Origin of the sequence: Bradyrhizobium sp. NBAIM01, from assembly GCF_020194115.1 — a bacterium.
Classification (GTDB): Bacteria; Pseudomonadota; Alphaproteobacteria; order Rhizobiales; family Xanthobacteraceae; genus Bradyrhizobium; species Bradyrhizobium yuanmingense.
On the sequence record NZ_JADYVU010000013.1, the window covers coordinates 1 to 55,265 of the forward strand.

Sequence of the window (55,265 nt, forward strand, 5' to 3'; positions counted from 1 at the left end):
TTCGCACTCTGCTGCCACTGATAGGAGACGGTGCCCGGCACTCCGTCCGCATCGCTCACGGTCGCGGTCAAGGTCTGGTTCTGCGTCGGCGTCCCGCTGACGCTTACCACACCGGGGCGGTTATTGGACTTCACCGGCACGTCAGTTGTACTCCCCCAGCTAGTCAGCGTGAATACATGCTATCTAAAATAGCAACACCAGCTGTACGGGTTGTAGTTTCGGTCGCGGCAGTCACGTTGGTTTCGCATTTAACAATATAAATAACATTAAAAGTATTAAATCGGAAGCGGTTTTTGCCTTTGGAGTAGCGCCGTTCGTCAACTTTCTCTTGAGCTTGAAGAAGCAGGCGCGCGTCACGGATCTCGTGCACTCAGCGGGATGTGCCGTTTGCCCAGCTTCGAACGCACTCGCGATGTCCAACTCTTATGGTTCCATCCGCTTCGCGATTAGGTCGGCGAACTCACCCAGATTCCGCGCCGCCTCGACCTCGCCCACGCGAAATCGAACGCGAAACTTCTGCTCGACGGCGATCACGAGCGAGATCTGCATGAGCGAGTCCCACTCATCGACGTCCGCCGCCGAGAGCTCGGGGGTGGCCGCGATCTTCTCTAGGAAGATTCCGTCGAATACTTCCTGCAACTTCGCTAATATTTCAGCCTGCTTCATAAGCTCTCCGGGCAACATCTATCTTTGTCGAACGCACCTGATACTTCCTCACCTCCAGCTCGAACTCTTTTCGGGTTGCGGAATCTTCCGTACGCGCGAAACCAAACTCCTCGTAGACTTCGGCGACGATACCGTTCTTAGTTGTCGGAAGATAAATGCCGCGCACTGTTGTGCAGCCGGCCACCTCTGCGAGCCGGAAAATCTCATTCATGATCTCGTCCTCGACCTGGCGCTTCAGCACGCGGCAACTCATGAGCCAGGTATCGAGAACGAAGACGCCGCCATCGATCTTTGCAATGACTACGGAGATGAGCCCGGAATCACCGAATCTATCCTCGAGCCGCATCGTGAAGCACCGGTAGTCCGGCCTTCCTAAGAGCGCCTTAATCTCAGTCTCGGACCGACGGGCCGTCGTCAGGTTGAACTGGTTGCTGCGCGCGATCAGCTGGGCGATGCGAGGAACGTCGAGCGAGTCGAATTCTTTGATCGTGCCTCGCATCTCAAGTGAGGTGAGGTAAGCAGGCATGTCGGTGACGCTGGCTGCGAGCTCCGTACGTCGCCGTTCTTGCCTGTACTGCGCCGTCCGTTCGAGATCCTCCTCGGTGATGGTCCGTGGCTCGAAATGACGTCCGGCCTGGATACGAACGATGAATTCGGCGGGGTCCGGCCCGAGGAGTACACCTGTAACCAACGGCTGAAACTGGCGCACGATCTCGATTTCCGCCGGGTTGTCGTCGGCAAACACGAAGCTGTCCAGGCCAAGGCGGAGTTCCTCCGCGATCCTCTGCAGGTTGTCCGACTTCGGGTCCCAATTGGCTTTGAAGGCCGCGAAGTGCTCCAGCCGGACAACCATCTCAGGATGTTTCTCGAATACCTCGATTGCGCGTGCATGGTCGTTCTTGCTGCATACCGCAAGCAGGACGCCGCGTTGGGAAAGTCCAAGCAGGTACCTCTGGAAAGCCTTGAACGCTTCACCACGGGGGGACGAGTCGCCAAGTTCGATTCCCTCGATACCGTCCTCCGCGATCACGCCGCCCCATAGCGTTTGATCGAGGTCGATCGCCAGGACCTTCTTGGAGCTCTGCTTCCGGGAGGCGATCAGATGGCTTAGCTCTTGCGCGATGTCGACGAGAAAGTCAGGTGAGCCGAGCTGCTTCGATTCATACCACGCTCGCGCATCCGCCGCGGCTGAGATTCCTCGCCGCGCCGAGAGGAACTCGACGTCGCAGATTTGCACCTCAGCTGGGGCCCGAAGCCCGAGCTCGAGATTGACCGCCTTTCGGAAACTCCAGTCCGTGCCAAGCGTACGTGAACGAAACGAGCCGAGATCGAGGCCGCCGGGCAGCGCAAGATTGGCGAGGATCACCGCCGCGCCGGAGCGCACGGTGAAAGTCTGCGCGAGGTTGAGGAGGTGCTCAGCGGCGCGGACCGCGGCTTCGCGCTGATGTTCGACGTCATCGAGGAGCGAGCCTGAAAACCGGCAGTGGCTCGCGTTCGGCAGTATGAAGGCGAGATCCGGCTTGAAGGCGTACAGTGAGCTCGAGCCGTCAAGGATCTCCGAGACGAAATTATCGTACTCGCCGAGGAAACGTTCGCACTCGATCCCACGAATGGCCAGCAGATGTTCAACCAGTTCGTGCAACGGATAAAGGTTGTAGCCGCCTATGAGGGCGAGGCGGAGTCTTGGCTGGACGCTTCCGGGTGCATAAAGCTTCGCCTTTTTTCGAAGCGTCGACAGAAAGAACAGCTCGGAGAAGCTCGTCGCTTGCCGCGAGCGGGCGACCAGATGCCCCCAAAACGTGGCATCGCCTGACAACGCCAGGGACTTGAGTTCGGCATCATTGATGGGCCGATCCGGCAGGGGTGCTGCAGCGAGAATGGCGAGCCTCCGTCAGGACAGCGACATGATGTGATTGTCTCCCACATTAAATGATGATATGGCTCGGGTCAATTAAATGTATTTAAATAGCTAATTAAGGTACAATAAATATGATGGTGCATATCAGGCCGGAGCCGGCGAGCCCAAGCACGCTTTCCACGAAAGCCGAGAATCTCAAACGGCTTCGCGGAGGAAATAACCTGCTTCTCCGAGAGCTCCGGCTGGAGGACTCCGCGCAAGTCATCGCTTGGCGGAATGATCCCGTTCTCGGTAAGTTCCTGACCCGCGAGAAGCTGACTTTGGCTCAGCAGGAAGAGTTTTTCCGGAACTATCAAGCGAGGGTCGACGATTACTATTTCATTGCCGAATTCAAGCGCTCGAAGAAGCCGGCTGGCAGCATCGCGCTGGCGAACCTGGATTTCGCGGCGGGACAGGGCGAAGTTGCGCGGTTGATCGTCGATCCTGCTGCGCGCCTTTTCCTGGCAGAGATGTTCGACCTTTTACTCGAATTCGCATTCGAGCAGCTGGGGCTTTCGGCCGTCGTGGCCAACGTTCAAAGCCGGAACAAAGCCGCGAAGAACTTTCATATTCGCCTCGGCTTCCAAATTGAAAAGGTTGCGCCGAAAGCTTGGTGGAACGGCGACGACGTGATTACGTTTCGGATGTCGCGCGCAGACTATCCACGGCTAAAACAGGCCTGGTCGGCGCTGCTCCTCGATGCACGAGAGGGTTAAACTGTTTGAGCAACCAGCCAGATTCCGCTCGACGCCGCCCGTCTCCTTAGGCTGCCAGGGAAGGGAGGAGCAGCGCATGGATTTGCAGTTTCATCACGTGGGAATGGCGTGTCGAAAGATCGCGGCGGAGCTGTCCGAGCTCGCGGTCGTTGGCTACAGTCCTGAAGGCCCCATGTTCGAGGACCCCATCCAGCAGGTTCGGATTCAGTTTGTATCAGGCGGCGGTCCGCGCCTGGAGCTCATTGAGCCGATCGGCGCACAATCGCCTGTGGCAGGTATCTTGAAGCGCGGCAGCAAGTTCTATCATCTTGCTTACGAAGCAGCTCGCTTCGACGATGCGATCGCCAGCTTCGGGGCGCAGCAGTATCTTGCCGTATCGTCACCTGCGCCGGCGGTCGCGTTCGACATGCGCCGCATAGTGTTTCTTGCCTCCGCGACGCTCACGCTCGTTGAGCTCATCGAGGCGAGGGCCTAGCGCGAGTTGGCGATTGGTGCGGATGCCGGGTAACGATTTGCGCGAGCCCGTCAGACGAAACAGCTCCGCTGCGCCGAACCCATTCAGCAGCGCGCAGGCCGCCGGCCTGCAGTCTCACGACCGGCTCGGGGCCAAGCTCGGACAGCAGAATGCCCATGTGCCCCGATCCCGGAGGCGTTGTTGGCCAAACGCCCAACCCATTTTCTGACAATACGGTTCGATCGATGTCGCCCCAAAACTGCACGACAATGGCGCCAGGAGGCGCACACGCAACGAGGTGAGCTGTTTCCGGCGCGCCGATGCGAGGCTTAGCCGCCGGTCGCAGCGCAACGATGATTGCGTCCCATTGGTCATGATACAAGGTCTGGACGTCCTCGAAGACGTCCACGCTCGCTCCGGAGCTCACGAGACCGGAGCGAAGCGAGCCAATGAAGTCGTTGTCGCACAGCAGGGCAATGCGATTCTTGTAAGCGGATAAGCCGCTATCGTGCAGTTGCTTCACGCACAGTGGACCGAGAAACGAGAAGACATCGACTGACGGGTGACGTTCGTTCACGCCGACGATTGGAATTCCGCGCCGCAAGCATGCGTCCATGTCGAGGTCCTCGGAGCGAAATTCCCAGGCCTCGAACATCAAGGCGATGACGGCTTCCTTTGGTAGCTCATCAATAAGCGCAGCGGTCAGAGGCCGAAGATGGCCGCTGTTGGTCACGATATCCGTCTGATGGATGATATCGGGGGTGATCTGCTCCAGGATGTCTATGCGATTGGCCACGCCGACCGAATCTGCGAGCTTGAGGGTCTGGTCCATGGCTTCAACCGAGGTGCCGTGCCGCGTAGTTTTCGTAAAGGCATAGACGTGCCTGGCTCCGGCCATCGCTGCGAGAACGGCCGTCACGGCATACGCCCCGGTCGCAGCCTCGGTGAGAACCGTTAGTTCCGAAAGGTCTAAGAGAGTTTCGGTGAGGGCGCGGCTCATCAGCGCGCCCAGACGTGGCAATGAGAAGCCTGGTCGTAAGGTGGTGTCGAAGCGAGACCGCAATTGCCCGAACGCTACACCGGACTCGGTCCCGATCATGAAATCGCCTCTCGGTTTCGTCAGGTGGGAAAGCGGTCGCTTGGGCGCATGTGCGGCGACTGCTCTAGCCCCGTTTTGCGCCGAAGCGGCGCTGAAGAGCGATGTGCCGCTTCATTTAATGCAATTAAAATATAATAGTAACGCGCCCTGTGCATATAAGTCGTTTGGTATAATCTGCCTCTGGACCTCGCTTTGCGCAGGAGTTCACCGATGCGCCGCGACGGGAGTTCGGCATGCGATAGTACTCAAGGTGTTGTTTCCGCGCAGACAATTTAAATGCCGAGATTAACATATTTAACTTGCGGCGCATCCAAATCCGTTTATTTTCTATGACCATCGCAGGGAGAGCGCCGATGAACCCGACTGACTCCAATAGTGAAGACCGCCGTGAGTTCTTGAGAAGCTGCGGAAAATTTGCCGCCGTCACTCCTCCCGTGATGACACTGCTGCTTTCGACCTCTCTGACCTCATCCGCCATCGCTAGTTCTGGCGGAAACGTTGTGCAGGGCAATAATGGCAAGGGCAACGGTGGTGGGGACGGCAGTCCTAACGGGAAAGAAGATAGCACTCGCTAAAGTGGCGCCTGGCGGCCCAGCCCTGACACCGTCCCGGGGACCGGTCGGAGGTTCAGCCGGCCCGGCGGCGCCGTTGTGCGGACGGGCGGTCGATCAGGAGATCGTTTAGCTTCTTGCCGGCGCGAAGCTGCGCCTTCAGCCATCGAGGCTGCTTACCACGGCCGGACCAGGTTTCGGACGGGTTCTTAGGGTTCTGATACTTCGGCAGCACGGGAGGGTAGGGGCGGCGTGCACGTCCCTCGGTCTGCCCCCCGGTCTTACCTTCGATCTTGCGAAGCCGCTCTTCGAGCTTGGCTTTTTCCGCGGTCATCCTGCGACTAAGAACAGCAGTGACCTCATCGTAGAGTCGCCACAGCTCAGCTGTGGTCATAGATGCCCAATCATCGTTCTCCATGGAAGCCGTCCCCACTACCTCCGAACCGAAACAGGAGGGGGGCTTATCAGGTCAAACCGGGGTCCGGCAAGCACGATCACCCGTGCCGCTGCGCCAGTGTGCGTGGTGGTCGGAGTTACCGGCTGGGCCCGTGCCTCCGAACCAGCGGTCGCTTCGCCCTCCGCCCCCGGGCTCGTCGCCTCGGCGCAAGCAATCGCTGCTCGGCCTTCGACACGCGGCTACGCAAGTTCTGCAATTCAGTGAATTGAATGATGAGAGCCTGATGAGTTTGACGCAAAACTGCTGAAGAATACATGTGACCACCTACTCATTGCCAACGACGCCCTCCCTGACCGCTCATTGAAGTTGCTGAATTGACGAATATGCAGCTCCAATATGGGTGACCGGATTTCGTCGTTGCTACACTGGCTGCGCGACGCAGCCGTTTTCGTGCTTTACTAACCAGCTTCGCCTTGATGAATAGTATTACTTTTCCTCCCTTCAATAACGTGGCTTTTTGAACGATCTTGTGTTCGTCGAAACTTCGTCGAATGTTAGATTTGAATCGTGAATGACCCAATATATCGTTGGTAATAACGGTGCCAACGAAGTTAATTAGATGTTGACCATCATGACACAGCAGCCGATCCGTGCGCCTAGACATTCTATGGGAGAATTTCCTGATCGAATCTATCATGCGTTGTCGAAATTTGGCTTTCGTCTACAAGCTTGCGGCCTCGAATGTTGAGCACCGCATTCTTACGGTGCTGCGCATACTTGCCGGTCAAGTTACCGTGGCGCAGTCGTCGAACGTTCGGCTGTCTAGGATTTGAGACTGTGTGACATTGTCGCCGAGCGGACCCGTCATCCTCGCGTTTCGAAGAAATTGTTGGATTAAACGGCTGCACGGGGGGTTGTTAGCGATAGGCAGGGGAAGCATGCACCGCACCAGAATTGTCATCGCGGATCGACATCCGATCGTTTTGCAAGGGATCAGGAGCGTTCTTGCAGCGCAGCGTGATTTTACGATCGTTGCGTCCTGCAGCGATGGCGCAAGCTGCAATGAGGCAATCCGATTTCTTGTGCCGGATGTCGCGCTCGTCGATGCTGCACTGCCTGATGTCAGCCGGCAGCAGATCCTCGCTCCCGCAAACGCTTCAGGCCCAAGTCCCGCGGTAGTCTTTTTCGCCGGTGTCGCGGCGGATCGTGAGTTGCAAAGGCTGGCCTTGGAGGGCGCCTGCATCGTCCTCTCGAAGGATTCGGATGCCGAGATGCTGGTCTCAACCCTGCGGAAAGCCGCCCAGGGCCAAGCAGCGGCCTCGCCGAGCGCATGGCTAGCCAATGATGAGGCCCGCCCCGATGAGAAGCCCCTGGCACAACTGACGGACCGGGAGCGGCAAATCATGCGGCTTGTGTCGGAGGGTCTATCGAACAAGGAGATTGGACGTCGGTTGAACCTTGCCGACGGTACGATCAAGGTCCACCTTCATCATATCTTCCAAAAGCTGGACATCAGCAATCGCACGATTCTCGCGGCATTGGCGATTTCGCGAAACGAGCTGCATGCCGCGTCACGTAAGATGGATCCCCCTGATCTGTTGCATCAGGATCCGGCGAGCGTGAAATAATGGGAGTGTCTGGCTCTTCCGAACGTGCGCGGGGGTTATCGTGGCGCCAGAAGCCCAGCCATGTCGCTGCAGGCCCCTTCGGCCTCGGCTAACGTTCGAAAGGGCGAACCGCCAATCTTGATTGCGGCCTGGTTTTTGTGGAGCGGACGCCAACTCGCCAAATAGCCGGCGCGGCCATGAAAGCCGGGGCCTCTCGGGCTTCCGAAGCTGATCACGAACGAGAAGCCCTCGCTGGTTGCGCTCCAGATCTCCATGTCGCGGACAGACCGGTGGAATTGCAGTGGCATCGTCATCATCCGTTGCAATCGAGCCCTGCGCTCGACGTCCGTTAAAACGCAAATTAATCGTATTAAATGGCGAGCGCAACTCCGAAGCTGCGCCCGAAGGCCAGGAAGTACAGGAACGAGTACGGAAATTGCCCACGATCAATTGACGGCGCACGTCAAGAAACACCACTCACATAAAGAAAATTATCGGTTGAAAATACATTTAATGTATAATACCGTAATTAATATTTTAAATCGAGGAGAGCGTGTTGTGACCCGGGACGGCAACGAAGATGACGACCGGCGGGCGTTCTTGAAAACCTGCGGAAGATTTGCGGCCGTCACACCCCCAGTGATGACTCTGCTTCTATCCACTTCCCTGACCTCAGGAGCCATTGCAAGCTCGGGGGGCCTGCGTGGAGTGACGCAGAAGGATGGGAGGCAATCGTCGTTCTTCGATAACGACCGGTCGTCCGTATCGGGACCGGGGAGCTCCAGCGGCGGGTCAACAGGGGGCGGGGGAGCCCCTGGCGGGGGCTCTGCTAAATCATCTCGCGCCGGAGGAGGGGCAGCCGGTGGCGGATCCGGCGGTAGCGGCGGGTCTGGCGGTGGCGGAGGCAGTGCGAAAGGGCCTTTCGCAACCGGCGGCAGCTCTGGAATTCCAAACGCAAGTGGTGGGCTCGATTGCGCAGAAGAAGACGAGGAAAAGCGCAAGGCCGAGTGTCCGGGAGCTAACACCAGGATTTCGAGTGCAGCCGAATCCAGCCGATAGCAGTCTTCTCAGCCCATGCGTGAGCCTGCGGCGCCGTACGGTTTGGCAGGGCTGGACCTTTCTTAAACTCCGGCCGAGTCGTCCCTTGTTGCACCGCCGCAGCGCGATTTGCGGTGTAAACACTGCCAAATGTTCATGCGATTGTGGTGAATTACATACTTTTCCTGAGCTTATGCGACTTCTTCTCAAGACCTCGATCAGGAGCGTGTCATGAATATCCGCGTTCGAGCGGAGAGTCCTGCGGCGCTGCTTCGAGAACGTCTCGAGGCGCTGGTGGCAGAGCTTGCGGAACTTGAAAAGCTCAGAGAGCGGGTAGGTCGAGAGGAGAATCTTCAGCGCAAGCTGCGCAAGGCAGGCAGCGCCAACAACCCCGCTCGGACCGCGGGTGGGCCTTCCGGCTTCGCACAGGCAAAGCTCATGGCCATACCGCTCATTCGCAAGAAGTCGGGCTGTTGTGACGAGCGTCCCAAGGCGAGTGGATGACAGGAATTTTCGTCCATTGCTCGCTTCGGCCGGGAGCCGGCCGCAAAGTCGAAAAAATGCCGCGCAGGATCGGACGTTTGCAGCGACCGAGCCTCGCGCGGTTTGCCGAATGGCGCGGGCACATGCGGGGTGGTTCGCGAAAACGAACTGGTTCTAAGAGCCTGTCCCGGCTATTCGGCCGCCAGGCGAGCGGGAGGCGCTCCGCGCTGGAGGCCTATGAACGAGCCCGACCGTGCTCTGCGAGACGATCCGATCGATTCTGCGGCTCATGATCTTGTAGCATTCGCATGCCATGGCTTCGAGCCGCGGCCGATCGATTTCAAGCTGGCCACGTCGATTGGATCTTAGTGCTCTTGATGTTCGCATTGTGCTCACGACATGTGTGACGGTGGTGCGGCGGACGCCCAGCAATTCCGACAACGTTTCTTGGGTCAGCGGGAGGAGATCGCTGCCATTTGCCCGATCGTGAATGTGAAGCAGCCAGCGCGCCAAGCGGGCTTCGACAGAATGTAATGCGTTGCAGGCAGCCACGTGCTGGAGTTGCGTCAGCAACGATCTCGTGAACACTTGCACCATCGCTGCGACGGCGGGGCTGCAATGTTGCGCTGTCAGGAATTGCGCAGGCGAGATCTGCAGCGCGGTCCCGGCGATGCGAGCAACGGCCGTCACGGGCGAGTGGGATGCGCCAAGCGCTGACGTCAGACCCACAGCCCCTTCATGCCCCACTATCGTCGTGGCGACCGTCTGCCCGTTCGGCAGCTCCATGATAGTGGCTATCGCGCCGCTCAGGGGGAAGAGAAGATGTTCGATCCGATCGCCTGATCGGACGAGCACCGTATCGCGCTCGATGACGATCTTCCGCAGATGAGGTGCAAGCAAAGCAAAATCCGCCGGCGGCAACGCTGCTAACAACCGATTACCAACCCTGGTCGCGTGGTCCATCATGGGATCAACCCCCGACGGATGTTCGGCGCGAGAACTCATGCCGGCTCGTCGAGCTGCTGTCCGGCGTGCAGCTCAACAGCAGTCAACTGGCAACCACAGATATGGTTCCTGCGATGAAGGCTAGCATGCGCTGGTCTGCCAATCGCAGGAACGGCTTGCGCCCGCGACTCCAGCTTGCGCTTATACAGACCTGTCGCTGACCTGCAATTGATGTCGTCGACTCGCCGACGGCAGCCTGCGCTGCGGCTGAACAGCATCCCAGCCAACGATCAGTCTCCGAACAGCTGATCGGCCTTGAGTTGTGAAGCGCGCCAGGCGCGGATCGCGAGCGCGCTCTGAAAGTCTCGTCTCAGGGGCGGACAATTTCCAAGATGGCGTTCTGGCCGCCGGGACCAATAGCGTTGGAATGACGGCCGTGAGCCGTTCGTGTGCCCCACTCGAAGCCCACCCAACGGCCTGGCGTCGCCGTACTGTTCGGCAAAAGGCTAGGACTTACGGCAAATGGGCACATTTGCACGTCAAATTCGCGATTTTAGATATGGTTAAACCGGATTAAATCTCTTTCTTTATTCTATTCGTTGTATTTTAATGACTTCACTCGGTCTCGGCTATATGCCGAAGGACATAGACGGCCGGGTCGAGGCAGAGTCCATGTTAGACACGTCTGCGAAAGAGCGGATACTCAAGCCCGTCCGGCTTGTGATCGTAGATCGACAGCCGATCGTTCTACGGGGGCTAGAGTCGATACTCGGGGCACAGCCGGACTTCGACGTCATCGCGTCGTGCAGCGACGGGACAAGCTGCATCCAAGCGATGCGGAATTTGACACCCGACGTTGCACTTCTTGCTGACACCCTGCCAGATCTAACGGCATCCGAGATCCTCGTCATTGCGAAAGCTGATCGGCTGCCCACGCGCCTGGTGTTCTTTACAGATTCCGACACGGACCACGATCTAACCTTGGCCATCGCTGCTGGCGCGTGTGATGCAATCGCGAAGCATGTTGCACCGGACGCTGTGCTGCGATCGCTGCGACTGATGACGAAGCGTAGCTTTTTGGAGCAGTCCGATCTCTCGCCAACCGTCGAGAAAACCGACAGCTGCAAAATCGACAACCTACTGGAGCTATTGACGCCGCGCGAACGTCAAATTGTACGACTGGTGTCAGAAGGAATGTCGAACAAGGAGATCGCGCACCAGCTAAACGTTTCAGATGGAACCGTTAAAGTACACCTGCACAACATATTTCAGAAGCTTGAAATAACCAACAGGACGGTGCTCGCCACCCTCGCATTGCTACAACGCCCGTCCGGGTTCGGAATGCTCTCGCTGGCTCTCCTGGCGGTCGCCATTGCGGACGAACTCAAGGCGTCGGAGGCAAACGACATTCTTCCGCATGACGACAGCACCGGCCCCGCGGTGGAGTATGCCGAATATGAGCTCTGGAAGCGAGCTATCCTCCGTCACGCCATCGTCGCGGATTCCGACGAAAAGCCGTCGTTCACTCAGAGAGGCGTTTTTGTCGGGGCGAGCCAAATCTCGACCGCGGCCTCGGCAATGGAAGCGCCTCGCACCGCTGAGCAATCCGCAGGCTCGAAATCGTGGAAGGACTACGGTTCTGTTGGATCAAGCACGCCCGGTTTGGCCACACCTTCCCTGCGAGGAATGAACGACGCGAAGATTGGAGGTGACTCCACCGAGGAACATCTATTCTCGCGGCTGACATCCAATCCGACTTTGATTCACGGAGGGTATGGTACTTTCGCCACCCTCACCGGTGCGTTGATCTACACACTCAGCGATCCCCATTTGGCATTGCCGTCGCATGACCCGGCCAAAGCGCCGCTCGACAGCTTCGTGGACGTTACCGGATACAATGCGGCCACCAAACTGGCTGCGATCACCAATGCCGACGATCATCATGTAGATGATTCAGTCCCGGGTTTCCTTGCGCAGGCTTCTCGCCTGCCTTCCGCGTTTGTGGCCGCTGAAAATGAAAGCGCCGCCGGAGAAGGCACTCGGGGCCACTCGAGTGATGGTACCGTAGGGGAGACTCTCCAAAAACTTGCCGGCCTCGTGCACTTCAGTCACGATGCCGGTAGTAGCGGATATAGCCACGATCAGCTGATGGGCGGCAACGTCACTGAAAACGTTGTTCATCGCGACCCGACCGATTCCAGTTCTACCTCTTCCGACTCTGTCTTCAACTTCGCGTCTGGGCCGAGCAGGATCAATCTTGCGGCTTTCGGAGCCCTTGCCAGGCTTCATATGACAGCAGCAAGCAAGTCCATACCGCCACACACCGTCGCTTGGATCTTCAACTCCACAACCAATGAAACGATCGTCTATGTGAATGCGACCGATCATGTTCTGGAGATCGGAGACCGCGACCTGTTGGAAATCCATCTGCCGGGAATTGTATCCATCGCAGAATCGGATTTTGTCGGCCAGCCGACAGCCGCGGCGGCCGCTCTCACGTTGGAGCAGCTCGAAGAAGCGCTGACATCCGTGATTGCAATCGAAGCTATTCTGAGTACCGACAGTGCCCATGCAAGTATCGGGACGAGAGAGAGCACATTCGGGACCAATGGAGTTTGGGACAGTCTGGCTGATGCCGGCTTGAGGACTGAATTCGCGCCGGTCCGCACAACGGAAGAGAGCGTGGATGGGACCGAGGGGTCGGCTCGCATATCACCGATCGTGCTTGCTCATGCTGCAGCGGTAACGGAAGTTGAAAGTCTTACATTGAAGAGTCAGGGGAACGATGCAGGCACCGGCCCCAGCATCGCAGCGGCCGGTAGCGCGGGCGGCAGTAACTCACAGCATGTTCTGGAGCCATGGCCTGCAAAGGAAACAGGTGCGGAGCAGACGGACGGTGGCTTCATACCTGGGAGTGATGTCGGTGATGAGAACGAGCATCAATCCCCGGCTTCGGACCCTTCGGGAAGGTCAGGGAAGACGGCAGAAACAGGCAGCGCGGAACATGGCAAGCCGGTGCATTCAACCTCTAAAAACGCACCGGAAGCAGCCGATTTTGGTGAATCGAGCCTCGCGACAGCGCACAGGGACGACCGCGAAGGGGCGCAGCACGCTCCCGAGCAAATGTCTGCAATGGCCGGCGCCAGAGATACGGCCGACGTGAAGTCCATGCCGGGCAATCGCGCTGGCAAGGACAACGCGCATGATTCATTGGCTTCGGACGATTGGTCAGGGCCAGCAAAAGCGGCCGAACCAGGCGGCCGGGACCACAGCAACTCGCACGCGTCGGAGCGAGGGTCGGCAAAGGCAGCCACGGAGACGGCCGAAGCGAAGTCCATGCCGGACAATCGCGCCGGCAAGGACAACGCGCATGATCCACCGGCTTCGGACCGTTCGTCAGGGTCAGCGAAAACGGCCGAACCAGGCGGCCTGGACCACAGCAACTCGCACGCGTCGGAGCAAGGGTCGGCAAAGGCACCCACGGAGACGGCCGAAGCGAAGTCCATGCCGGACCATCGCGCCGGCAAGGACAACGCGCATGATTCACTCGCTTCGGACGATTCGTCCGGGCCAGCGAAAACGGTCGAACCAGGCGGCCTGGGCGCCAGCAACTCGCACGCGTCGGAGCGAGGGTCGGCAAAGGCGGCCACGGAGACGGCCGACGCGAAGTCCGTATCGGGCAATCGCGCCGGCAAGGACAACGCGCATGATTCACTGGCTTCGGACGATCCGTCGGGGTTAGTGAAAACGGCCGAACCAGGCGGTCTGGACGACAGCAACTCGCACGCGTCGAAGCGAGGGTCGGCAAAGGTGGCCACAGAGACGGCCGAAGTGAAGTCCATGCCGGGCAATCGCGCCGGCAAGGACAACGCGCATGATCCACTGGCTTCGGACGATTCGTCAGGGCCATCAAAAGCGGCCGAACCAGGCGGTCTGGACCACAGCAACTCGCGCGCGTCGGAGCGAGGGTCGGCAACGGCGGCCACCGAGACGGCCGAAGCAAAGGCGACACCGGGCAATGGCCTCGGCAATGACAACGAGCATCATTCCTGGACTCCAGCCTATACGCGCGAGTCAGCGAAGATGGCAGAGCCCAGCGGCGTGGAGCAGAGTAACAAATGGGAGCATTCGACCTCTGCTCACGGCCCGAAGGCTGACGAAAGTGTTGCAACGGCGGAGCCGGAGCCTGTAAAGGCGACAACCACGGAGTTGGCTGAAACTGTCTTCATGTCCGAGATGAGTGTCGGCGATGGCGACAATCATCGTGCATCGAACGCAAGCGCGTCGGCAGCAGTGGCCACGGCAAAATTGGCTGACCTGCAGCACAGTAATTCAGGATACAATTCACACTCGTCACACTCGACCTCCGCAAAGGCATCAGCAGCAGCTGAAATTGCCGAATCGAGCGCCACAAAAGGCGATAGTGCAGGGAACGGAAACTCGCAGCACGCTACGCAACCTGCCGCAATCGCATCGGAGGCCGCACAGCCGGCTAAAGCTGCGTTCGAGACCGGCGCCGCCGATCAAGAGCGGGTGTTCCGCTTCGACAGCGACGCAACTCCTTTCACTCCCATCGTCACGATTGAACCTAGAGAGGTCCACATTCCGCTCGATCCACGCGTCAAGCCCGGTCAGACGGCCACCCTCGATATCCTCGTCAAAATCCTGCCCAACGGACTGGATGATCCCGCGGCCAACCATGGCAATAACGGTCCCCATCACGCCCCTGTAGCTGCGCACCATGACCTACTGATTTGAAATGTTGCATTGTCTCGCGAGCAGGACGCAGGGCCGATGTTGAACAGCCTGCTCCGCATACTGGTCGGTTGATATGCAGCCTAGATCCTTGAGTGGCCGGCGTGGGACCAATCGTGCCGTGGGACAGCGCGATCTCTCGAAAAACGCCACCCGACAAGACGCGCCTTGGGTGGCCTTCCTGAAAGATATTCTTAGACTTGAAATGCCCCTGATGCATTGATAGTCCTCGATAACTCATTGAAATCGCAGAAAATGCGACCGCCCTCCGAGCGCACCACCTTCATTTTTATAGCTTTTCTGGGCGGGGTTCGCGCTGCACGCCGCGATTCGGAACCAAAGCCCTCGCCCCGCATTCGCAACTGGTCGCCGAATGCGCTTGAAGGTGGAGGACGATGAGGGACGCTATGTCCGATGTTGCCGAGATCCGCGGCGCCGTTCACCTGTGCATCGACATGCAGAACATTTTCGCCCCCGATGGCCTTTGGGCGACGCCCTGGATGGAGCGGGTGCTGCCGACGGTCGTCTCGGTCGTTGCGCGCCACGCGGAGAGAACGATCTTCACACGCTTCATCACCCCGCAGGATCCGGAGGATCGCCCGGGGCAATGGCAGAGTTATTTCCGCCGCTGGCGCCAGGCGACGCGCAGGCATCTGCCGTCATCGGCTCTGGAGCTCGTGCCGGCCTTGGCACGTTTCGTTCCGCCGGCGGCGATGATCGACAAGCCGGCCTATTCCGCGTTCAGCAATCCCGGTCTTGCGCGCCTGCTGGTCGAGAAGAACGTCGGCACCGTCGTGATATCGGGCGCGGAGACGGACGTCTGCGTGCTCTCGACGGTCCTGAGCGCCGTCGATCTTGGCTTCAGGATCGTCCTTGTCGAGGACGCGCTGTGCAGCTCGTCCGACGTCGGCCACGACGCGCTCATGACGATGTACCGCACCCGCTTCCACGGCCAGGTCGACCTGGTGACAGCGGAAGAGCTGGCCGAGGTCTGGCGGGAGTAGGGTCCGACGTCATTGAGCCGCGCAAGGTCCTCGCGCCCACGAGGCGGATCAAGCGACCGCGACGTCGGCCGCCGGTCTCGCATGCGGCGGCCGAGCATCGTCCGCGCCGGACCGCATGCTCAGGTAGGTTGGGTCGAAGCCGGCGAGCCGGACCAGGCCCGGCCAGTCCGTGATGGTCAAGGTCTTGCCCTGCCATTGCAGCAAATGGCAGCGGCGCAGCTCCTGGATGGTGCGGTTGGCATGGACCGGGGAGATGCTGCAGGCTGCGGCGAGGTCGGACTGGGTGAAGGGCGAGGACAACCTGAAATCCCGGGCAAGCCCGACGGTTTGCAGCCGCACCGTGATCTCGCAGAGCAGGTGCGCCACGCGTGTCAACGCGTCCCGGCTGCCGAGGTTCACCGTCCAGTTGCGCTGGATGGCGTGATCGGCAAGCAGCATCAACAGCAAGGCATGCGACATTGCCGGAGATCGCACCGCGAGCTCGCGAAAGAAGCGGTGCGGCACGAGCGCGACGATTGCGGAACCGAGCGCGGTCAGGTTGCCCTCGATGCGCGGGCGATACAGGCTTTGCAGGTTGGCGATGTCGCCGGGCACGCAGATCGCGGTGATCTGGCCATCTGCGCTTTCGTCATTCTGCCAGGACAGATATCCCTGGAGCACCAGGCAGCATTGCGTTGCCTCATCACCGTGCCGCAGGATGGTCTGATGCGCGCCGAAATGCGCGATGCTGCTCGGCATGTCCGCAAGCAGATCGAGATGTTCCGGGGTCAGTTCGACGAGGCTCGTCAGGCGGTCGGCCAGCCTCGAGAAAGCAAATCCTGCCTGCATTTGATCTCCGACGGCCCCCGTCGGCCCAAGTGTGGCCGATAATGACGGCGGAAAGCATTAACGTTTGATAGGTTCGTCTGGAGTATCGGCGAGGCAGCAGGCCGCTTGCCGATACAAGATCCTCACGTTCAATTGACGTTGTCGCCGAGCATGTTGCGGACGCCTGTGGTCACGGCGGCGACGCCGCGCGTGCCGTGCATCAGCGCGATCTCGCCCTGCTGCTCGTGGCGGATGGCATGCGCCATGATGCGCAGACGAGGGTCGCCGCGGCTGTGCCACATCTGGTCGGCCATCCTGACCGCACCGCGGTGATGCCGGCTCATCGCCTCGACGAACAGCGTGTCGAACTGGTCCGGCGGCGCGGTCTTGACCTGGCGCATCTCGGCCGGCGTCAGGAAGCCCGGCATCGCCGCCCGCTCCTCGGTGCTGCAATCGGGCATCTCCGTGTCGAACCAGCTCAGCCACCAATTCTCGAATATGCGGTTCTCTCCGGTCTGGCTCGCGACCATCAGCATTGCGAGCTTGCGCAGATGCGGATCCTGCGCGCGCTCGGCAGCCGTCCGCGCCAGCTCGATGCCCTGGGCATGATGCGTTGTCATGTGACGGATGTAGGCCTGGTCTTGATCCCTGTCGCGGCCCATCCACGGCGGCTCGTAACCATGACCGCCGAACAATGCGACCGCCCCAAGTAGCGCAATCACGGCCAGCGCGCCGGTGATCCACATATTCGTGAACCGCACGTCGCTGTCAGGCGCAGTCCCGCGCCTCCAGCGCAGGCGCGCGAACAGGGGATAGATCACGGCGGAGGAGCCATGCACCAGCAGGCCGATCCAATAGGGTTGTTGCAGCGTGAACAGCGGCTGCCAGAATGGAAACAGCGGCACCAGCACGAACCATTCCATGCCTGAAGAGAACGCGGCCCAGGGCAGCGCCAGCAGCAGGATCGTCATCGGCCGCAAGTCGGCCGTCCAGCGTCCGAGCACGCCGAAGAAAACCAATGCCCAGGAAAAATCGGCCCATTGGTGAAAGGCGATCCCGGCCAGGATCGCGCTCCAGGATGGCTCGGAGCTGATCGCCCAGTCGCGCGCAGGAATCGCGGCAACCGTCATCCAATCGACCGCCGCATCGCGGCCGATTCGGGCAGCGAAGAGCTGGCTGACGATTGTCGAAAACGTGCTGCTGATCAGGCCGAGTGCGGCCGCGGCAATCCAGCGCGAACGCCGCCGCTCGCCGGTGGTGCGCCGCGCCCCACTCGTGAGTGCTGGTCGCGGCTCCGCGTTCACGTCAGCTGCTTGAGCTTCTTCAGCGGATTGAGTTCGCTCGGCTTGTCCTGTTCGTCGCGCCCGCGCTCGGCTTGCGCCTTGCCGTCGTCGTGCAGATCCTGGTCGCCGATGATCTCGCCGACGGCCTGCTTGGTCTTGCCGGCGATCCGCTGCTGCAGACCTTTGGTCTTGCCCATGAGCTGCCTCCGATATGTCCTGCCGTGGCTCACGCCGCTACCCCGGCGCCTGAAGGGGGCGTGGGCGCCGGGGCTGCGGTCTTGCAAATTGCCTCCGGCGGCGGGGGGAGACGCCGGAAGCGTTGATCAGACTCTTCGCGACGCGGATGGTTCCTCCTGACGTCACCGAGGTTCGAGCGCGATGATCACGCCTTCGTTGCCCCGGAGCAGGATGGACGCATCCGGCACCGGCTCGGGCGGCCGATCCAGATGCGTCGACATCAAGAGACGGCCGCGACCTTGCCAATGGAATTTCCGCGGTTCGGCCGCGAGATTGAGCGCGACCAGAATTTCGTTACGGCCTGCCGTCCGTCTGAAGGCCAGGACATCGTTCTGCGAGCGCAGCGGCTCGTAGCCGCCCCGTTGCAGGCCGGCATGCTTGCGCCGCAGCGCCATCAGCGCGCGAAACAGAGCGAGGATCGAGCGCTCGTCGCGCTGCTGTGCGGCGACATTGGCCGCACCATCGGGCGGCTCGAGCGGCAGCCATGGGCGGCCCGTCGTGAAGCCGCCATCGGGGCTGTCATCCCACCGCATCGGTGCGCGTTCGGGATCGCGGCACAGGCCGTAGCCGGGCACGAGCTTCTCGAAGGGATCGCGGACGCGGCCCTGCGGAATCGGCACGCGCTTGCGGCCGATCTCGTCGCCCATGAAGAAGAACGGCGTTCCCCGCAGCGTCATCAGCAGCATCGCAAGCACGCGCATCTGCGCCTCGCCGATCTTGCTCGCGATCCGCTGCTTGTCGTGGCCGCCGATGACCCAGACCGGCCAGCCATCGTCAGGGATGGCGTTGAGATAGGCGTCGACCGTGGCCTGCAGCGAGAGGGCGTCCCATTTGGAATCGAGCAGGGCGAAATTGAGCGGCAGATGCAGGCGCGGCCGGTCGTTGCCATAGAAGTGGCCGATGCGGTCGATCTTGCCCTGGACCTCGCCGCACAACATCCGTCCGGGATAGGCGTCGATCACCTCGCGGATGAACTCGATGCAATCCATCGTCTCGGGCCGATCGTCGGTGAACACCGTCGTGTGCCGCTGGGGCGGCGGCTTGCCCTCGGCTTGCGGATTCGCCGGATTGTCGCGCAACAGCCGGTCCTTGATCAGGACCGCGCTGGCGTCGACGCGAAAGCCGTCGACGCCGCGGTCGAGCCAGAACCGCATGGCGTCGGCGATCGCGGCGCGCACTTGCGGGTTGCGCCAGTTGAGGTCGGGCTGCTCCACCAGGAAGGAATGATAGTAATATTGCCGGCGCGACTCGCACCATTCCCAGCCGCTGCCGCCGAACCGGCTCAGCCAGTTGTTGGGCGGCCCGCCGTTCTCGGCCGGATCTGCCCAGACGTACCAATCCGCTTTCGCGCTGTTGCGCGAGCTCGCGCTCTCGACGAACCAAGCGTGATCGTTCGCGGTGTGATTGGGGACGAGGTCGAGGATAAGCCGGATGCCCGCAGCGTGCAGCGCTTCGAGCAGGCGATCGAACTCCTCGAGGCTGCCGAAGGCGGGATCGATTGAACAATAGTCGGAGATATCATAGCCTAGGTCGCGGAAGGGGCTCTTGTAGATCGGCGTCAGCCACACCGCGCCGACGCCGAGCCACTTCAGATAGTCGATGCGCGACAACAGCCCGGCAAGGTCGCCCTTGCCGTCGCCGTTCGAGTCCTGAAAGGAGATCAGCGCGATCTCGTAGATGACGGCGGATTCCCACCAAGCGGCTTCATCACGGGACGCGTCGCTCATCGCCTTGCTTCACCTCGTTTGTATTGACATGGTTTGTTTTGGCATGCGCCGCGATCTGCCTTGCCGCAGTTCGGGCGCTCTCGATGCCCTTGGGAAAGCCGCTGCGGTTCGGATAGAGCTTGCGCCGTGCATCGCGCGGCGGGCGGCGCGGCTTGGTGTCCTGCGCGGCGCGGTAGTCGAGCACGGCGATGCCGCCGACCATCAGCAGCGCCAGCGCGATATTGCCCTTCTTGGGATTGTCCGACGTCAGTCCGGACAGCAGCGCGGCGGCATCGAGGCCGTCGCCGCCGACGCGGGCCCACAGGCCGGCGTTCTTGTCGACCGAGAGCGACATGATTCCGGCGAGGATCTCGCGCACGCCGAAGGCGCGGACCAGCGTCTCATGGCCTTCCATGCCCAGCGTGTGCGTAACGCGCCGCGGCGCGAACAATTCGACCACGCCGAGGCCGATGCTGAACCAGCCGAGTGCGCGCGCGAGCTGATCCGCCGGCTGCTTCAGGCTCGGTCCGCCCTCGACGATCTTGGGGTCGCCCTTGGTGCGCACGATGTTGGAGAAGTGAAACATGGCTGGCTCCTTCAGGGCTTCAGCACGACCTTGACGCAGGAATCGCGCTTGTCGCGAAACACCTGGTACATCTCCGGTCCCTGGGCGAGCGGGACGGTGTGGGTGATGACGAAGGACGGGTCGATCTCGCCCTCTTCGATGCGGCGGAGCAGATCGTCGGTCCAGCGGTTGACGTGGGTCTGGCCGGTCCGCATCGTCAGGCCCTTGTTCATGAAGGCGCCCATCGGAAGCATGTCGGACAGGCCGCTGTACACGCCCGCCACCGAGATGATGCCGCCGGGACGGCAGACATAGATCATCTCGCGCAGCACGTGGGGCCTGTCACTCTCGGCCATCACCATCTGTTTGGCGCGGTCGAGCAGGGTGTCAGGCAGCGATGGCATCACATGCGCCTCCATGCCGACGCAATCGATGCACTTTTCCGGGCCCTTGCCGTCGGTCAGCTCCTGGAGCCGCTCCACCACGCTCTCGGTCTCGAAGTTGATCGTGGTGGCGCCGCCGGCTTCCGCCATGCTGAGCCGCTCCGGCAGGCAGTCGATCGCGATCACCTGGTTGGCGCCGAGCAGGATGGCGCTGCGGATCGCCATCTGCCCGACCGGGCCACAGCCCCAGATCGCGACCGTGTCGGTCGGCTCGATGTCGCATTGCACGGCGGCCTGCCAGCCGGTCGGGAAGATGTCGCTAAGGAACAGCAATTGCTCGTCGGGAATGCCCGGTGGCACCTTGATGTGGGTGGCGTCGGCAAAGGGCACGCGAAGGTACTCAGCCTGGCCGCCGGGATAGCCGCCGGTCAGATGCGTGTAGCCGAACAGGCCTGCCGTCGTGTGCCCGAACACCTTGTCGGCCAGGTGACGCTTGCGGTTGGTGGTCTCGCACACCGAGAAATTGCCGCGCTTGCACTGGTCGCATTCGCCGCAAATGATCGTGAACGGCACGACGATGCGGTCGCCCTTCTTCAGCTTGCCGTCGACGCCCGAGCCGACCTCGACCACTTCACCCATGGTCTCGTGACCCATGATGTCGCCGGGCAGCATGCCCGGGATGAAATTGTGAAAGAGGTGCAGGTCGGAGCCGCAGATGGCGCAGCTCGTCACCTTGATGATGGCATCACGCGGATCCTGGATCTCCGGGTCGGTGACGGTGTCGCACCTGATGTCCTCCTTGCCGTGCCAGACCAGCGCCTTCATCGTCCGTCCTCCCGGTTGCACCACGTGCCATCTAAGTCCAGGCACGAACGATGGTTGCTATCGCCGCGCGCAAATTCTTCGCACTGCGCAAATAGGAACGAGAGAGCAGGGCAGCGATTGAGCGTGATCACCTCATTCCAAAGGCTCAATCACAAGGATTTTGCCGCATGTCCGCCAATCAGCTCGCCGTCGTCACAGGCGCCTCAACCGGTATCGGTCTGGAACTCGCAAGGTGCTGCGCGCAGGCCGGATTCAACCTCGTCGTCGCGGCCGACGAGTCCCAGATCGAGCAGGTGGCCGTCGATCTCCGGCGGCTCGGCGGCAGCGTGGAGCCGGTCGAGACCGATCTTGCGACCACCGAGGGCGTCGACAAGCTGTGCGCGGCGGTCGGCGACCGGCCGATTGACGCGTTGCTCGCCAACGCCGGCATCGGCCTCGGCAAGGCGTTCCTCGACCAGGACTTTGCCAGGGTGAAACACCTCATCGACACCAACATCACCGGCACGCTGTATCTGATCCACCGCGTCGGCAATGAGATGCTCCGCCGCAGAGCCGGGCGCATCCTGATCACAGGTTCTATCGCCGGTTTCATGCCGGGCAGTTTCCAAGCTGCCTACAACGCCAGCAAGGCGTTCCTGGATTCATTCTCGTTCGCGCTGCGTGAGGAGCTGCGCGACAGCGGTGTCACCGTGACCTGCCTGATGCCGGGTGCGACCGAGACCGAGTTCTTCCGCCGCGCCGACATGATGGACACCAAGGTCGGCACCGACAAGAAGGACGGGGCCTACGATGTTGCGAAGGCCGGCTTCGATGCGATGATGCGCGGGGACGCCGACATCGTCACCGGGCTTAAGAACAAGATCCAGACCACGGTCGCGAACGTCACGCCCAACGAGATGCTGGCCAAGCAGCACCGCAAGATGGCCGAGCCGGGCACGGCAAGGTCGTAGAGCGACGCGCGCGCCATGTTGCGAAGCGCGCGAACCCTCTTGCGAAGAGAAAGCAGACCCCCGATTCACATAGCCTAATGCGCCGCGGCCCTCAAACCGTCAAATTGTACGGGCTGAAACAAGAGGGGGGCCGCTGTGGCGATGGATCGCATCGAACAGGCCTTTATCGCGACTGCCGTTACGGGTTTTCTCGTGATGATGGTCGCAATCGTCTGGATGATGATGAGCTGAAGGTGGGGAGCTTGCCGTCTTGCGCATCGCGCTACCTTACGCCGCAGTTATCCTCTGCCTGGCGGTGACCGCGTGGCTTGCGTTCGCGCATCTATTTTGATCGTCGCCCGGCTGCGAGCTTTCAACCGCTTTGACTAGACCGGCTGCTCGGCGATGAGTCCGGTGAGCTTCCGTGCCATCGCCGCAAGATCGATCGGCTTTTCCAGGAGCGGCACGTCCTGAAATTCCGGACTGAGCGTGATCTTGTCGTACCCGGTGGTGAAAAGGAAGGGCACGTTGCGCGCTCTCAGCTCGCGGGCGATCGGAAAGATCATTTCGCTGCGGATGTTCACGTCGAGCACGGCAGCGTCCAGGACGCTGCCGTCGTGCAGGATCTTGAGCGCGTCTTCGAGATCGCCGACGGGACCGGCGATCTCGGCGCCCAGCGCGCGGAATGTCTTGCCGATGTCATCGGCGAGAAAATACTCGTCCTCGACCACGAAGATGCGGCGCCCCTTGAGCTCTGCGCGCTGATGCGACGATGTCGCCATGCTGTCTCGGCCTCCAAACGCACAGGAACATAAGCCGACGATCCGCCTTGGTGCAAAGTGCAAACGATGCAATTGGAGGCGGGTTCCATGGGCAACCGCGACATCATTGTCATCGGGGGCTCGGCCGGAGCGACCGCTCCATTGAAGCAGATTCTGGGCCGTCTGCCGGCGGATCTGCCGGCCGCCGTCTTCATCGTGCTGCACATTCCGGCGCAGGGCATCGGCATCCTCTCTACCGTGGCCGGCAGTGCCGGTCCGCTCCCGGTGCGGCAGGCCGAGAACGGCATGAAGATCGAGCCCGGCCAGATCTACCTGGGTGCGCCGGACCATCATCTTCTCGTCACGGAGGACCGCATCTTCCTCGGCCGCGGCCCGCGCGAGAACATGGTGCGGCCGGCGATCGATGCGTTGTTCCGCTCGGCCGCGCTCTATCACGGGCCGCGCGTCATCGGCGTGCTCCTGAGCGGCCTGTTGTCGGACGGCGCTTCCGGCCTCAACGCCATCAAACGCTGCGGCGGGATGGCCGTAGTGCAAGACCCCGCGGACGCGATCTCGGACGAGATGCCGCGGCGCGCCATGGAGGCGACCACGGTCGATCTCTGCGTTCCCGGCGCCACCATGGGCGACGTGCTCTCCGAGCTCGTCAGGGAGCAGGCCGGCGCCGCGCTGCCAATTCCGCCCGAGATCAGGCTCGAGGTCGAGATCGCGGCCGGTGAGCGGATCGGCAGTGACAATCTCGTCGCCATGGCTCACCCTGTCGCCCTGACCTGTCCATCCTGCGGCGGGGTGCTCTCGGAGGTCAAGAATGCCCGCCCGATGCGTTTCCGCTGCCAGGTCGGTCACGGCTTCACTGCCGATGCGCTCGCCAAGGAGCAGGAGGGGCGCGTCGATGAAGCCTTGCGGGTGGCGCTGCGGATCATCGAGGAGCGGGCGGAGCTGGTGCAACGCATGGCCGCCGATGGCCGGCGCTCCGGCCGGGCTGCCGTCGCCGAGATGTATGAGGCTCGGGCGCTCGAATACCGCGAATATGCCGACATGATCCGGCGCGTCGTGCTAAAGTCGCTCCAGCCTTCCGTAGGCAAACGGGAGGCGTGAAGGCGCGGCCATGGCCATCTCCCTTGCCGAACGCACCGCCCAGCTCGATGCCGAGCAACGCCTGCTGGTGAAGGCGGAACAGGATATAGAGAGCGGCTGGCAACGGGTTCGCAATCAGGAGGACCGGGTGCGCGAGCTCATGGCCGGCGGTCATGACACCTGCCAGGCGGAGCGGCTGGTCGACCTGCTCAAGCAGACGCTGGTCGAATGGGAACGCCACCGCACCTTGATCGAGCAGCGCGTGGCCTTTCTCCAGCGCGAGGTCAATCCGGAAGCGTAGGGCGCCCGACGTCGATCTCCCGAACTGCACCGCTCGACGCTGCACAGCAGCAGGCGGCTCTCTCGCGCTTGTCCCCTCAATCGGGCTAGCTGGGGCAAAGAGATGCCCGGGACATTTTTGCCTTTGATGTGTTGGGATAATATTGAATTCTGCTATGTGCAGGGCGGGGCGCCCATCGGGTTCCCGCCAGCCAGTGAGCCACCAGAGCCATGAGCGAAAACGGCGACCAGCCGGTCGATGCAAACCGCCAGAGCAAGACCCCGCTGATCATAGGGGTCGGCGCCTCGCCGGGCGCGCTGGATAGCATCGAGCGCTTCTTCGCCAAGATGTCGGTCGGGGCCGATCAGGCCATCGTGCTGGCGCTCCAGCACCACGAGGCGTTCGACGAGCCGCGGCTGCGCAACCTCGTGCAGAATTCCAACGGCAACAAGATCGCCGAGATCGCCGACGGCCACCCCATCGAAGGCGGCACGATCTATCTGTGTCCGCCCGCCATGATCACCACTATCCAGGGTGATCGCTTCGCAATCCGCAAGGCCGAGCAGGCGCCCGGCGAACGCGCCACGATCGACAGCTTCCTGGTCTCGCTGGCCGAGGAGCGCGCCGAGCAGTCGATCGGTGTCATCCTCGCGGGCACCGGGGGCGACGGCACGCTGGGCACCGCGACGCTGAAGGATCACGGCGGCCTCGCCATCGCAGAGAAGACCGGACATGCGGAGGAGGCCGGGCATCTCGACGGCAACACGCCCGCTGCGATTGCCGATTATGTGCTGCCGCCCGAGGATATCCCCGAGCACATCCAGGTCTATGCCCGTCACCTCAGGCGTCTGGAGGAGAAGCAGGGCTTCGACGAGGTTCTGGCGGCGGCCGCGACTTCGCTGGCGCGCATCGCCGACATCCTGCGAAACAAGACCCGCAACGATTTTCACGGCTACAAGCAGAACACCTTCCTGCGCCGGGTGCAGCGGCGCATGCAGGTGGTCCGGATCGACGACATTGCCGCTTATGTGGATTTCCTTCGCAACGACAAGGACGAGGCCCAAAATCTCTTCAACGATCTCTTGATCGGCGTCACCGAATTCTTCCGCGACAAGCGCGAATTCGAGGTGCTGGAGACGCAGATCATTCCCAAGATCTTCGAGGGCAAGGGGATTGGCCAGCAGGTCCGCGTCTGGGTGCTCGGCTGCGCTACCGGCGAGGAGGCCTATTCGGTCGGCATTCTCCTGCGCGAGCACATGGCGCGGATGGACTCCCTGCCGCAGGTCCAGATCTTCGCCACCGACATCGATGGACGGGCGCTCGCGACTGCCCGCGTCGGCCGCTATCGCACCAATATCGAGGCGGACATGACCAGCGAGCGGCTGGCGCGCTGGTTCGTGCGTGAAGGCGACACCTATTGCGTGGTGAAGGAGCTGCGCGAGATGTGCATCTTCTCGCAGCACAACGTCATCAAGGATGCGCCGTTCTCCAAGCTCGATCTCGTCTCCTGCCGCAATCTGCTGATCTATCTCAATGCCGAGCTGCAGAACCGCGTGATTCCGCTGTTCCATTTCGCGCTGCTGCCGGAGCGCTATCTGTTCCTCGGCAATTCCGAGAACGTGACCCGGCATCCGAAGCTGTTCGCCCCCGTCGACCGCCGCGCCCGGATATTCAAGAAGCTCGAGACCGGAACGCGGCTGCCGCCGGAATTTCCGATCACGACCGCGGCGGGCAGGACGCCGGTCGAGGTGCCGCCGGTTCGCTCGTTCGGGCCCGACGTCGGCCTGGAGCGGCGGGCGCAGCGCATCGCGGAGCGCTATGCCCCGGCCTATGTCATCACCGACGACAATTTCCAGGTCCTGCATTTCTCCGGGCGCACCGGCCGCTACATCGAGCCGAACGCAGGCGCCGCCACGCTCGATCTGCTGCAGCTCGTGCACCGCGATCTCCGGCTGGAATTGCGTACCGCACTCAGCCGCGCGGCCGAGACCAACGAATCCGTCCATGCCGAGCAGGTGCAACTCGGGGTGAACGGTCACCGCGTCCTGGTGGACATTACAGTCGAGCCGATCCAGGAGGGCGCCGGCGGCCACCGCAATTTCGTCGTCCTGTTCAAGGACGGCCCGGCGCGGACCATCGAGGCCGACCCCGCCAATCCCAGCGCCCTGGTGCGCACCGAGCATGTCGAGCGTCTCGAGAACGATCTGCGTGCGACCCGCGAGCGCCTTCAGGCGACCATCGAGGAGCTCGAGAGCACCAACGAGGAGCTGAAATCGTCGAACGAGGAATACCAATCGCTGAACGAGGAGTTGCAGTCGGCCAACGAGGAGCTGGAGACCTCGCGCGAGGAGCTGCAATCGGTCAACGAGGAGCTGACCACCGTCAACGGCGAGCTGGCGCACCGCGTTCAGGAGCTGACGCGCGCCACCAGCGACCTCAAGAATTTCCTCGAGAGCACGCAGATCGCCACGGTGTTCCTCGACAACGATTTGCGCGTGATGAACTTCACGCCCGCCATCACCCAGCTCCTGCATCTGGTCGAGACCGACACCGGCCGCCCGATCAGCCATATCAAGGCGCGCATCCCGATCGAGGAGCTTTACGACGACGTCCGCCGGGTGCTGCGCACGCTCGCCAGCGTCGAGCGCGAGCTGAGCGCGCCGGACAGCGGCACGCGTTATATCGTGCGCATCCTGCCATATCGCAGCATCGACAATTTCATCGCGGGTGTCGTCATGACCTTCATCGACGTCACCGCAATCACCCGCGCCGAGGAGCGGCAGCGCCTGCTGCTGGCCGAGCTCCAGCACCGGGTCCGCAACACGCTCGGCGTGGTGCGCTCGATTGCCCGCCGCTCGGCGGAAACGAGCTCGACCGTGGAGGAATACGCCTCCCATCTCGACGGGCGTCTCAACGCCTTCGCCCGCACCCAGGCGCTGGTGACGCGCGATCCCGAAGGCGGCGTCGATCTGGAATATCTCGTCGTCGAGGAGCTGGTCGCCTACAATGCCAGGGAAGGCGAGCAGATGCGGGTTTCGGGCCCCAAAATCCGTTTCCAGCCCAAGGCCGCCGAAACCTTCGCGCTCTCGATCCACGAACTCGCCACCAATGCGCTCAAGTACGGGGCACTCAGTCAGCCAAGCGGGCGCATCGAGGTCACCTGGCGCGTCGATGAGAGCACCGAGCCGGCGGAGCTGGTGTTCGAGTGGCGGGAGCGCGGCGGGCCTGCTGTCACGACAAGGCCGCGAAAAGGATTCGGAACCGAGCTTCTGGAGCGCACGCTGGCGTTCGAGTTGAAGGGGCAGACCACGATGGCATTCAATTCTGCCGGGCTGCAATGCACCATCACCATCCCCTTGACAAAGCGCGCCTTCCACACACCGGTGGTGGCTGCCTGATGCCGCTGTCGACAGCCGATCGCAGCGTTTTGGAGCCGGCCATTCGTCGGCTGAGCGCGCTACGGCCGTTGTCGGCCGAGGCTGGCGCATCGCTGGAATACGCCATGCTCGAGGGCCTCCAGCGCGCCGGATCCGGCGAGGATCTGATCAGCGAGGGTGATTCCGTCGACGCCGTCCGCGTCCTGTTGTCGGGCTGGCTCGGCCGTTACAAGACGCTCGATGACGGCCGGCGCCAGATCGTCAATTTCATCTTCCCGGGCGAAAGCTGCGATGCGCATGCTTACCTGCTGTCGGAGATGGATCATTCGATCGTGGCGCTGACGCCCGTGGTCTATGCCGAAATCAAGCGCGCCCGCTTCGAGAACCTCCTCGCCAACAACCCTACGCTCTCGGAAGCGTTCTGGTGCGAGACTCTGCTCAACAGCGCAATCCAGCGCGAATGGGCGATCAATCTCGGCCGCCGCGTCGCGCTGGAGCGCGTGGCGCACCTGTTCTGCGAAATCTTCGAGCGGCTTCGCCCGGTGGGACTGGTCGACGGCAATTCCTGCCTCATGCCCGTCACGCAGACGGATCTCGCCGATGCGACGGGGCTTTCCGTCGTTCACCTCAATCGGACGCTCCAGGAGCTGCGCGCGGCGAAGCTGATCGTGCTGCGCGAGCGGACCCTGACCATCCCGGACCTCGATGCGCTCAAGAACGCGGCGCTGTATTCGCCTAGCTATCTCGGGATCTACCGGGCGACTGAAGCGGTCCGTTGACGCCGTTCCGTTCCGGCCAGACGAGTCGTTTCGCTGAGATGGGCCGGAACAGGATGTCGTCCTGCTCGCAATCACGCCTGTTTGGGGCGCTGTCCGTCCTGCACATCATCATCGTCTTCACTTGGAAAGGGCTCGTGAGTTTTCCGGCCCAGAAACGTATCCGGTCGAGGAAGCGTCAATACCTCCAGCGATTCACGGATCGCCTTGCGAACCTGCTCCACGTGCTTCTCATCGGACTGTAATGGATAACGAGTCGGCTTCGCCATCAGGCGCTCCCCCGGGTCATGCAGGCGGGAGCACCATCGGTCTCTCAGCCACCGGCGCCTACGGGCAGAGCCACAGCCAGTGATGAGATCACCGTACACCCGCTGTGGCGTTTCAGCTAAGGAAATCGAGGACCTGTCGGCCGATTCCTGTTCCGGGCTACCGGTACGTGGTTGAGGGCGGTCTGGCGGGTTGTGGCGACTTGATCCAGGTTAAGCGGCGACGCTTTTTGAGCCGTTGGCCCCATTTGAGTAACCTATGCAAGTGCGCGCTCGCGAGCTCTGTTGCATTATGCCTGATGCCAGACACGCTGTTTGCCCGCGCTACGCGCGCTATCGAAGAGAGCCGAGCCCTCCGGGAGCAGCATAGACAAGTTGCGGGCCGCTACGGCGACACCGTGAACGATTTACGTTTGGCCATTATGGACAGCGCCATGCTTCGCTCCGAGATCAGGGCGCGCCGGGACAACGAGGAATCGTAACTCCGGTCTTTTTCCCCAAACAGGCAACCGTTCCCTTTCTGGAACGTTAGATCGTTGGCCAGGCTGTGCAGCCTGGCATCAATACCCGTCGGAACGCAACGGCGCGATCGACCTCATGCACCAGGAGGACGCCTGATGAGGACGCGACATCGATTCAAGCAAGTCGAAACTCTGGAAGCGCGGCTCGCCGCCGAGGCGGAGCGGCTACGCGAACAGGCCAGCTTGCTTCCGCCCGGCGCGGCGCGCGACGAAGTCCTGCGCAAGGCGCGTCAGGCGGAAACTGGGTCTCAGATGAGCGAGTGGCTGCGGTCGCCGGGCCTGCAGCCGCCAAGCTAGCCCGGCGCGATGCGCGTCGTCAGCGCCGCTTCGCAGCCTTGCTTCGCCGATTGTACGGGGAGCGGTTGACCGGCCGCAGCGAAATTCCTTCGCGTTGCGCCTTGCTGCGAATGGCCGTGACGGGGCGCTGCAGCTTGATGCTCATCACGCCGGTCGGCGTGTTGCCTTTCGCAAGCTGCTTCAGCTTGCTTACATCCGCCGCTGTCCACGGCTCGCGCGCGCGGCGCTTGTAGGCGGGATTTGCCTTGCGCGGTCCTTTGCGGCCGATCGGTGAGCCCGGTCGTTTCCATGCTGCTCTTGCCATGATGATCCTCCTTCAAGTCGTCCTTGAACATACGAATCAGCATTTCGGTTCCGGCGCGGTCCAAACCGATCGGTCCTGCGGTTGTGCTTTGCGCAAAATCGCGCAGCGTTAACTTATTGAAATGCCGGAACCGGCTGTTGCGACGGAAGCTACAATCGTTGCCGGGCCGAGCCGCCTCGACCGGCAAGCGACTTGAGTGACAAGAGAACCTGGGCCCCGGCGCCCGATCCCCCGCCGGGGCCGATTCCCTTCCAACCAAATTCTCCACGAAAGTACAAAAGTAAAAATGACCGCCAAACGTAACCGCAGGAAACAGACCCAAACGCTTCAGGAGCGACTGGCCGCTTTTGCCGAAAGCGCGCGCGAGCGCGCCCGCAACTTGCCGCCCGGCAGGGAACGCGAGATGCTGCTGCGTCGCGCCAAGCAGAACGAAGTGACCTCGAACCTCACGGATTGGCTCAGCGCACCCGTCGCTCCAAGGCGAGGACACCTATAGTGGCAAGTATCAAGCACTACCGCGCGTTCCAGATCGATCCGGACGGGCACGTGTTCGGATGCATCAACCTCGTCTGCGACGACGACGAGCAGGCCAAGCGCGAAGCCGCCTCGCTCGTCCTGGTGCATCGCATCGAGCTGTGGCGGCTCGATCAACGGATCGCCAAATTCGATGCGCCGCAGGAGCTTGTTCGCCAGTAGGGCTTGGGAACCGCGCGCTGGGCGCCGGGTTGGGTCGGAGGGATTCGACTTCGCCAGGAGCCAGCATGACGGACGCCGACATTCGCAAGGGGATGCCGCCCGTCAAGCTGTCGCGTGAGGAGTTCGAGCGGCGCTACAAGCGTCAGTTCGTCGATCCCGCCTTTGCTCCGCTTGGGCGCGAGCTCGATGCCATCATCGCTGCGGCCTGGGACGCCTACAGCCATTCGCGCAAGGCACCGTTGACGCGGAAGGCCGGCGCAGGCTTTTCCGACCCGAACTACGATCTTGCCGTCGACTGGCTCGATGCGCGCTCAAAAATCCTGGAGGCGCAGCGTCGCCACGACGATGCCGACGAGACGCCGCGCATCCTGATCATCAACGGCTCGGCCCGCAGCGAGCACACCTGTCCCGGCGAGATGTCCAAGACCTGGCGGATGGTCAAGCTGGCCGAGCCCGTCTTCATCGAGATGGGATTTGCCGTCGACATCCTCGATCTGTCGCGCCTCGCTTCGGAATTCGGCAAAACCATTCATCCCTGCAAGTCCTGCGTCGGCACCGCCATGCCGCTGTGCCACTGGCCGTGCAGCTGCTATCCGAACTACTCGCTGGGCCAGACCCACGACTGGATGAACGAGATCTATCCGCTCTGGGTTGCCGCCCACGGCATTCTGATCGTGGCGCCCGTGAACTGGTATCACGTGCCCGCCGGTCTCAAGGCGATGATGGACCGCATGGTCTGCGCCGACGGCGGCAATCCCGATCCGACCTCGACCCACGGCAAGAACGCCGCGGAAGCCAAGGCGATCGAGCTGAAGGGCTGGCCCTATCCGCGTCATCTCGCCGGCCGCCATTTCGGCCTCGTCGTTCACGGCGATGCGGTCGGCGCCGAGGGCGTGCGACGGGCCTTGTCCGACTGGCTGACCGACATGCAGCTGATCTCGGCAGGGCGCTACGCCGAGCTCGACGGTTATGTCGGCTACGACGAGCCATACGCCACATCCCATCGTGAGCTCGACGAGGACCGCGAATTCCAGCAGGAAGTGCAGAATGCGGCGCGCGCGCTCGGCAATGCCGTCCGGCTCGCGCGAAGCGGGCGCCTCGATGAGCCCGGCGCCGGTCTTGCGGACCCGAATCCCAAATGACTGGCGCGCCACCCCTTGAATGCCTGATCGTCGGAGGCGGGCCGGCGGGACTGATGGCCGCGATCTATCTGGCGCGCTTCCGCCGCCGCGTCTGCGTCGTGGACGCCGGCGCGAGCCGGGCGGCCCTGATCCCGCGCAGCCACAATGTCCCCGGCTTCGTCCACGGCCTGTCCGGCCCGGAGCTGATCGAGCGGATGTCGGCCCAGCTGAACGAGCTCGCCGTCACACGCGTGGAGGCCGAGGTCACGGCGTTGCAGCGTCACGGACACGGCTTTGAAGCGAGCTGGAATGGCCGCGCGCATGCGGCCGCCACGGTCATTCTCGCCTGCGGGATCGTCGATACTCATCCGCCATTCGCGGAGTGGCGCGCGGCGGTCGCGGACGGACTCCTGCGCTACTGCCCGATCTGCGACGCCTTCGAGGCCACCGGCCGCCGCATTGGCGTCGTCGGGCCGCTGGATCGTGCCGCCGCAAAGGCGCTCTTTCTGCGTGGCTATGCGCGCGACGTGACGCTGCTTGCGACCGGCGCGGACGACGCGAAGGCCGCAACGTCGGAGCTGTCCGAGGCGGGCGTCGGAATCGTGTTCGCGCCCGAGCTGCGCCTGGCACGGCGAGGCGGCGGCGTTGAAGCGGATTTCGCCGACGGACGTACCGCGCAATTCGACATCGTCTATCCTGCGATGGGCGCGGAGGTCCGCTCCCAGCTCGCGATGGCGCTGGGCGCCGACCACACTGCGGACGGTCATTTGAAGGTCGACGATCACCAGCGCACGTCGATCGCCGGGCTCTACGGAATCGGCGACGTCGTCACCGACCTGCACCAGATCTCGGTCGCGTTCGGCCACGCGGCCATCGCGGCCTGCACGATCCACAACAGCCTGCCGCCGCGATTTGCGTGATGGGACGGCGGTGAGCCTCACAATCGACTGGAACCGGGAACGAAGCGCGTTGCCCCGCTTTGGTCGAGCGGAGCGGGGCGCGCAACTGGAGACAACCGATGGCTCAATCCGAAGACATGACCCGCTGCATCGCGCTTTGCATGAGCTGCTACCAGACATGTCTCGGCACGGCGATGAACCATTGCCTCGAGACCGGCGGCAAGCATGTTGAGCCGAAACATTTCCGCCTGATGATGGCCTGCGCCGAGATCTGCCGGACCGCCGCGCACTTCATGCTGATCAACACGCCGCATCATAAGCACACCTGCGGTGAGTGCGCCGAAATCTGCACCGAATGTGCCGAGGATTGCGCCCGGATCGGCGGCATGGACGAATGCGTCGCGACGTGCCGCTCCTGCGCCCAATCCTGCCGCGCGATGGCGGCTTGAGGAGGTGCCTATGCTGGAAGAGAAACTCAAGGAAGCGATCGTCGGCGAATTGCAGCGTCAGGCCGCCGACCGGCCGCAATCGCTGAAGGTGCAGGGCGCGGGAGACGCAGCGGCCTCGGAGGAGCTGACGGTCAACGGCAAGATCGACCTCGGCGCGCTTGTCATGGTGATCGCAGGATCGGTCGCCGGCGGGCCTTGAGCTCGATCGTCGACCGGCCGCCTCAGCCATACTCCTCGCCGATGCCGTATTCCCGGTAGATCTGCAGCGGGTCGAGCTCGGGAAACAGACGGCATTTGGCCTGCGCAAGATGCAGGCTCACCGCAGCCGGCTCCTTGCCGTTCGCGAGCAGCTTGCGGATGTCCTCCATATGCGCGTTCGGCTGGTGCTTCGGTTCGAGCTGCTCCAGCGCGACCAGGGCGGTCGCGAGTGCCTCGGTCAGAACCCAGTCGTCGTGGCCCGTGATTCCCTTCTTCGACATCGGAAGAACCCCACATCTGGTGGCGGTCACAGTTTACCGCGCCTTCGGCCAAATCGCCATTGAGCCGTTGCGGGCCGTTCGCGCGCGCGAGGCCATGGGCCATGCTCCGGCTTGCCTTATGGCCGCCTCAGGCTAAAAGGCGGCTAGTTGCGGCGGCGGCAGTATCTTTGTTGAAACAAACTTGGCGTAGACGGGCCGTATCCAGGCTCGCCGTTCCGGTCTGGGTCCCGATCCCGCACTTCGCAGCACCATAGGGTTGCGACCCCCTGAAGGTTTCGAGCCAGCATGGTTTTTCTCAGTTTCGTCTACCGCTTCCTCACCAATTTCGCCTTCATGGCGGTGGTCTATTTCAGCTTGAACTTCATGGAAAAGTATCCGAACCGGGCGATCCTGGCGATCCTGGTGCTGGTCTATGCAGCCATGCGCGCGGCCTCGACGCTGCGGGCGTTCTACTTCTTCCAGAAGATCGAGAAGCTGGAGGCCGAGACCAAGCGCCTACAGGCTCCGATCAACGACGGTTCGGGCAGCACCACCGCGCGCAAGCAGGTGATCACCGACGTCGCGCGGCTGCGGCGCGACGGCGAGCTCAAGTCCTACATGGACCTGTTCTTCCTGGCGCTGATCGTGCTGCTCTGCGTCGCCGCCATCATGCGGCAATAGCAGCTAAAGCATGATCCGGAAAAGTGCGAAGCGGTTTTCCGAAAAGATCATGCATAAACAACAACCTAAAGCGCGATGATGATTCATCCTAATCTCATCGCGCTTTAGGCGCGCTTTTTCAGGCTGGCGACGCGAGTCGGACGGGGCGGCACGCCCTTGGAGGCCGCGCCATTGGCCGCGGCGCTCTTCGCTGCGTTACTCTTGGGTACGATGTCGACGGGCTGCGCGGCATGATCCGCTGCAGCCGGCGCCGCCTGTGCGGTACGCCGCCCATGCAGCTTGGCCGTCTTGCCCTTCGCGCCTCTGCCCTGTGCTGCCTTGTCCTTGGCCGGATGCGGCCTCTCGGCCGCCATGGCGAGCCGGGTCGCGGCGCGCCGCGATAAGGTCGTCGACATCAGCACCTCGACCGAGCCTTCCGGAATCGCGAACAGATCGCGACCCGGGACGGGCAGGGTGGATGCGAGGTCGATCTGGCCCTTGCTCCGGCGCGGCAGCAGCGATTGATGTTCGGCCTGCGCATTGAGGTCCGCGAGCGCGGGCGCCGGCAGCGTCCTGGTCTGCGTGAACACGAAATGCGGCACGCGCGGCCAGCGCGCGATCGGCGTCGTCTCGGTTGGCGGATGCAGCAGCCATTCGACCGGGGTGGTCGGCGTCGCCGGCCGCTCGGCCGTGGCGGGCACCACATGCACGATGCGATAGCCGCGCGCCTTGAGGTCGCGGATGATCTTGGGCAGTGCCGCCACCGTGCGGGCCTGAATGTCGTGCAGCAGCAGGATGCCCTTGCCCTTGGCCTCCAGCCGCTGGATCGCGAGCTGGTAGACGCGGTCGGACGAGACGTGCCGCCAATCGTCGGCCGGGAAGTCGGCGCTCCAGACCTGGAGGCCGCGCGAGATCAGATGGTTCTCGATGCCCTCGGCGCGCATCAGCCCGGGAATGCGGAAGAACGGGGCGAGCTGCGACGGATCGGTCATCGCGGCTGCGGTCCATTCGATGCCGCCATTGATCTCCGCCTCGGCCTTCTCGATCGGCATCCGGTCGAAGGTCAGCGGATGGTCCATGCTGTGCGTGCCGACGGTATGGCCCGCCGCGACCAGCTTGCGCACGCCTTCCGGATTGGCCTTGGCCTGGTTGCCGACGATGAAGAAGGTCGCCTTGATGCATTCGTCGGCGAGGATCTTGAGCACCTGGTTCGAATATTTCGGGATCGGACCATCGTCGAAGGTCAGGACGACCTCATGGTCCTTCAGCGGCAGCGTCTCGCGGTACTGCATGGTGCCGATCAGCGGATGTTCGCGCGGATCGACAACGAGGGTGCGGGAGGTGCCGAGGGCGTCGGGGTGGCCGGGACACTCGGCTGCGAGCGCGGCCGGCGAACCGGCGGTGAGCATTCCCAGACAGAGGACGATCCACGATCGCGTCCGCAAAACAACGCTACTTCCGATCATGAACCTCGTCTGCCCCCATGCAATTGGCGCTTAGATAGGTCGGAGACGGCTCAAAACGGTTCAGCCGCAGCCGCCCTCATCTTCACGGGGTAGCATGAACAGAGTGTTAATTGGTCCCAAATCACCCCATTTTGCCCGGGCGTGACATTCCGGCATCAGCGCGTATCGGCGCTCTTCTGTGATGTGCCCGCCGGGACGATGTGGACCACCCGATAGTCGTTCTCCCTCAGATACCGTAGAAACGCCGGCATCATTGCGGCCGTGCGCGCCTTGTTGTCGTGGAAGAGGATGATGCCCTTGCCGCTCGCGGCGAGGCGCTCGGTGACGAGCTTCAATTGCTGCTCCGGCGTCATCTCCTCCCAATCGCTGGCCCATAAATCGGCCCCGAACACAATGATGCCGCGCGACTGGAGCAGGTCGAGCTGTGCTTGGGTCGACTCGAAATAGGGGAAGCGGAAGAACGGCGTCGACGGTGTCGTCGTCGAGACTCCGTGTAGCGCCATTTCGTCTGCGGCAATGCCCCGATCGATGTCGGCCATGGCCTTCTCGAACGGAATACGCCCCATGAACGGATGCGAGTAGGAGTGATGCCCGACGGTGTGGCCCTCGCGGGCGATGCGCTTGACCATGTCCGGGTGCTCGGAGGCGTGCTGGCCGATCAGGAAAAAGGTCGCGCGCACGCATTCCTGTGCCAGCGCCGCCAGCACTTTCGACGTCGTCGGCGGGTTCGGCCCGTCGTCGAAGGTCAGCACGACCTCGCGATCGGCCAGCGGCAGCGTCTGCGGAAAGCTCTTCAGGCCCACGCGCGGATAGGTCTTGGGATCGACGCTGAAGACGCGCGAGGTGCCGAGCGCGTCCTTGCGCGGGCACTCGGCGGCCTCCGTCTCGGCGGCGCCGATGACGGTCGCGGCATTGCCGATGACGGTTGCGACAAGCGCGCCCGCCATGGTCGAGGTCCACCTTAGTCGCAGCATCTTTGCCATTGCGCTCGGCTTTGCCTTGTGGGTATTGCCTGAAGCCTCAGCTCACACCACCGGTTCCAACCTGTCAAACGGCGAGGCGCGCCATGGATGAACATCTGGACGTTGCCCCATCGGCTGCGGATTCGGTACTCGACCACGTGCCGATGCGCAATGAAGACGGCGATATCAGGCACGAATTCGTCGAGGAGGTCGCCCGTGCGATCGAGGCCGGGGACAGCGCGGCGCTGCGTGCCTGCGTCGCGGAGCTGCACGAGGCCGATCTCGGCGATCTGATCGGCGCCCTCGAGCCCGACGACCGCGTCCGCCTGGTCGAGCTCACCGGCCGCGATTTCGATTTCTCGGCGCTGAACGAGGTCGATGAGACCGTCCGCGAGGAGATCCTCGAGGAGCTGCCGCCGGAGACGGTCGCCGAGGGCGTCCGCGAGCTCGAATCCGACGATGCGGTCGAGCTCTTGGAAACCCTCGGTGCCGAGGAGCAGGAAGAGATTCTGGAGAAGCTGCCGCTCAAGGAGCGCGTCGCGCTCGAGCGCAGCCTGCTGTACCCGGAGAACTCCGCCGGCCGCCGCATGCAGACCGAGTTCATCGCCGTGCCCCAGGATTTCACGGTCGGCCAGGCGATCGACTACATGCGTGAGACGCCGGATCTGCCCGACCGCTTCTACGAGATCTACGTCGTCGACAAGGAACAGCACTGGCAGGGCGCGGTGCCGCTCGACGTGCTCCTGCGCACGCGCCGGCCGGTGGCGCTGACCGAGCTCACCGACGAGGACCGCCGCCGCGTCTCCGTCCTGGAGGACCAGGAAGAGGTGGCGCGCATGTTCGGCAAATACAATCTCGTCGCTGCGCCCGTGCTCGACACCCAGGATCGCCTCGTCGGCGTCATCACCGTCGACGACGTCGTCGACGTCATCGAGGAGGAGGCGGACGAGGACCTCAAGGCGCTCGGCGGTGTCACCAGCGACGAAGAGCTGTCGGACACGTTCCTCACCATCGCCCGCGGCCGCTTCAACTGGCTGCTGGTGAACCTCGCCACCGCGTTCCTGGCGTCCTCCGTGCTCGGCCTGTTCGAGGGCCAGCTGGAGAAGATGGTCGCGCTCGCGGTGCTGGCGCCGATCGTGGCGAGCCAGGGCGGCAATGCCGCGACCCAGACCATGACGGTGGCGGTGCGGGCGCTGGCGACGCGCGAGCTCGGTTCCTCCAACGCCTGGCGCGTGGTGATGCGCGAGGCCCTGGTGGGCCTCGTCAACGGCCTCGCCTTCGCCGTGATCACCGGCATCGCCGCGGTGGCCTGGTTCAAGATCCCGGGCCTCGGCATCGTTATCGGGCTCGCCATCGTCTGCAACCTCGTGGCCGGCGCGCTCGGCGGCATCCTGATCCCGATGGCGCTGGATCGCGTGCGGGCCGACCCGGCGGTGGCGTCGGGCACGTTCGTGACCACCGTGACCGACGTCGTCGGCTTCTTCTCCTTCCTCGGGATTGCGACGCTCTGGTTCGGGTTGAAGTAGGTCTCACCCCATCGTCATTCCGGGGCGCGCCACTTGGCGCGAACCCGGAATCCATTTGTCCGCGTCGACGCTGCACAATGGATTCCGGGCTCGCGCTTCGCGCGCCCCGGAATGACGACAACCGTCTTTAATCCGACTTTAAGCGACCTGCCGCATCATCGCCTTTGCTTGGGGGAATGGGCATGCGGTTGCGGCTGAAGGCGGACGGACGGATCGTCGAATTGCGGAATGGGCAGGAATTTCCGGTCCAGCCGCTTTCGGTTCAGCCGACGACCAATGCGGCGCCGTCTGACACCGGCCCGCTCGCGGTGCGCGATCTGCGCCGGCGCGCCTGCCTGACCCAGATGGAGTTCGCCGCCAGGCTCGGCGTACCCGTCGAGACCATCCGCAACTGGGAGCAGGGCAAACGCGCCCCGCGCGGCCCGGCCCGCGCACTGCTCACGGTGATCGCGCATGCCCCCGACACGGTGTTCCAGGCGCTCGCCAAGACCTGACGCCAAGGCCTGACGCCAAAGGCCTGACGCCAAGGCCCGACGCCGAGGCCTGACGCACAACCTCCCGTTAGGCCTGCATCGAATATCCCGCCTGGCTGCCGCGGCTTCCGTTGGCAGTATCATCGACCGGGTCCATAATGACTTCTGGGGCTGTCGCAACGGAAGAGGATTCCTCATGCTGTTCGTCGAGGCCAATGGCGCAAGGATTCCGGCGATCGGTCTCGGGACCTGGGAGCTGAGCGGAAGGCCGGCCGCGCGCGTGGTCGAGCAGGCGCTACGGCTCGGCTATCGCCATATCGACACCGCGCAGGTCTACGACAATGAGCGCGAGGTCGGCGACGGTTTGCGCGCCTCCGGCGTGCGCCGCGACGACGTATTCCTCACCACCAAGGTCTGGACCAACCATTTCGCACCCCATGATCTCGAACGCTCGGTGAAGGAGAGCCTCGCTCGCCTGCGGCTTCCCTCGGTCGATCTGTTGTTGCTGCACTGGCCCAATCCTCATGTGCCGCTCGCGGAGACGCTGGGCGCGCTGTCGCATGCGAAGACGATGGGCCTGACCCGCCACATCGGCGTCTCCAATTTCACCGTGGCACTGATCGAGCAGGCGGTCGCGCTGTCGGCGGAGCCGCTGGTCTGCAACCAGGTCGAGTATCACCCCTATCTCGATCAGGCGAAGGTACGGGCGGCCTGCGACCAGCATGGCCTTGCCCTCGTCGCCTACAGCCCGATCGCCAAGGGCCGCATCAAGTCCGACCAGACGCTGGCCGAGATCGGTCGCGTCCACCGCAAGACGGCGGCGCAGGTCTGCCTGCGCTGGCTGGTGCAGCAGAATGTCGCTGCGATCCCGCGCACCTCGCGCATCGAGCGCCTGTCGGAGAACATCGAGATCTTCGATTTCGAGCTGTCGGAAGACGAGATGGACCGGATCGCCGCGCTCGCCAATCCGAAGGGACGCCTGACCGACTTTGGCTTCGCCCCGAAATGGGATTGAGAGGGACCCGGGGTATGCTAGGACCGCGGGGGCAACCCAAGATCGGTCGATGGAACTGGGGAAGATCATACGGACGGACATTGCCGCCTCGGCAATCGCCCATCTGACGTTGGTGGCGCTGATCATCGTGATTAGCGAGGTCCGTCCGTTTCATAGTCAGGCGCCCGAAACCGTCGCGGTCGACATCGTCACGCCGGAGCAGGTGAAGCAGGAGGAAACCAAGGCCGAGGAGAAGAAGGAAGAGGCGAAGCCGCCAGAGCCGCTCCCCGATCTGAAGCTGCCGAAGCCGGATATCACCGACAAGGCGGAGGCATCGAAGCCTGCGGCCAGGCCGCAGGCGGCAGAACCATCGCCGTCACAGCAGGCCTCGCCCGAGCCGCAGCAGAAGCAGCCGCAGGCCTCGAAGCAGCGTGAGGCCAACGCGCCGCCGCAGGCCGCGCCGCCGCCGGCCTATCAGACGCCGCAACCGGACGTCACCATCAAGTACGGGGTCATGCTGGGCTTGCCGCCCGAATTGCCGGTCGAGCCGAAAGGCGCCAAGGATGACGGCGGCGATGCCAACGATTCGATCGCTGCGAAGCTTCCGCCCGAGGTCGTCGCGGAGCTTCGCCGTCACTTGCGCGGCTGCGCCAAGCTGCCGGCCGGCGTCGCACCGACCGACAACGTCCATGTCAAGCTGCGCACCGTGTTCGCCACCGACGGCACGCTGGCGCGCGAGCCCATCCTGATCGAGGCGCCGCCGTCCGCCAAGGGCGTGGCCATCGTCAAGTCCGCAACGAGCGCGCTGCAGAACTGCCAACCCTACAAGATGTTGCCGGCCAATCTGTACGGGGAATGGAAGGTGCTGGATCTGCCGTTCAGCCCGAAGGATTTCGGCGGATAGCGCATCGTCGTGTAGTCGTGTAGCCCGGATGGAGCAAAGCGTAATCCGGGGCTGCTCGCCCGGCAGCTCGAATTGTCCCGGATTACGCTCGCGCTCCATCCGGGCTACGAGAGCAGGGTGTTTCGCTTCTCTGTCAACCTGCCCGCTCTAAAATATTCCGCTTTACCGAAATTCGGAAATGACGTATTTTTCGCTCATCCCGGCTCATTGAGGGGCGACCATGCGGTCGTCATTGTCGCGAGCCGGGCTTGCGGTGGACGCGGCAGCGTCGTGTACGAGAGCTGAGGGCAGGGCGGATTGCTCTCCGTGAGCCCGAGGCTTCGTACGGACGAGCGGCGCTGTCAGGTTCGTCGCGCCGGCATTTCGATGGCAACGTGCACAACGCCGTCGAACCCTGCGGCGCCAACGGACCGCGTACGGCAAAACCGTGTGGTCCTGGCCGTCGTTGCTACGGTCAAGCTCTGGCGAATGCGGCATTGGCGTCAACCGGCGCGGTGCCGGTGACTTTCGCGGGAGCGAGGGAGGCCAGAGGGAACTCGGCTCCCAGGAGAGCGCGGCATAAGCCGTCCGACCATCGCGCAGGGAAGGCCGTGTGTTGGGCTTCACCTGTATGCTGCTGTGCGGTTCTTCCTGCGTGTGCTCCAGCGCAGCGGACCGCGGGTGCCGCCGGCACCCGGCCTTCCCTGCGCCCTCTTGCATCTGAGGGCGGCGAGACGAAGCAAAGCTCGGGCGAAGCAGCCGCGAGATCGCGAAGGCATGTCTGTGATCCGATCTCGTGCCCCGGACGCAGCGCAGCGTCCCCCCGGCGATGCGAAGCATCGTCCGGTTCGACGATGCGCTGCAGAGCAGGGGCCCATGCCTCCGAGCAATCCGTGTGGCGCTGGGTCCCGGCTCTGCGCCGCAACGCTTCACGCGTTGCAGCTTGTCCGGGACACGTGGCTCAATGCCCTCGCTTCATCCCCTCACCACCATCCACCGCCCCGGTGCCATCGCGGCCCAGGCGCTGGACGCGAACTGCCGCCGCCAGGTCACGACCACGACCGCTGCCGTGGTCACGAACAGCACCCAGGGGCTGACGAACCAGCCGAGATAGCCGAGCGCGAAGAAGAAGGCACGCTGGCCGCGGTTGAAGTGGCGGCCGGCGGATTCGAACAGGCGCGAGGTGCGGATGACGTGGGCTTCGGCCTCGGGGGTGTCGCGCTGTGAGGCCGGCGGCATACCGCCAAACAGGATTGCGACATAGTTGAACAGGCGATAGGCCCAGGCGAATTTGAAGAAGGCGTAGACGCAAATCAGCACGAGGCCGACGCATTTCAGCTCCCACAAAGCGGGCGAGCAACGATTGATTGGCGGCAGGCGATGGCGCTAAAAAGCGGCTGCAACTGCAGGACTAAACGAAGGACCAGTGACATGGCTGCGCTGAAACTCGCGATCGGCAACAAGAACTACTCGTCATGGTCGATGCGGCCCTGGCTCGCGCTCCGCGCCAACGACATCCCGTTCGTGGAGACGCTGATCCCGCTCTACACCGACGATCCCGCCGACAAGGCGCAGATCCTGTCCTTCAGCCGCGCCGGCAAGGTGCCCGTGCTGGTCGACGGCGACGTCACCGTGTGGGATTCGCTTGCCATCATCGAGTACGTCGCCGAGCGCTATCCGGAAGCGAAGCTCTGGCCTGACGACGTCGCCGCGCGCGCGCATGCCAGGTCGGTATGCGCCGAAATGCATTCCGGCTTTGTGGCGCTGCGCAACGAATGCGGCATGAACCTGCATCGGCCGATCCGCGCCGTGGCGCTGTCGGCGGATGCCAAGGCGAACATCGCGCGCATCGAGGAGATCTGGCGCGAGTGCCGCACCCGCTATGGCGCACAGGGACCGTTCCTGTTCGGCCGCTTCGGTGCGGCGGACGCCATGTATGCCCCCGTCGTGCACCGCTTCCGCACCTATGCGATCGAGGTGGCGCCGGACACCAGGGCCTACATGGAGACCATGATGGCGCTGCCGGCGTTCCAGGAATGGACCCGGGATGGACTGGCCGAAACGCTCGTCATCGCCAAGTTCGAGGACGCCTGAGCGGCAGTCCGACCGGCGCCGGCCGGAGGCGGGGACGCCAGCCGATCGGGAGGAGGGTGCGACAGGCCTGCGACATGTCGGCGGAATAAGCAGCTCCGCCGGTATCATCGCCCCACCGGCTGTCCCGTTATCATCCTGAAATAACTGCAAAAATTGTGCGCGGGCCATGCCGGCATGGCGCTGGCCAAAAGCATCGGACGCGTGCTATACAGCCGCCCGGGTTTCCGGCCGGCCCTCGCAGTGGGACACTGGGCGAGGCGGGCGCTGTTTGAGTAATGGAGAGGGTGTTGAAGCACAAATTCCCCGTGGGAACGCGCGTCCTATTCACGGCCAGCAATGTCGCGCGTCCGGCTGCGAGCGGCGCGTATGAGGTCATCCGTCTGCTCCCGACCGAAGGCGACGACTGCCAGTATCGGATCAAAAGCTCGACCGAAGCCTTCGAGCGCGTCGCCAAGGAAAGCCAGCTCGCGCTCTCCTGAAGGCCGACGCCGTCAGTGCATAGGCGCCTCCCGGGAATTGTACTCTGCCGCCGTCAAAAGGCCCGCTTCACCTTCACAAGGGTGGGCGGGGGCAGTTGCCGACTCGCGGTGCTCGCTTGACCATCCGCTCTTTGCTCGCGTGAGGGGACGTCGCGCATGAACTGGGCATGGGCCACTTCGCTCGACCAAATCTGGCTCTCGCCGGCCTTCCCGATTTGGATGACGCTGGCGGCTGCCGGATTCTTCGGATTGATTCTGCTGATCACGCTGTTGCGCGCCGACAGATCGGTCGCGAACGGCGCGCTGACCGTCATTACCCTGCTATCCATCGCGATCGCCGGCGCAGCCACGGTGCGTCTCTATGGACCGGACGCGCCGTCCGCTCCGGCCGAGGCGCGCGCGCAGGCTGTGGTGAGCGCGAGTCTGCCTGCGCTGTCCTGTCTCGACGATCTCGCCGGCGATGCCGTTGGCGCCGGCTGCGAGAAGGCGCTGTTCGGCGCGCCTGACGCTGCGGCCGCGGCGGTCTCCTACACCGCCGCCAGGATCGACCGCCTGACCGCGCTCGGCGATGTCGCCACGGCGGAGAAGAGCCTGACCCTCGACATGAAGGTGCTGCGCAAGTCGCTCGAGCGAGATCGTTACGGTCTCGTTGCACATGTGCTGGTGGCGCGTGACGGCTGCACGCAGTTCGATTGCGCCGCGTTCCGCTCGCTGACCGACCAGCAGCAGGTTGCCGCCAACATGGACTCCCATCTCTACGAGACCCTGGTCGCGCGCTATGCGCCGACCTGGAACGCGCCCGCAGCAGCCGCAGCGGCGATGCCCGCCAACGCCGCGCTCGCCGGGCTGCCGCCGTCAATGCCGACGGGCAGGCCGACCAATGCCGAGTTCCCGAGCGCGTCCTCGACGCCGCCGGTGAGCATCATGAATCCGGAGCCCACGGCGGCGACGCGCCAGGCCGCGCCGGCCGCAAATGCGGCGGCAGCACCGCGTGCGCCGGCCGCGGCCTCCGCACAGGCCGCAGCGCCTCCGGCATCGAGCCCGCCGGCTGCGAAGAAGCCGCCGCCCCAAAAGGCTGCGCGTGCGCCTGCGGCGCCGGTTCCGCTCGCGCCGCCGCCGGCCTCGACCGCCGCGCCCGCGCCTGCGGATAACGAGTAGATCGGCATTCCAAATGCTGGGTTGCCCGGCTAATGCTTGGGCATGCCACTCCATCTGATCAAGCTCGCCGTCGGCTGCGACTCCGTCAAGGAATTGAAGGAGTGGGTGGCCGAACGGATGCAGACCGCCAAGAAGAAGGGTCTGCCGCAACATCACATCCACATCACCCGCATGGTGCCCAAGCGCGACGCCGAGATCCTCGCCGGCGGCTCGCTCTACTGGGTGATCAAGGGCGAGATCGCCGCGCGCGAAAAGATCATCGGCATCGAGCCGTTCCGCGACAAGGACGGCATCGGGCGCTGCCGGATCGTGATGCAGCCGAAAGTGATCTCGGTCTCGCCGCGGCCGATGCGCCCGTTCCAGGGCTGGCGCTATCTGACCGACGATTCCGTGCCGGCCGATCTCGGCAAGTCAGCGGCCGGCTCGATTGCGGCGATGCCGGAGCCGATGCGGCGCGAGCTGCGTGACCTCGGACTGCTCTAAACAGCCATATTGTCGATCAGCCGAGTGGTGCCGAGCTTGGCTGCGACCAGGATCCGCAAGGGGCCGTCCTTGCGCGAGGTGACCGGTGCCAGCGTCTCGGCATGGCGGACCTCGTAATAGTCGAGCACCAAGCCGGCCGCCTTGACCATGTCCGCACCGCCGGCCATCGCCGGTGCGATCGAATCGCCGGCACGGATGCGCCCGGCGCTCTCTCTCATGGCGCGGTAGAGGACAATGGCGGTCTGGCGCTCCTCGGGCGAGAGGTAGACGTTGCGCGAGGACATCGCGAGTCCGTCGCGCTCGCGCACGGTGCGGGAGCCGATCACCTTGACACCGAGGTCGAGGTCGCGCGCCATCTGCGTTACCACGCGCAATTGCTGGAAATCCTTTTCGCCGAAGATCGCGACATCCGGCCGGACTTGCGTGAACAGCTTGCCGACGACTGTGGCGACACCGCCGAAGAAGTGCGGGCGGAAGAGGTCCTCGAGGCCGGCGAGCGCCGGCCCCTCCGGCGCGATGCGGGTGGCAAACCCCTCCGGATACATGGCCGCGACGCCCGGGTGCCAGACGATATCGACGTCCTCGGCCGCGAGCTTGGCGATGTCGGCCTTCCAGGTGCGCGGATAGGCGCCGAAATCCTCGGTCGGAGCGAACTGGGTCGGGTTGACGAAGATCGACACCACGACGCGGCTGGCGCGCCGCTTGGCGAGGCGAACCAGCGACACATGCCCGTCATGGAGTGCCCCCATGGTCGGGACCAGTGCGATCGTGGCCTTTCGCTTGCGGAGATTGTCGACGGCGCGTCGCAGGGCGGGGACCGTGCGGGCGATCAATGGGCTTGCTGACATTGGGACTCGACGATTGGGAAGCGGCGCAGGTGCGGGGCGTCGCGCCCGGCGGCTAACCTTAACAAGCGGAGATCGTGGACGCCATGCATCCGGATGCGGCACAGCATCCCGCGCAAGGCGGCGTAGAACGTCGCGACATTGTGGGCTGGATCACAGACGAAAGACGGCGCCGCGACACATCGTGAGAACGGCGCGTTGCAATTTGCATTTCCTGTTACGCATTTCACTTGACCGCTGACGCGGTCAACTCGAAGATATTCGCAAGGGGTGTTGAGGATCGCCATGCTTGTGCAGGCTAGCCAAGGCCAATCCGGCTCGGCGCACGTGGTCGTGCTCGGCAACGAGAAGGGCGGCTCCGGCAAATCGACCACGGCCTTGCACATCGCCGTTGCACTTCTGAAGGCCGGCCAGCGCGTCGCCACCATCGACCTCGATTGTCGCCAGCAGAGCTTCACGCGCTACATCGGCAACCGGTCCGCCTGGGCGCAACGTACCAAGCTCGACCTCGAGCTGCCGGTGCATCGCTGCATCAAGCTCGGCGAGACCATGCAGATTGCCGAGAACGAGAATTCCGAGTTCCAGCAGTTCATGGAAGCCGTCTCCGCGGTCGAGAGCAGCTTCGACTTCATCGTCATCGATACGCCCGGCACCGACAGCTATCTGATGCGGCTCGCGCATTCGATGGCCGACACCCTGGTCACGCCGATCAACGACAGCTTCCTCGATTTCGACGTGCTCGGCACCGTCGATCCCGCGACTTACGCAGTGACGGGCGAGAGCCACTACGCCGAGATGGTGCGTGACGTCAGGCGCAAGCGACGCCAGCTCGACGGCGCAACCACAGACTGGATCGTCGTGCGCAACCGCCTTTCCATGCTCGGCTCGCGCAACAAGCAGCTCGTCGCCGAGGGCCTGAAGGATCTGTCGCTGCGGCTCGGCTTCCGCTACGTCGACGGGTTCGCCGAGCGCGTCGTGTACCGCGAATTCTTCCCACGCGGCCTGACCGCCCTGGACGATATCGACGAGGCCACGCTCGGCATGCGGCCCAATCTCGGCCATCTCACTGCGCGGGAGGAGGTGACGAGCCTGCTCCGCCAGCTCAAGCTCCCGCTCGACGAGCGCGGCCGCCGCCGCGCGGCCAACCGGGCCGAGTGGTTCAGCCAGGTCGACAAGCCGCTCGAGGTCCACGATATCCTCGGCGCCTGACCTCGCGGTATAGCGCTACTCCCGGCCGATCCGGGCCTTCGGCTGGCGCGGGAACCGGGACTGCGCCGCGCGCGTTTTCACCCTGCATTTACCGCGAGTCGAACCCGATCAAGACCGGTTGCGTCGAATAGGGACCTGCACCCTCACGTAGGGTATGAGAATGGGGTGCTCACCGAAAGAGTGCAACGCACAATGAAAGGGCTGCCGATTCACAACATTTAGCCTTCCTGTCACGCTGCTGTGACATATATTAGGGAATAGGCGACAAGGGGACGAAGAGCCCCGGAGAACACGATTTTCAACAGGGATTCAGGCCGCTTAGGCCTGAGGCTGAGGACGAAAATGAAGCGTGGAATTGCCGTTCTGGTTTCGGTCAGTGCCCTCTGCGGCATCGCCTATTTCACGGCGAGCAAGTGGGCGATCAAGCACGAGACCATCACATTCTACGATGCCTCGCGCGATAACCGTCCGGTGCCTGTTTCCATCGCGGTGCGCCGCGACAAGGAAATGCAGGCCAATGCCGGCATGATCAAGCTGCCCGTCGCGGTGATCAATCACGGCAACACCGTCAAGAACACCGAATACGGCTTCCTCGCCAACATCTTCGCTGCGCGCGGCTACATGGTCATGAGCCCGCAGCACGATCTGCCGACTGATCCTCCGATGGTCACCAAGCCCGGCGAGCTCTATGTCGGCCGGCTGCCGCAGATCCTGCGCGGCGTCGCCAACATCCATCTCGCCGTGCACGAGATGAAGAAGGTTCAGCCCAACGCCGATTACGACAAGGTTACGATGGTCGGCCATTCCATGGGCGGCGACATCACCATGTACTTCGCCAAGCAGTATCCGGATGAGGTCAAGAAGGTCGTCACCCTCGACAATCTGCGCGTGCCCTTCGTTACCGCGGGCAAGTTCAAGATCCTGTCGTTCCGCTCCCAGGATCCGCAGTTCAAGGCCGACGCCGGCGTGATTCCAACCGACGAGGAATGCGAGCAGGCAGGCATTCAGGTCGTGAAGACCGAGTTCCAGCACAACGACATGCGCGATACCGGTCCGGATGTGGCGAAAAGCTCGATCCAGAGCATGCTCGACAAGTTCCTGAGCGCGACCGACAGCGAGATCGCACCGGTCGACACGCAGTCCGCCCCGCCCAAGATCCTGGAGCCGGGCCCGGTCGCCCTGATGGCTCCTGCCAAGAGCTGACGTCCAAGAGCTTACCGAGCTGACGTCGTCGCAAGGCTGCACCAATTGGCAAAGCCTCCGCCGGCGCCCGCCCGCGGAGGCTTTGCGCATTGACCGGGCCGCATGCGCTGACCACATTAGCTGTTGACGCAAGGTGTAGCTGCGATGTCGGGCGAACCCATCAAACCGCGCGGCCGCGATACCGTCTCGGCGCGAGCAGACGGCGTGCTGCCGCAAGCGCAAACCTCGACCTCGGAAGACATCGCCGCGTTCGTTGCCAAGGCGCGGACCCTCTCGCCGCATGCCCCGGGCGCAAGGGGGCGGCTGATCTTCGCGCTGGATGCGACCATGAGCCGGCAGCCGACCTGGGACATGGCCTGCGCGCTCCAGGCCGACATGTTTCGCGAGACCGCAGCGCTCGGCAGTCTCGACATCCGGCTGGTCTATTATCGCGGCCTCAACGAGTGCCGAGCCACGGCTTGGATTTCCGACAGCGCCAGGCTGGCGACGCTGATGAGCAAGATCGATTGCCGCGGCGGCGATACCCAGATCGGCAAGGTCCTGAGCGAGGCCAGGCGCGAGGCAGTCGCATCCGGCGTGCGGGCCGTGGTCTTCGTCGGCGATGCCATGGAGGAAGACATCGACGAGCTCTGCGCCAAGGCCGGCGAGCTCGGCATGCTCAAGGTGCCCGTATTCGTCTTTCAGGAGGGCCATGACGCGGTCGCCGAACAGGCCTTCCGCGAGATGGCGCGGCTGACTGGCGGTGCCTGGTGCCGGTTCGATCCCGGTGCGGCAGCGCAGCTGCGCGAGCTGTTGCGGGCAGCTGCGGCCTATGCCGCGGGTGGACGTGAGGCGCTGTTGAAGCTGGCTGGAAGCGTGAGTGGCGCGGCGAAGCTGATCAGCCAGATGAAATAGCGGCCCGGCCGGTGCGGCTTGCGGCGCTGGGCGCCATGCTTTTTGACAACAGCACGACTATATTCCGGCCATGACCCTGATCGCCGGCGCTGTCGCCGTTATCACGCTGTACCTGCTGCTCCAGATGTTCCGCTCCGCCAATCCAGCGGTGCTGGCGCGCACCCTCAAGTTCGGCGGCGGCGTGCTGGCGCTGGTGGTCGCGGCCTTCACCGGCTTGCGCGGCGAGCTGGCGGTTGCGATCCCGCTCGGAATTTTCGGCGCGGGCCTGCTCGGCTGGACACCACTCGCGAATGCCGGCTTCGGCAATGTCGGCGGGCTGTTCGGCGGCGGTGCGACGCGCCCGTCCGGGCAGGCCTCGCGGGTGCGCTCGCAATTCCTGGACATGCGGCTCGACCACGATTCCGGCCAGCTTTCCGGCCAGATCGTTGCGGGGCCTCATGCCGGGCGCAATCTCGACGAATTCGATCTCGCCGGCTTGCTCGCGATGGTCTCGACGTTCGACGCCGAGAGCGTGGCCTTACTTGAAAGCTATCTGGACCGCCGGTTTCCCGCTTGGCGTCAGAACGCGCAGGGCGATACGGCAGGGCGGCAGCGCCGCACGGCGGCGAGCAGCAAAATGACGGCGGAGGAAGCCTATCAGATCCTTGGCTTGCAGCCGGGAGCGGGGCGCGATGACATCAGCCGGGCCCACAAGTCCCTGATGAAGAAACTCCATCCCGACCAGGGGGGCTCGACGTATCTCGCTGCCCGGGTAAACGAGGCCAAGGATACTCTGCTTCGCACGCATAACGGCTAACTCCGGCACCAACGCTACAAACGCCCGTACCGCGTGAGCTCCGTTTGCTCTGTCTGCCGTCGCCCGCCCTTGTCGGCGTGGTCCATCCCCTTGAGCAAAGTTTTAACCGTAAATCCTTGACGAGAGGTTGTCGTGGAACAGCCTTGTCCGGAGCCTGCGGCATCACCGCCTCACCAAAACGAAAATGCCCGCGCAAGGCGCGGGCATTTGGTCTGGAGCGGAGAAGAAAATCAGTTGCGAACGGTGATGCAGGAGATCTCGGCACGCTTCAAGGTGCGGCAGACGGCTTCGGCCTGATCGCGCTCGAGCCCGGCGAAGCGGGCGCGGTAAAGCTTGCGATTGTCCTTGGCGACGACCGGCTCGGTGAACGGGTCCGCCTTGCTGAGCAGGCCGCGGGCCGAGTTGCGGGCCGCGTCGATGCGCTGCTGAGCTTCGTTCTCGCTCTCGAGCGCACCGACCTGGACGATCCAGCCGCTGTGGATGACGGCGGGCTTGGTGGTGGCGCTCATCTGGATCGGCTGCGGCGCCGGGTCGGCCGAGGCGAGCTTGGGTGCGGCGGGAGCCGGTGCGGCGGCGGTTGCGGCCGGCAGCACGCCAAGGATGCCGTTGCCGGTACCGAAGCCCGCCGGCTGCCGCGGCAGTTCGGTGCGGGCCATCTCGGCCTTCGGCGCTTCGGGCTGGCTCACCGCCTCCGGCTTGTTGATGAGATCTGCCCTGGCGACGACGGCACCGGAGGTTTCCGCGACGTCGGAGCGGTGCGGGACGGTGCTGGTGACCGGCGGCGCAACGACCTGGACACCACCTTGGGCCGGAGCCGCGGAGGCGACCTTCACGGCGCCGGCCTTGACCTGAACGGTCTTGACCCGAACCGGCTTCATCGGCTCGGACGAGCCGGGGATGATGGAGAGCGGCTGGCTCGAGATCACGCCATTGGTGAGCGGCGCCGGCTCCACCTTGGACTCCGTCGGCCGAGCTTCGGGTTTGGAGTGAGCGGGCGGCATCGCCGCAGTCGCTGCGGCCAGCGTCGACAGACGCGCGGCGAGGCGCGAAGGGGCGGCTTCGGGAGCAGGGGCCGCCGCGGCCTGGACCGGCAGGGCGGGCCGTGCCGGCATATCCGAGGCATCGGCGACATCGGTGTTGGCTTCAGTGCCGTTGCGCTCCGTGACCGCAGCGACAGTGCGGACGGTCGCACCCTTGTCGAGGTTCTCCGCGAGCAGGTTGCGCATGATGGCGTCGCGCGAGCCACCGCTGCGGCCGCCGAGCACCACGCCGATCAGGTGGCGGTTGCCGCGGCGGATCGAGCTGACGAGGTTGAAGCCGGAGGCGCGGGTGTAGCCCGTCTTGATGCCGTCCACGCCTTCGACACTGCCGAGCAGGCGATTGTGGTTGCGGATCGACTGTCCGCGCCAATTGAACGTCGAGGTCGCGAAATAGCGATAGTAGCGGGGGAAGCGCTCCTGAATGGCGCGACCCAGCGTGGCCTGGTCGCGCGCGGTCGTGACCTGCTCGTCGTTGGGCAGGCCGTTGGCATTGCGGTAAACCGTCCTGGACATGCCGAGCGAGCGCGCCTTGCGCGTCATCATCCGGGCGAAGTCGTCCTCGTCACCGGCGATCGCTTCCGCGATCACCACGGCTGCGTCGTTGGCCGAACGGGTGACGAGGCCCTTGATCGCGTCCTCGACGCGAATGGTCTGACCGGCACGCAGATTCAGCTTGGTCGGATCCTGGTCGGCGGCGTGCTTGGACACCGGCATCTCGGTGTCGAGCTTCATCTTGCCGGATTCGAGGCGCTCGAACAGCAGATAGAGCGTCATGATCTTGGTCAGCGAGGCCGGGTGGCGGATCGCGTCAGGGCTCGTCGCCTGGAGCACTGCGCCGGAATTGCCGTCGATGATGATGGACGCGAATTTCGAGCTGGAGCTCTCGGACACGTCGTGCTGCACCCGGTGGTGCGCGTAATGTCGACGATGGCGCCGCGCCTCGGCTGCGTCGACGGTGAAGATGACTGCGGTGGTGACCGTAAGAAGCCCGAAAACGCCAACCCGCGCCCAGCGCGAGGCAGACAAGTTTTTACGAAGCATGGAACCCCGTCCCCGTTTCTGACTTGATCACCGGCTCGTGAGGCGAAATTGTGCCCGACGGACCCGGGATCATTACCTGCTCAGGCTGTCCCTCCGCTGGTTGTTGGCCGCGGGGGACGTTGGACCCGAGCCGCTGTTCTGGCTAAGGTGATGTTCTCAAACGGCTTTTGGCCGCTCGCGGAAGTGACCACGTCCAGGGAATCAAGGTAGGGTGGCCCGGTTTCCAAAAGCTTAAGGAACCCTTGCGGGAAACCCCGGGAATCTCTGCGATTTGCGCCGGATTTGTGCGTCGCACAAGATTCTTGACTTTGTTGTGCGTTGCACTAATTTTGGGCGGAGTCAGGGAGCCGGGGCTTCCCGACGCGAGCCAGGGAAAAGGATTCCGAAATGTTCAAGGTTGAAGACTTCCAGAGCTACGGGAAAGAGCAGTTCGAGCAGTGCGTTGCCTCCGCGACCTCGGTGCAGCACGGCCTCCAGGCGATCGCCAGCGCCTATGGCGACTACACGAAGAAGTCGTTCGAAGACACCAAGTCCTTCGTCGAGAAGCTTTCCGGCGTGAAGTCGCTGGACAAGGCGATGGAAGCGCAGACCGATTTTGCCCGTTCCGCCTACGAAACCTTTGTCGCGGAATCGCAGAAGATCGCCGGCCTCTACAGCGACCTCGCCAAGCAGGCGTTCAAGCCGGTCGAGACCATCGTGTCGAAGTTCACCCCGGCCGCTCAGTAACGTCTCGAGACATCCTGGAATCGAAAAGCCCGGCTGAACCAGCCGGGCTTTTTGTTGGGGAGCGATGCGACCGTCAGCGTGCGACGCGCAGCTTCGACAGCGAAGTGCCGATATCCTTGAACACCGAGACCGTCTGGCTCGCCGAAGTGACCAGATAGAACTTGTCGCTGCCGCTGGCGCAATATTGCAGCACGCTCGAGGTCGGATCGCCGCCGGTGTTCACCTGCACCGTATAGATCGTGATGTTGTTGGGCTGGGCCTTGGCGTTGTCGCAGAGGACCTTCTGGCGAGCGTCGATCTGCGAAGCACCGCTGTACCAGCGGTTTTGCGTGTTGAGACCGTCGGAGAGCAGGACGATCGCATCCTTGTAGGTGTAGTTCGTGTCCTTGGCCGGGGCATTCATGGGGTCGCCCATCGACAGCGTCATCCAGCCCCAGGCAAGGCCGATGCCCTGGTTGGTGTTGCCGGTCGGAACCAGCTTGTCGATCAGAGATTTGAGCGAGGTCCAATCGTAACTGAGCGGCATGACCGGCTGGATGTAGGCCGAATTGCTGGAGTTGCAGTAGGAATATTGCTCGGCCGGGAAAAGCGTAGCCGAATTGCTGCTCACTGGAGTCGTGTTCTTGGTGTCATAGTCCTGGTCACGATCGGTGACGCACCCGTTCCACGTGTTGTGGTTCCTCGGTGTCCAAGTCTTGCCGTTATTAACGCAGGTCCACTGTCTCGTGTAGGAAGTGTTGCTACAGGTCCCGTTCACGGCCTCCCAGTCGGACCAATCGATCCAGCTCTTCGTGTAGTTGCTGCTGCCGACGTTGACGTCCTTGGCGAACGGCACGATCGAGATGTAGACGTCGCCGTTGGTCTTCGCGAGCGCGCTGAGCTGGTCGACCAGGTTCTTCGCGGCCGTTTTCATCGCCGGCATCTTGTCGTCGTACGCCATCGATCCCGTGACGTCGAGCACCAAGGCCACGCGCATGCGCGTTAGGCCCCAGGCGCTGGTGGATGAGGTGCCGACGTCGAGGGTCGGGAAGCCGGCGATCTTCATGAAGCTCGTCGTGTAGGTGCCGGTTCCGGTCAGCTGGATCGTCGAGCCGATACTGGTGCTCGCGTTGTAGGTGGCGCCGACGCTGACCGAGGGCAGGGTCTTGGTGTCCGTGAACAGGGCGTTGAAATAGGATTGGGCCTTGGTGGAGATCTGAGACGTCGAGATGGTGCCGGCGGACAGGTCCCGTGACAGCATCAGCGCGGTGGAATCGAGGGCCGACTGCATCGCGGTGCGCGCTTGGGCCGCGCGGCTATAGTCGATCGCCGCGCCGACGAAGCTCAGCACTGGAACGAGCGCAATGGCGAAGATCACTGCGATATTGCCTTGCTCGGCCGCTGCGAAACGGGCGAGTTGTCGACCAAGACGGCTGACGAGGGGCAGACCAGACATGACGATCCCCGAATTCTGTGTTTTGCCCGATTTCGCGCCATGCCATTGAATGGCAGGTAAATTGGACCGTAGAAAAACGGAGCGTTTTGCGGAAAACCGTCGCAGCCGGGTTAACGGCCGGGTTCCTGGTCAACACGTTCTAAACCTGCCGCGCGGAAATTTTTGTCAAATCGCTCCGGATTGATTAACCTGATCAGGATCGCCCCGACCGGGAATCGGGACTGCTGCGACCGCATGGGCTGAACCCCCGCGTGCTTGCGGCGGGCCGGGGGCAGGGCCATATTGCTGGCGAGCGATCCGGCCTCGACCGCATTTGCCGGGAGCGGCGATCCAAGGCGGCGCGCCTGCGCCAGGCTCCGAAGGGCGGGGTCGCGCGGTGACCGCCATTCGCTTCCGTGGGGAATTTGAACGCCTGTGCCATGCTGCAATTGACTTCCAGCCTCGATCTGTCCGCGCCAGCCGCTGCCGACGCGCCTCGCATGAGCAATGACGACAACCGTTCGGGTACTCCCTCGGGTCCGAGCACGTCGGTCATCACCAAGGTCAAGCCCAAGACCAAGCGGCCGAACCTGTATCGCGTGCTGATCCTCAACGACGACTACACGCCGATGGAGTTCGTCGTTCACGTGCTGGAGAAGTTCTTCAACAAGGACATCGAAGCCGCGACCAAGATCATGCTGCACGTCCATCATCACGGGATCGGGGAGTGCGGCGTGTTCACCTATGAGATCGCCGAGACCAAGGTGACGCAGGTGATGGACTTCGCCCGCAAGCACCAGCACCCGCTGCAATGCGTGATGGAAAAGAAGTAAGACGGCTTGCGGCGCGTTTGAAGCCGGCTCTTGTACAAGCCGCAGTGTGATTGTCGCGTAGCGGCTGCGCGCGGTGGGCTGCAGCCGGCAAAACTACGGAATTCTGCGCCGGCGCCGATCCCGCCCAAATCGGAACGGGTTTTGCATCGAAAATGCCGCAAGTGTGTCGCCGCCGAGTCGCGGAACCGGTCTTTCGCCGCGGTCTTGTATAACTATATGTGACAAAGGTTGTTGTTGCCTGACCGGGCGATGACGATCATGATGGTGGGGGCCATAGAGGACGCGAATGCCGACTTTTTCCCAAAGCCTTGAACAATCCCTGCATCGTGCGCTGGCGATCGCAAATGAGCGTCATCACCAATACGCGACGCTTGAGCATCTCTTGCTCTCATTGATCGACGACTCCGATGCAGCCGCCGTCATGCGCGCCTGTAGCGTC

General features: G+C 63.2%; 56 protein-coding genes and 2 pseudogenes (1 of these 58 running past the window's edge). 36 read left to right on the top strand and 22 right to left on the bottom strand.

The genetic code is table 11. The features are described 5' to 3' along the window. Positions 1-163 precede the first annotated feature (163 nt). From I6F31_RS29265 to I6F31_RS29275, 3 genes are read right to left on the bottom strand one after another with little or no spacing between them, the layout of a single operon-like run. Positions 164-370: a hypothetical protein gene (locus tag I6F31_RS29265; RefSeq protein ID WP_225186503.1), complete on the bottom strand. Its 207-nt coding sequence runs from the start codon at positions 368-370 to the stop codon at positions 164-166. A gap of 53 nt (positions 371-423) precedes the next feature. Next, positions 424-666 (bottom strand): acyl carrier protein, encoded by a 243-nt coding sequence (locus I6F31_RS29270; protein WP_225115162.1) that lies wholly within the window; start codon positions 664-666, stop codon positions 424-426. Then, complete coding sequence (locus I6F31_RS29275) at positions 653-2,482, bottom strand: HAD-IIIC family phosphatase (protein ID WP_225186504.1); 1,830 nt, start codon at positions 2,480-2,482, stop codon at positions 653-655. Before I6F31_RS29275 ends, I6F31_RS29270 begins: the two co-directional genes overlap by 14 nt. A 173-nt stretch (positions 2,483-2,655) precedes the next feature. Here I6F31_RS29275 and I6F31_RS29280 point away from each other — a divergent pair, with 173 nt between their 5' ends. Beyond that, positions 2,656-3,279 (top strand): GNAT family N-acetyltransferase, encoded by a 624-nt coding sequence (locus I6F31_RS29280; protein WP_225186505.1) that lies wholly within the window; start codon positions 2,656-2,658, stop codon positions 3,277-3,279. Between the two features lie 76 nt (positions 3,280-3,355). Further along, positions 3,356-3,754 carry a VOC family protein gene (locus tag I6F31_RS29285; protein WP_225186506.1) on the top strand — a complete coding sequence of 133 codons (399 nt, stop codon included), beginning with the start codon at positions 3,356-3,358 and terminating at the stop codon, positions 3,752-3,754. On the opposite strand, the gene I6F31_RS29290 is transcribed toward I6F31_RS29285, so the two are convergent. Further along, positions 3,735-4,832: a hypothetical protein gene (locus I6F31_RS29290; RefSeq protein ID WP_225186507.1), complete on the bottom strand. Its 1,098-nt coding sequence runs from the start codon at positions 4,830-4,832 to the stop codon at positions 3,735-3,737. The two genes, I6F31_RS29285 and I6F31_RS29290, sit on opposite strands and share 20 nt — an antisense overlap. Positions 4,833-5,185: 353 nt before the next feature. Here I6F31_RS29290 and I6F31_RS29295 point away from each other — a divergent pair, with 353 nt between their 5' ends. Then, entirely contained in the window at positions 5,186-5,407 is a 222-nt protein-coding gene (locus tag I6F31_RS29295; RefSeq protein WP_081493985.1) for a hypothetical protein, read from the top strand. Positions 5,408-5,459: 52 nt separating this feature from the next. Here I6F31_RS29295 and I6F31_RS29300 read toward each other — a convergent pair whose 3' ends face one another. Continuing rightward, the gene (locus tag I6F31_RS29300; RefSeq protein ID WP_036025684.1) at positions 5,460-5,801 is read right to left on the bottom strand and encodes an H-NS histone family protein; all 342 of its coding nucleotides are present in this window, start codon (positions 5,799-5,801) and stop codon (positions 5,460-5,462) included. 917 nt (positions 5,802-6,718) lie between these two features. Between I6F31_RS29300 and I6F31_RS29305 the strand changes: the two genes are divergently transcribed. The 3 genes and pseudogenes from I6F31_RS29305 (at position 6,719) to I6F31_RS29320 (ending at position 8,929) form a co-directional block, all read left to right on the top strand. Beyond that, positions 6,719-7,408 carry a response regulator transcription factor gene (locus I6F31_RS29305; RefSeq protein WP_051057152.1) on the top strand — a complete coding sequence of 230 codons (690 nt, stop codon included), beginning with the start codon at positions 6,719-6,721 and terminating at the stop codon, positions 7,406-7,408. A gap of 492 nt (positions 7,409-7,900) precedes the next feature. Continuing rightward, positions 7,901-8,305 (top strand): annotated as a pseudogene (locus I6F31_RS29315) (hypothetical protein); the annotation flags it as partial. A 351-nt stretch (positions 8,306-8,656) separates the two neighbouring features. After that, complete coding sequence (locus I6F31_RS29320; RefSeq protein ID WP_036013665.1) at positions 8,657-8,929, top strand: hypothetical protein; 273 nt, start codon at positions 8,657-8,659, stop codon at positions 8,927-8,929. 153 nt (positions 8,930-9,082) lie between these two features. Here the strand turns inward: I6F31_RS29320 and I6F31_RS29325 are convergent, their stop codons facing one another. Next, entirely contained in the window at positions 9,083-9,874 is a 792-nt protein-coding gene (locus I6F31_RS29325; RefSeq protein ID WP_225186548.1) for a Crp/Fnr family transcriptional regulator, read from the bottom strand. Positions 9,875-10,462: 588 nt separating this feature from the next. On the opposite strand from I6F31_RS29325, the gene I6F31_RS29330 reads away from it, so the two are divergent. Together I6F31_RS29330 and I6F31_RS29335 are read left to right on the top strand one after the other, a co-directional pair. After that, positions 10,463-14,611, top strand: coding sequence for a LuxR C-terminal-related transcriptional regulator (locus tag I6F31_RS29330; RefSeq protein ID WP_225186508.1), 4,149 nt, complete (start codon positions 10,463-10,465; stop codon positions 14,609-14,611). 392 nt (positions 14,612-15,003) lie between these two features. Beyond that, complete coding sequence (locus I6F31_RS29335) at positions 15,004-15,612, top strand: cysteine hydrolase (protein WP_225186509.1); 609 nt, start codon at positions 15,004-15,006, stop codon at positions 15,610-15,612. 48 nt (positions 15,613-15,660) lie between these two features. Here I6F31_RS29335 and I6F31_RS29340 read toward each other — a convergent pair whose 3' ends face one another. The 6 genes from I6F31_RS29340 to I6F31_RS29365 form a co-directional block, all read right to left on the bottom strand. After that, the gene (locus I6F31_RS29340) at positions 15,661-16,440 is read right to left on the bottom strand and encodes a Crp/Fnr family transcriptional regulator (RefSeq protein WP_225186510.1); all 780 of its coding nucleotides are present in this window, start codon (positions 16,438-16,440) and stop codon (positions 15,661-15,663) included. 128 nt (positions 16,441-16,568) lie between these two features. Further along, positions 16,569-17,723 (bottom strand): DUF305 domain-containing protein, encoded by a 1,155-nt coding sequence (locus I6F31_RS29345; RefSeq protein WP_225186511.1) that lies wholly within the window; start codon positions 17,721-17,723, stop codon positions 16,569-16,571. Beyond that, on the bottom strand, positions 17,720-17,899 hold the full coding sequence (locus tag I6F31_RS29350) for a hypothetical protein (protein ID WP_027575113.1): 180 nt from the start codon (positions 17,897-17,899) through the stop codon (positions 17,720-17,722). Before I6F31_RS29350 ends, I6F31_RS29345 begins: the two co-directional genes overlap by 4 nt. Positions 17,900-18,061: 162 nt before the next feature. Next, a complete protein-coding gene (locus tag I6F31_RS29355) occupies positions 18,062-19,666 on the bottom strand; it encodes an alpha-amylase family glycosyl hydrolase (RefSeq protein ID WP_225186512.1) in 1,605 nt (534 codons plus the stop codon). After that, the gene (locus I6F31_RS29360) at positions 19,647-20,231 is read right to left on the bottom strand and encodes a hypothetical protein (RefSeq protein WP_225186513.1); all 585 of its coding nucleotides are present in this window, start codon (positions 20,229-20,231) and stop codon (positions 19,647-19,649) included. The genes I6F31_RS29355 and I6F31_RS29360 overlap by 20 nt, the downstream gene beginning before the upstream one ends. An 11-nt stretch (positions 20,232-20,242) precedes the next feature. Further along, positions 20,243-21,418, bottom strand: coding sequence for a zinc-dependent alcohol dehydrogenase (locus I6F31_RS29365; protein WP_036045784.1), 1,176 nt, complete (start codon positions 21,416-21,418; stop codon positions 20,243-20,245). Positions 21,419-21,585: 167 nt separating this feature from the next. Here I6F31_RS29365 and I6F31_RS29370 point away from each other — a divergent pair, with 167 nt between their 5' ends. Then, positions 21,586-22,368 carry an SDR family NAD(P)-dependent oxidoreductase gene (locus tag I6F31_RS29370; protein ID WP_225186514.1) on the top strand — a complete coding sequence of 261 codons (783 nt, stop codon included), beginning with the start codon at positions 21,586-21,588 and terminating at the stop codon, positions 22,366-22,368. Between the two features lie 365 nt (positions 22,369-22,733). On the opposite strand, the gene I6F31_RS29375 is transcribed toward I6F31_RS29370, so the two are convergent. Continuing rightward, positions 22,734-23,129 carry a response regulator gene (locus I6F31_RS29375; RefSeq protein WP_225140145.1) on the bottom strand — a complete coding sequence of 132 codons (396 nt, stop codon included), beginning with the start codon at positions 23,127-23,129 and terminating at the stop codon, positions 22,734-22,736. 87 nt (positions 23,130-23,216) lie between these two features. On the opposite strand from I6F31_RS29375, the gene I6F31_RS29380 reads away from it, so the two are divergent. The 4 genes from I6F31_RS29380 (at position 23,217) to I6F31_RS29395 (ending at position 28,639) form a co-directional block, all read left to right on the top strand. Next, positions 23,217-24,224: a chemotaxis protein CheB gene (locus tag I6F31_RS29380; RefSeq protein ID WP_225114951.1), complete on the top strand. Its 1,008-nt coding sequence runs from the start codon at positions 23,217-23,219 to the stop codon at positions 24,222-24,224. A 10-nt stretch (positions 24,225-24,234) separates the two neighbouring features. After that, entirely contained in the window at positions 24,235-24,504 is a 270-nt protein-coding gene (locus I6F31_RS29385; protein ID WP_225114950.1) for a hypothetical protein, read from the top strand. Between the two features lie 209 nt (positions 24,505-24,713). After that, entirely contained in the window at positions 24,714-27,881 is a 3,168-nt protein-coding gene (locus I6F31_RS29390; RefSeq protein WP_225186515.1) for a CheR family methyltransferase, read from the top strand. Then, the gene (locus tag I6F31_RS29395) at positions 27,881-28,639 is read left to right on the top strand and encodes a Crp/Fnr family transcriptional regulator (RefSeq protein ID WP_225186516.1); all 759 of its coding nucleotides are present in this window, start codon (positions 27,881-27,883) and stop codon (positions 28,637-28,639) included. Before I6F31_RS29390 ends, I6F31_RS29395 begins: the two co-directional genes overlap by 1 nt. Positions 28,640-28,710: 71 nt before the next feature. Here I6F31_RS29395 and I6F31_RS29400 read toward each other — a convergent pair whose 3' ends face one another. Further along, positions 28,711-28,905, bottom strand: a complete 195-nt coding sequence (locus I6F31_RS29400; RefSeq protein ID WP_225125048.1) for a hypothetical protein — start codon at positions 28,903-28,905, stop codon at positions 28,711-28,713. A 614-nt stretch (positions 28,906-29,519) separates the two neighbouring features. Between I6F31_RS29400 and I6F31_RS29405 the strand changes: the two genes are divergently transcribed. After that, a complete protein-coding gene (locus tag I6F31_RS29405) occupies positions 29,520-29,720 on the top strand; it encodes a hypothetical protein (RefSeq protein WP_225148388.1) in 201 nt (66 codons plus the stop codon). Between the two features lie 19 nt (positions 29,721-29,739). On the opposite strand, the gene I6F31_RS29410 is transcribed toward I6F31_RS29405, so the two are convergent. Further along, positions 29,740-30,024 carry a hypothetical protein gene (locus I6F31_RS29410; protein WP_036025635.1) on the bottom strand — a complete coding sequence of 95 codons (285 nt, stop codon included), beginning with the start codon at positions 30,022-30,024 and terminating at the stop codon, positions 29,740-29,742. A gap of 286 nt (positions 30,025-30,310) precedes the next feature. Between I6F31_RS29410 and I6F31_RS29415 the strand changes: the two genes are divergently transcribed. The 6 genes from I6F31_RS29415 (at position 30,311) to I6F31_RS29440 (ending at position 33,388) form a co-directional block, all read left to right on the top strand. Then, positions 30,311-30,520, top strand: coding sequence for a hypothetical protein (locus tag I6F31_RS29415; protein ID WP_036025634.1), 210 nt, complete (start codon positions 30,311-30,313; stop codon positions 30,518-30,520). Continuing rightward, on the top strand, positions 30,520-30,720 hold the full coding sequence (locus tag I6F31_RS29420; RefSeq protein WP_036013732.1) for a hypothetical protein: 201 nt from the start codon (positions 30,520-30,522) through the stop codon (positions 30,718-30,720). The genes I6F31_RS29415 and I6F31_RS29420 overlap by 1 nt, the downstream gene beginning before the upstream one ends. A gap of 65 nt (positions 30,721-30,785) precedes the next feature. Next, complete coding sequence (locus I6F31_RS29425; RefSeq protein WP_109143438.1) at positions 30,786-31,862, top strand: flavodoxin family protein; 1,077 nt, start codon at positions 30,786-30,788, stop codon at positions 31,860-31,862. Then, positions 31,859-32,761 carry an NAD(P)/FAD-dependent oxidoreductase gene (locus tag I6F31_RS29430; protein ID WP_225186517.1) on the top strand — a complete coding sequence of 301 codons (903 nt, stop codon included), beginning with the start codon at positions 31,859-31,861 and terminating at the stop codon, positions 32,759-32,761. Before I6F31_RS29425 ends, I6F31_RS29430 begins: the two co-directional genes overlap by 4 nt. 98 nt (positions 32,762-32,859) lie before the next feature. Continuing rightward, positions 32,860-33,189 carry a four-helix bundle copper-binding protein gene (locus I6F31_RS29435; RefSeq protein ID WP_036013740.1) on the top strand — a complete coding sequence of 110 codons (330 nt, stop codon included), beginning with the start codon at positions 32,860-32,862 and terminating at the stop codon, positions 33,187-33,189. Positions 33,190-33,199: 10 nt separating this feature from the next. Continuing rightward, on the top strand, positions 33,200-33,388 hold the full coding sequence (locus I6F31_RS29440; protein WP_036013742.1) for a hypothetical protein: 189 nt from the start codon (positions 33,200-33,202) through the stop codon (positions 33,386-33,388). Positions 33,389-33,410: 22 nt separating this feature from the next. On the opposite strand, the gene I6F31_RS29445 is transcribed toward I6F31_RS29440, so the two are convergent. Beyond that, a complete protein-coding gene (locus I6F31_RS29445) occupies positions 33,411-33,668 on the bottom strand; it encodes a hypothetical protein (protein WP_036013744.1) in 258 nt (85 codons plus the stop codon). A 285-nt stretch (positions 33,669-33,953) separates the two neighbouring features. Here I6F31_RS29445 and I6F31_RS29450 point away from each other — a divergent pair, with 285 nt between their 5' ends. Next, the gene (locus I6F31_RS29450) at positions 33,954-34,328 is read left to right on the top strand and encodes a hypothetical protein (RefSeq protein ID WP_036013747.1); all 375 of its coding nucleotides are present in this window, start codon (positions 33,954-33,956) and stop codon (positions 34,326-34,328) included. A 104-nt stretch (positions 34,329-34,432) separates the two neighbouring features. On the opposite strand, the gene I6F31_RS29455 is transcribed toward I6F31_RS29450, so the two are convergent. Further along, positions 34,433-35,773 (bottom strand): polysaccharide deacetylase family protein, encoded by a 1,341-nt coding sequence (locus tag I6F31_RS29455; RefSeq protein ID WP_225186518.1) that lies wholly within the window; start codon positions 35,771-35,773, stop codon positions 34,433-34,435. Between the two features lie 155 nt (positions 35,774-35,928). Further along, positions 35,929-36,756, bottom strand: coding sequence for a polysaccharide deacetylase family protein (locus I6F31_RS29460; protein WP_225186519.1), 828 nt, complete (start codon positions 36,754-36,756; stop codon positions 35,929-35,931). Between the two features lie 83 nt (positions 36,757-36,839). Between I6F31_RS29460 and mgtE the strand changes: the two genes are divergently transcribed. The 4 genes from mgtE to I6F31_RS29480 all read left to right on the top strand — a co-directional run bounded on the left by mgtE (position 36,840) and on the right by I6F31_RS29480 (position 40,632). Continuing rightward, positions 36,840-38,261 carry a magnesium transporter gene (gene mgtE / locus I6F31_RS29465; RefSeq protein WP_036025625.1) on the top strand — a complete coding sequence of 474 codons (1,422 nt, stop codon included), beginning with the start codon at positions 36,840-36,842 and terminating at the stop codon, positions 38,259-38,261. 176 nt (positions 38,262-38,437) lie between these two features. Next, positions 38,438-38,755, top strand: a complete 318-nt coding sequence (locus I6F31_RS29470) for a helix-turn-helix domain-containing protein (protein ID WP_225148393.1) — start codon at positions 38,438-38,440, stop codon at positions 38,753-38,755. A 175-nt stretch (positions 38,756-38,930) separates the two neighbouring features. Next, positions 38,931-39,749: an aldo/keto reductase gene (locus I6F31_RS29475; protein WP_036013757.1), complete on the top strand. Its 819-nt coding sequence runs from the start codon at positions 38,931-38,933 to the stop codon at positions 39,747-39,749. Between the two features lie 49 nt (positions 39,750-39,798). Beyond that, entirely contained in the window at positions 39,799-40,632 is an 834-nt protein-coding gene (locus I6F31_RS29480) for a hypothetical protein (protein ID WP_225148394.1), read from the top strand. A 940-nt stretch (positions 40,633-41,572) separates the two neighbouring features. Here the strand turns inward: I6F31_RS29480 and I6F31_RS29485 are convergent. Next, positions 41,573-41,967: pseudogene (locus I6F31_RS29485) on the bottom strand (DUF599 domain-containing protein); the annotation flags it as partial. 75 nt (positions 41,968-42,042) lie between these two features. Between I6F31_RS29485 and I6F31_RS29490 the strand changes: the two are divergent. The 4 genes from I6F31_RS29490 (at position 42,043) to I6F31_RS29505 (ending at position 44,825) form a co-directional block, all read left to right on the top strand. Next, the gene (locus I6F31_RS29490) at positions 42,043-42,705 is read left to right on the top strand and encodes a glutathione S-transferase family protein (protein ID WP_036025622.1); all 663 of its coding nucleotides are present in this window, start codon (positions 42,043-42,045) and stop codon (positions 42,703-42,705) included. Between the two features lie 275 nt (positions 42,706-42,980). Next, the gene (locus tag I6F31_RS29495) at positions 42,981-43,184 is read left to right on the top strand and encodes a hypothetical protein (protein ID WP_085969273.1); all 204 of its coding nucleotides are present in this window, start codon (positions 42,981-42,983) and stop codon (positions 43,182-43,184) included. Positions 43,185-43,340: 156 nt separating this feature from the next. Further along, complete coding sequence (locus tag I6F31_RS29500) at positions 43,341-44,342, top strand: hypothetical protein (protein ID WP_036025621.1); 1,002 nt, start codon at positions 43,341-43,343, stop codon at positions 44,340-44,342. A 42-nt stretch (positions 44,343-44,384) separates the two neighbouring features. Next, the gene (locus I6F31_RS29505) at positions 44,385-44,825 is read left to right on the top strand and encodes a DUF1489 domain-containing protein (RefSeq protein WP_036015220.1); all 441 of its coding nucleotides are present in this window, start codon (positions 44,385-44,387) and stop codon (positions 44,823-44,825) included. On the opposite strand, the gene panC is transcribed toward I6F31_RS29505, so the two are convergent. Continuing rightward, positions 44,822-45,673 (bottom strand): pantoate--beta-alanine ligase, encoded by an 852-nt coding sequence (panC, locus tag I6F31_RS29510; protein WP_225148395.1) that lies wholly within the window; start codon positions 45,671-45,673, stop codon positions 44,822-44,824. The two genes, I6F31_RS29505 and panC, sit on opposite strands and share 4 nt — an antisense overlap. Before the next feature lie 282 nt (positions 45,674-45,955). Between panC and I6F31_RS29515 the strand changes: the two genes are divergently transcribed. From I6F31_RS29515 to I6F31_RS29530, 4 genes are all read left to right on the top strand, one after another. After that, positions 45,956-46,879 carry a division plane positioning ATPase MipZ gene (locus I6F31_RS29515; protein ID WP_036015216.1) on the top strand — a complete coding sequence of 308 codons (924 nt, stop codon included), beginning with the start codon at positions 45,956-45,958 and terminating at the stop codon, positions 46,877-46,879. A gap of 342 nt (positions 46,880-47,221) precedes the next feature. Continuing rightward, positions 47,222-48,082 (top strand): alpha/beta fold hydrolase, encoded by an 861-nt coding sequence (locus I6F31_RS29520; RefSeq protein ID WP_036015213.1) that lies wholly within the window; start codon positions 47,222-47,224, stop codon positions 48,080-48,082. Positions 48,083-48,226: 144 nt separating this feature from the next. Beyond that, positions 48,227-48,976 (top strand): hypothetical protein, encoded by a 750-nt coding sequence (locus I6F31_RS29525; RefSeq protein ID WP_036025619.1) that lies wholly within the window; start codon positions 48,227-48,229, stop codon positions 48,974-48,976. Positions 48,977-49,046: 70 nt separating this feature from the next. Next, entirely contained in the window at positions 49,047-49,772 is a 726-nt protein-coding gene (locus I6F31_RS29530; RefSeq protein WP_036015208.1) for a DnaJ domain-containing protein, read from the top strand. Positions 49,773-50,002: 230 nt separating this feature from the next. On the opposite strand, the gene I6F31_RS29535 is transcribed toward I6F31_RS29530, so the two are convergent. Next, the gene (locus tag I6F31_RS29535) at positions 50,003-51,853 is read right to left on the bottom strand and encodes a D-alanyl-D-alanine carboxypeptidase (protein ID WP_225144612.1); all 1,851 of its coding nucleotides are present in this window, start codon (positions 51,851-51,853) and stop codon (positions 50,003-50,005) included. Between the two features lie 387 nt (positions 51,854-52,240). Here I6F31_RS29535 and I6F31_RS29540 point away from each other — a divergent pair, with 387 nt between their 5' ends. Continuing rightward, complete coding sequence (locus I6F31_RS29540; protein ID WP_028135884.1) at positions 52,241-52,579, top strand: phasin family protein; 339 nt, start codon at positions 52,241-52,243, stop codon at positions 52,577-52,579. Between the two features lie 73 nt (positions 52,580-52,652). Here the strand turns inward: I6F31_RS29540 and I6F31_RS29545 are convergent, their stop codons facing one another. After that, positions 52,653-54,014 carry a TadE/TadG family type IV pilus assembly protein gene (locus I6F31_RS29545; RefSeq protein ID WP_225148396.1) on the bottom strand — a complete coding sequence of 454 codons (1,362 nt, stop codon included), beginning with the start codon at positions 54,012-54,014 and terminating at the stop codon, positions 52,653-52,655. A gap of 479 nt (positions 54,015-54,493) precedes the next feature. Between I6F31_RS29545 and clpS the strand changes: the two genes are divergently transcribed. Both clpS and clpA read left to right on the top strand, forming a co-directional pair. Further along, on the top strand, positions 54,494-54,826 hold the full coding sequence (gene clpS, locus I6F31_RS29550) for an ATP-dependent Clp protease adapter ClpS (protein WP_036015195.1): 333 nt from the start codon (positions 54,494-54,496) through the stop codon (positions 54,824-54,826). 286 nt (positions 54,827-55,112) lie between these two features. Beyond that, positions 55,113-55,265, top strand: partial view of an ATP-dependent Clp protease ATP-binding subunit ClpA gene (gene clpA, locus I6F31_RS29555; RefSeq protein WP_225148397.1) — the 5' portion only. Its footprint extends 2,256 nt past the window's final position; 153 of the gene's 2,409 nt are visible here — the first part of the coding sequence; the start codon lies at positions 55,113-55,115; its stop codon lies off the right edge, out of view.

Bases quoted from the DNA above. Each gene is read 5' to 3' on its own strand.
- I6F31_RS29270 (WP_225115162.1), bottom strand. From the start codon at position 666: ATGAAGCAGGCTGAAATATTAGCGAAGTTGCAGGAAGTATTCGACGGA.
- I6F31_RS29280 (WP_225186505.1), top strand. From the start codon at position 2,656: ATGATGGTGCATATCAGGCCGGAGCCGGCGAGCCCAAGCACGCTTTCC.
- I6F31_RS29285 (WP_225186506.1), top strand. From the start codon at position 3,356: ATGGATTTGCAGTTTCATCACGTGGGAATGGCGTGTCGAAAGATCGCG.
- I6F31_RS29290 (WP_225186507.1), bottom strand. From the start codon at position 4,832: ATGATCGGGACCGAGTCCGGTGTAGCGTTCGGGCAATTGCGGTCTCGC.
- I6F31_RS29295 (WP_081493985.1), top strand. From the start codon at position 5,186: ATGAACCCGACTGACTCCAATAGTGAAGACCGCCGTGAGTTCTTGAGA.
- I6F31_RS29300 (WP_036025684.1), bottom strand. From the start codon at position 5,801: ATGGAGAACGATGATTGGGCATCTATGACCACAGCTGAGCTGTGGCGA.
- I6F31_RS29305 (WP_051057152.1), top strand. From the start codon at position 6,719: ATGCACCGCACCAGAATTGTCATCGCGGATCGACATCCGATCGTTTTG.
- I6F31_RS29320 (WP_036013665.1), top strand. From the start codon at position 8,657: ATGAATATCCGCGTTCGAGCGGAGAGTCCTGCGGCGCTGCTTCGAGAA.
- I6F31_RS29325 (WP_225186548.1), bottom strand. From the start codon at position 9,874: ATGATGGACCACGCGACCAGGGTTGGTAATCGGTTGTTAGCAGCGTTG.
- I6F31_RS29330 (WP_225186508.1), top strand. From the start codon at position 10,463: ATGACTTCACTCGGTCTCGGCTATATGCCGAAGGACATAGACGGCCGG.
- I6F31_RS29335 (WP_225186509.1), top strand. From the start codon at position 15,004: ATGAGGGACGCTATGTCCGATGTTGCCGAGATCCGCGGCGCCGTTCAC.
- I6F31_RS29340 (WP_225186510.1), bottom strand. From the start codon at position 16,440: ATGCAGGCAGGATTTGCTTTCTCGAGGCTGGCCGACCGCCTGACGAGC.
- I6F31_RS29350 (WP_027575113.1), bottom strand. From the start codon at position 17,899: ATGGGCAAGACCAAAGGTCTGCAGCAGCGGATCGCCGGCAAGACCAAG.
- I6F31_RS29355 (WP_225186512.1), bottom strand. From the start codon at position 19,666: ATGAGCGACGCGTCCCGTGATGAAGCCGCTTGGTGGGAATCCGCCGTC.
- I6F31_RS29360 (WP_225186513.1), bottom strand. From the start codon at position 20,231: ATGTTTCACTTCTCCAACATCGTGCGCACCAAGGGCGACCCCAAGATC.
- I6F31_RS29365 (WP_036045784.1), bottom strand. From the start codon at position 21,418: ATGAAGGCGCTGGTCTGGCACGGCAAGGAGGACATCAGGTGCGACACC.
- I6F31_RS29370 (WP_225186514.1), top strand. From the start codon at position 21,586: ATGTCCGCCAATCAGCTCGCCGTCGTCACAGGCGCCTCAACCGGTATC.
- I6F31_RS29375 (WP_225140145.1), bottom strand. From the start codon at position 23,129: ATGGCGACATCGTCGCATCAGCGCGCAGAGCTCAAGGGGCGCCGCATC.
- I6F31_RS29380 (WP_225114951.1), top strand. From the start codon at position 23,217: ATGGGCAACCGCGACATCATTGTCATCGGGGGCTCGGCCGGAGCGACC.
- I6F31_RS29385 (WP_225114950.1), top strand. From the start codon at position 24,235: ATGGCCATCTCCCTTGCCGAACGCACCGCCCAGCTCGATGCCGAGCAA.
- I6F31_RS29390 (WP_225186515.1), top strand. From the start codon at position 24,714: ATGAGCGAAAACGGCGACCAGCCGGTCGATGCAAACCGCCAGAGCAAG.
- I6F31_RS29395 (WP_225186516.1), top strand. From the start codon at position 27,881: ATGCCGCTGTCGACAGCCGATCGCAGCGTTTTGGAGCCGGCCATTCGT.
- I6F31_RS29400 (WP_225125048.1), bottom strand. From the start codon at position 28,905: ATGGCGAAGCCGACTCGTTATCCATTACAGTCCGATGAGAAGCACGTG.
- I6F31_RS29405 (WP_225148388.1), top strand. From the start codon at position 29,520: ATGAGGACGCGACATCGATTCAAGCAAGTCGAAACTCTGGAAGCGCGG.
- I6F31_RS29410 (WP_036025635.1), bottom strand. From the start codon at position 30,024: ATGGCAAGAGCAGCATGGAAACGACCGGGCTCACCGATCGGCCGCAAA.
- I6F31_RS29415 (WP_036025634.1), top strand. From the start codon at position 30,311: ATGACCGCCAAACGTAACCGCAGGAAACAGACCCAAACGCTTCAGGAG.
- I6F31_RS29425 (WP_109143438.1), top strand. From the start codon at position 30,786: ATGACGGACGCCGACATTCGCAAGGGGATGCCGCCCGTCAAGCTGTCG.
- I6F31_RS29430 (WP_225186517.1), top strand. From the start codon at position 31,859: ATGACTGGCGCGCCACCCCTTGAATGCCTGATCGTCGGAGGCGGGCCG.
- I6F31_RS29435 (WP_036013740.1), top strand. From the start codon at position 32,860: ATGGCTCAATCCGAAGACATGACCCGCTGCATCGCGCTTTGCATGAGC.
- I6F31_RS29440 (WP_036013742.1), top strand. From the start codon at position 33,200: ATGCTGGAAGAGAAACTCAAGGAAGCGATCGTCGGCGAATTGCAGCGT.
- I6F31_RS29445 (WP_036013744.1), bottom strand. From the start codon at position 33,668: ATGTCGAAGAAGGGAATCACGGGCCACGACGACTGGGTTCTGACCGAG.
- I6F31_RS29450 (WP_036013747.1), top strand. From the start codon at position 33,954: ATGGTTTTTCTCAGTTTCGTCTACCGCTTCCTCACCAATTTCGCCTTC.
- I6F31_RS29455 (WP_225186518.1), bottom strand. From the start codon at position 35,773: ATGATCGGAAGTAGCGTTGTTTTGCGGACGCGATCGTGGATCGTCCTC.
- I6F31_RS29460 (WP_225186519.1), bottom strand. From the start codon at position 36,756: ATGGCAAAGATGCTGCGACTAAGGTGGACCTCGACCATGGCGGGCGCG.
- mgtE (WP_036025625.1), top strand. From the start codon at position 36,840: ATGGATGAACATCTGGACGTTGCCCCATCGGCTGCGGATTCGGTACTC.
- I6F31_RS29470 (WP_225148393.1), top strand. From the start codon at position 38,438: ATGGGCATGCGGTTGCGGCTGAAGGCGGACGGACGGATCGTCGAATTG.
- I6F31_RS29475 (WP_036013757.1), top strand. From the start codon at position 38,931: ATGCTGTTCGTCGAGGCCAATGGCGCAAGGATTCCGGCGATCGGTCTC.
- I6F31_RS29480 (WP_225148394.1), top strand. From the start codon at position 39,799: ATGGAACTGGGGAAGATCATACGGACGGACATTGCCGCCTCGGCAATC.
- I6F31_RS29490 (WP_036025622.1), top strand. From the start codon at position 42,043: ATGGCTGCGCTGAAACTCGCGATCGGCAACAAGAACTACTCGTCATGG.
- I6F31_RS29495 (WP_085969273.1), top strand. From the start codon at position 42,981: ATGGAGAGGGTGTTGAAGCACAAATTCCCCGTGGGAACGCGCGTCCTA.
- I6F31_RS29500 (WP_036025621.1), top strand. From the start codon at position 43,341: ATGAACTGGGCATGGGCCACTTCGCTCGACCAAATCTGGCTCTCGCCG.
- I6F31_RS29505 (WP_036015220.1), top strand. From the start codon at position 44,385: ATGCCACTCCATCTGATCAAGCTCGCCGTCGGCTGCGACTCCGTCAAG.
- panC (WP_225148395.1), bottom strand. From the start codon at position 45,673: ATGTCAGCAAGCCCATTGATCGCCCGCACGGTCCCCGCCCTGCGACGC.
- I6F31_RS29515 (WP_036015216.1), top strand. From the start codon at position 45,956: ATGCTTGTGCAGGCTAGCCAAGGCCAATCCGGCTCGGCGCACGTGGTC.
- I6F31_RS29520 (WP_036015213.1), top strand. From the start codon at position 47,222: ATGAAGCGTGGAATTGCCGTTCTGGTTTCGGTCAGTGCCCTCTGCGGC.
- I6F31_RS29525 (WP_036025619.1), top strand. From the start codon at position 48,227: ATGTCGGGCGAACCCATCAAACCGCGCGGCCGCGATACCGTCTCGGCG.
- I6F31_RS29530 (WP_036015208.1), top strand. From the start codon at position 49,047: ATGACCCTGATCGCCGGCGCTGTCGCCGTTATCACGCTGTACCTGCTG.
- I6F31_RS29535 (WP_225144612.1), bottom strand. From the start codon at position 51,853: ATGCTTCGTAAAAACTTGTCTGCCTCGCGCTGGGCGCGGGTTGGCGTT.
- I6F31_RS29540 (WP_028135884.1), top strand. From the start codon at position 52,241: ATGTTCAAGGTTGAAGACTTCCAGAGCTACGGGAAAGAGCAGTTCGAG.
- I6F31_RS29545 (WP_225148396.1), bottom strand. From the start codon at position 54,014: ATGTCTGGTCTGCCCCTCGTCAGCCGTCTTGGTCGACAACTCGCCCGT.
- clpS (WP_036015195.1), top strand. From the start codon at position 54,494: ATGAGCAATGACGACAACCGTTCGGGTACTCCCTCGGGTCCGAGCACG.